The sequence below is a fragment of the Actinomadura spongiicola genome (assembly GCF_003432485.1).
Classification (GTDB): Bacteria; Actinomycetota; Actinomycetes; order Streptosporangiales; family Streptosporangiaceae; genus Spirillospora; species Spirillospora spongiicola.
On the sequence record NZ_QVNQ01000009.1, the window covers coordinates 54924 to 111337 of the forward strand.

The 56414-nt window shown below is 73.3% G+C and carries 53 protein-coding genes and 3 riboswitches (2 of these 56 cut by a window edge); of the genes, 24 read left to right on the top strand and 29 right to left on the bottom strand.

The window, feature by feature from the left end:
* A protein-coding gene (locus D0T12_RS26355; protein WP_117402607.1) for an AMP-binding protein crosses the window boundary here: on the top strand, positions 1 to 997 show its 3' portion. 197 nt of this gene lie to the left of the window's left edge; the window shows 997 of its 1194 coding nt (coding positions 198-1194); the start codon falls outside the window, past its left edge; it ends in the stop codon at positions 995 to 997.
* Between the two features lie 248 nt (positions 998 to 1245).
* The gene (locus D0T12_RS26360; RefSeq protein ID WP_117402609.1) at positions 1246 to 2661 is read left to right on the top strand and encodes an RNA polymerase sigma factor; all 1416 of its coding nucleotides are present in this window, start codon (positions 1246 to 1248) and stop codon (positions 2659 to 2661) included.
* Between the two features lie 82 nt (positions 2662 to 2743).
* Here D0T12_RS26360 and D0T12_RS26365 read toward each other — a convergent pair whose 3' ends face one another.
* Positions 2744 to 3910 carry an esterase-like activity of phytase family protein gene (locus tag D0T12_RS26365; RefSeq protein ID WP_233526298.1) on the bottom strand — a complete coding sequence of 389 codons (1167 nt, stop codon included), beginning with the start codon at positions 3908 to 3910 and terminating at the stop codon, positions 2744 to 2746.
* A 424-nt stretch (positions 3911 to 4334) separates the two neighbouring features.
* On the opposite strand from D0T12_RS26365, the gene D0T12_RS26370 reads away from it, so the two are divergent.
* Positions 4335 to 4841, top strand: a complete 507-nt coding sequence (locus D0T12_RS26370) for an NUDIX domain-containing protein (RefSeq protein WP_117402611.1) — start codon at positions 4335 to 4337, stop codon at positions 4839 to 4841.
* Positions 4842 to 4968: 127 nt separating this feature from the next.
* On the opposite strand, the gene D0T12_RS26375 is transcribed toward D0T12_RS26370, so the two are convergent.
* The 3 genes from D0T12_RS26375 to D0T12_RS37090 all read right to left on the bottom strand — a co-directional run bounded on the left by D0T12_RS26375 (position 4969) and on the right by D0T12_RS37090 (position 6698).
* Positions 4969 to 5217, bottom strand: a complete 249-nt coding sequence (locus D0T12_RS26375; RefSeq protein ID WP_117402613.1) for a hypothetical protein — start codon at positions 5215 to 5217, stop codon at positions 4969 to 4971.
* A 41-nt stretch (positions 5218 to 5258) separates the two neighbouring features.
* A complete protein-coding gene (locus tag D0T12_RS26380) occupies positions 5259 to 6023 on the bottom strand; it encodes a maleylpyruvate isomerase N-terminal domain-containing protein (RefSeq protein WP_117402615.1) in 765 nt (254 codons plus the stop codon).
* A gap of 258 nt (positions 6024 to 6281) precedes the next feature.
* Entirely contained in the window at positions 6282 to 6698 is a 417-nt protein-coding gene (locus tag D0T12_RS37090; RefSeq protein ID WP_117402616.1) for a plectin, read from the bottom strand.
* A 112-nt stretch (positions 6699 to 6810) separates the two neighbouring features.
* Here D0T12_RS37090 and D0T12_RS26390 point away from each other — a divergent pair, with 112 nt between their 5' ends.
* Positions 6811 to 7377: a TetR/AcrR family transcriptional regulator gene (locus D0T12_RS26390; protein ID WP_117402618.1), complete on the top strand. Its 567-nt coding sequence runs from the start codon at positions 6811 to 6813 to the stop codon at positions 7375 to 7377.
* Between the two features lie 19 nt (positions 7378 to 7396).
* Here D0T12_RS26390 and D0T12_RS26395 read toward each other — a convergent pair whose 3' ends face one another.
* From D0T12_RS26395 to D0T12_RS26405, 3 genes are all read right to left on the bottom strand, one after another.
* Positions 7397 to 8065, bottom strand: a complete 669-nt coding sequence (locus D0T12_RS26395; protein WP_117402991.1) for a LutC/YkgG family protein — start codon at positions 8063 to 8065, stop codon at positions 7397 to 7399.
* Complete coding sequence (locus D0T12_RS26400; RefSeq protein ID WP_117402993.1) at positions 8062 to 9510, bottom strand: lactate utilization protein B; 1449 nt, start codon at positions 9508 to 9510, stop codon at positions 8062 to 8064. The genes D0T12_RS26395 and D0T12_RS26400 overlap by 4 nt, the downstream gene beginning before the upstream one ends.
* A gap of 80 nt (positions 9511 to 9590) precedes the next feature.
* Positions 9591 to 10334 (bottom strand): (Fe-S)-binding protein, encoded by a 744-nt coding sequence (locus D0T12_RS26405; RefSeq protein ID WP_117402620.1) that lies wholly within the window; start codon positions 10332 to 10334, stop codon positions 9591 to 9593.
* Between the two features lie 276 nt (positions 10335 to 10610).
* Between D0T12_RS26405 and D0T12_RS26410 the strand changes: the two genes are divergently transcribed.
* Positions 10611 to 10814 carry a DUF5999 family protein gene (locus tag D0T12_RS26410; protein ID WP_117402622.1) on the top strand — a complete coding sequence of 68 codons (204 nt, stop codon included), beginning with the start codon at positions 10611 to 10613 and terminating at the stop codon, positions 10812 to 10814.
* Positions 10815 to 10935: 121 nt separating this feature from the next.
* On the opposite strand, the gene D0T12_RS26415 is transcribed toward D0T12_RS26410, so the two are convergent.
* Entirely contained in the window at positions 10936 to 11586 is a 651-nt protein-coding gene (locus D0T12_RS26415) for an alpha/beta hydrolase family protein (protein ID WP_233526299.1), read from the bottom strand.
* A 66-nt stretch (positions 11587 to 11652) separates the two neighbouring features.
* On the opposite strand from D0T12_RS26415, the gene D0T12_RS26420 reads away from it, so the two are divergent.
* Entirely contained in the window at positions 11653 to 12078 is a 426-nt protein-coding gene (locus D0T12_RS26420; protein WP_117402624.1) for a PPOX class F420-dependent oxidoreductase, read from the top strand.
* 44 nt (positions 12079 to 12122) lie between these two features.
* Here the strand turns inward: D0T12_RS26420 and D0T12_RS26425 are convergent, their stop codons facing one another.
* Positions 12123 to 13229 carry a tetratricopeptide repeat protein gene (locus D0T12_RS26425; protein WP_117402626.1) on the bottom strand — a complete coding sequence of 369 codons (1107 nt, stop codon included), beginning with the start codon at positions 13227 to 13229 and terminating at the stop codon, positions 12123 to 12125.
* Positions 13230 to 13383: 154 nt separating this feature from the next.
* A complete protein-coding gene (gcvP, locus tag D0T12_RS26430) occupies positions 13384 to 16254 on the bottom strand; it encodes an aminomethyl-transferring glycine dehydrogenase (protein ID WP_117402628.1) in 2871 nt (956 codons plus the stop codon).
* 61 nt (positions 16255 to 16315) lie between these two features.
* Positions 16316 to 16425, bottom strand: a riboswitch (glycine riboswitch).
* Positions 16426 to 16520: riboswitch (glycine riboswitch) on the bottom strand.
* Between the two features lie 264 nt (positions 16521 to 16784).
* Between gcvP and D0T12_RS26435 the strand changes: the two genes are divergently transcribed.
* Positions 16785 to 19247 (top strand): lysylphosphatidylglycerol synthase transmembrane domain-containing protein, encoded by a 2463-nt coding sequence (locus tag D0T12_RS26435; protein WP_117402629.1) that lies wholly within the window; start codon positions 16785 to 16787, stop codon positions 19245 to 19247.
* Positions 19248 to 19279: 32 nt separating this feature from the next.
* Here the strand turns inward: D0T12_RS26435 and D0T12_RS26440 are convergent, their stop codons facing one another.
* From D0T12_RS26440 to D0T12_RS26480, 9 genes are all read right to left on the bottom strand, one after another.
* Positions 19280 to 19876 carry a MerR family transcriptional regulator gene (locus D0T12_RS26440; protein WP_233526300.1) on the bottom strand — a complete coding sequence of 199 codons (597 nt, stop codon included), beginning with the start codon at positions 19874 to 19876 and terminating at the stop codon, positions 19280 to 19282.
* Positions 19877 to 20608: 732 nt separating this feature from the next.
* Complete coding sequence (locus D0T12_RS26445; RefSeq protein WP_067886188.1) at positions 20609 to 21079, bottom strand: bifunctional nuclease family protein; 471 nt, start codon at positions 21077 to 21079, stop codon at positions 20609 to 20611.
* Between the two features lie 142 nt (positions 21080 to 21221).
* Positions 21222 to 21941 carry a transcriptional regulator FtsR gene (ftsR, locus tag D0T12_RS26450; protein WP_117402630.1) on the bottom strand — a complete coding sequence of 240 codons (720 nt, stop codon included), beginning with the start codon at positions 21939 to 21941 and terminating at the stop codon, positions 21222 to 21224.
* A gap of 20 nt (positions 21942 to 21961) precedes the next feature.
* Entirely contained in the window at positions 21962 to 22492 is a 531-nt protein-coding gene (locus tag D0T12_RS26455) for an FHA domain-containing protein (protein ID WP_117402631.1), read from the bottom strand.
* 308 nt (positions 22493 to 22800) lie between these two features.
* The gene (locus D0T12_RS26460) at positions 22801 to 23496 is read right to left on the bottom strand and encodes a DUF881 domain-containing protein (RefSeq protein WP_117402632.1); all 696 of its coding nucleotides are present in this window, start codon (positions 23494 to 23496) and stop codon (positions 22801 to 22803) included.
* Positions 23493 to 23825: a small basic family protein gene (locus D0T12_RS26465; protein WP_117402633.1), complete on the bottom strand. Its 333-nt coding sequence runs from the start codon at positions 23823 to 23825 to the stop codon at positions 23493 to 23495. The genes D0T12_RS26460 and D0T12_RS26465 overlap by 4 nt, the downstream gene beginning before the upstream one ends.
* Before the next feature lie 7 nt (positions 23826 to 23832).
* Complete coding sequence (locus tag D0T12_RS26470; protein WP_117402634.1) at positions 23833 to 24729, bottom strand: DUF881 domain-containing protein; 897 nt, start codon at positions 24727 to 24729, stop codon at positions 23833 to 23835.
* 38 nt (positions 24730 to 24767) lie between these two features.
* Positions 24768 to 26234, bottom strand: a complete 1467-nt coding sequence (locus D0T12_RS26475) for a sensor histidine kinase (RefSeq protein ID WP_117402635.1) — start codon at positions 26232 to 26234, stop codon at positions 24768 to 24770.
* A complete protein-coding gene (locus D0T12_RS26480; RefSeq protein ID WP_117402999.1) occupies positions 26234 to 26926 on the bottom strand; it encodes a response regulator transcription factor in 693 nt (230 codons plus the stop codon). The genes D0T12_RS26475 and D0T12_RS26480 overlap by 1 nt, the downstream gene beginning before the upstream one ends.
* 143 nt (positions 26927 to 27069) lie before the next feature.
* Here D0T12_RS26480 and D0T12_RS26485 point away from each other — a divergent pair, with 143 nt between their 5' ends.
* On the top strand, positions 27070 to 29235 hold the full coding sequence (locus tag D0T12_RS26485; protein ID WP_117402636.1) for an MMPL family transporter: 2166 nt from the start codon (positions 27070 to 27072) through the stop codon (positions 29233 to 29235).
* Between the two features lie 47 nt (positions 29236 to 29282).
* On the opposite strand, the gene D0T12_RS26490 is transcribed toward D0T12_RS26485, so the two are convergent.
* Entirely contained in the window at positions 29283 to 29921 is a 639-nt protein-coding gene (locus tag D0T12_RS26490) for a LysE family translocator (protein WP_117402638.1), read from the bottom strand.
* A 94-nt stretch (positions 29922 to 30015) separates the two neighbouring features.
* Here D0T12_RS26490 and D0T12_RS26495 point away from each other — a divergent pair, with 94 nt between their 5' ends.
* The 3 genes from D0T12_RS26495 (at position 30016) to D0T12_RS26505 (ending at position 34624) form a co-directional block, all read left to right on the top strand.
* Positions 30016 to 31356 (top strand): aminotransferase-like domain-containing protein, encoded by a 1341-nt coding sequence (locus D0T12_RS26495; RefSeq protein WP_117402640.1) that lies wholly within the window; start codon positions 30016 to 30018, stop codon positions 31354 to 31356.
* A 116-nt stretch (positions 31357 to 31472) separates the two neighbouring features.
* The gene (locus D0T12_RS26500; RefSeq protein ID WP_117402642.1) at positions 31473 to 33083 is read left to right on the top strand and encodes an ABC transporter ATP-binding protein/permease; all 1611 of its coding nucleotides are present in this window, start codon (positions 31473 to 31475) and stop codon (positions 33081 to 33083) included.
* A gap of 110 nt (positions 33084 to 33193) precedes the next feature.
* Positions 33194 to 34624, top strand: coding sequence for an aminotransferase class V-fold PLP-dependent enzyme (locus D0T12_RS26505; RefSeq protein ID WP_199487716.1), 1431 nt, complete (start codon positions 33194 to 33196; stop codon positions 34622 to 34624).
* A gap of 6 nt (positions 34625 to 34630) precedes the next feature.
* Here the strand turns inward: D0T12_RS26505 and D0T12_RS26510 are convergent, their stop codons facing one another.
* Entirely contained in the window at positions 34631 to 37141 is a 2511-nt protein-coding gene (locus D0T12_RS26510; RefSeq protein WP_117402646.1) for a mannose-1-phosphate guanyltransferase, read from the bottom strand.
* Positions 37138 to 37824, bottom strand: a complete 687-nt coding sequence (locus tag D0T12_RS26515) for a CDP-alcohol phosphatidyltransferase family protein (protein WP_199487717.1) — start codon at positions 37822 to 37824, stop codon at positions 37138 to 37140. The genes D0T12_RS26510 and D0T12_RS26515 overlap by 4 nt, the downstream gene beginning before the upstream one ends.
* A gap of 232 nt (positions 37825 to 38056) precedes the next feature.
* On the opposite strand from D0T12_RS26515, the gene D0T12_RS36010 reads away from it, so the two are divergent.
* Complete coding sequence (locus D0T12_RS36010) at positions 38057 to 39766, top strand: serine/threonine-protein kinase (RefSeq protein ID WP_199487718.1); 1710 nt, start codon at positions 38057 to 38059, stop codon at positions 39764 to 39766.
* Positions 39767 to 39807: 41 nt separating this feature from the next.
* Here D0T12_RS36010 and D0T12_RS26525 read toward each other — a convergent pair whose 3' ends face one another.
* On the bottom strand, positions 39808 to 40989 hold the full coding sequence (locus D0T12_RS26525) for a sensor histidine kinase (protein ID WP_147339647.1): 1182 nt from the start codon (positions 40987 to 40989) through the stop codon (positions 39808 to 39810).
* 88 nt (positions 40990 to 41077) lie between these two features.
* Between D0T12_RS26525 and D0T12_RS26530 the strand changes: the two genes are divergently transcribed.
* The 4 genes from D0T12_RS26530 (at position 41078) to D0T12_RS26545 (ending at position 45294) form a co-directional block, all read left to right on the top strand.
* On the top strand, positions 41078 to 41443 hold the full coding sequence (locus D0T12_RS26530; RefSeq protein WP_117402650.1) for an Mth938-like domain-containing protein: 366 nt from the start codon (positions 41078 to 41080) through the stop codon (positions 41441 to 41443).
* A 97-nt stretch (positions 41444 to 41540) separates the two neighbouring features.
* Entirely contained in the window at positions 41541 to 42569 is a 1029-nt protein-coding gene (locus tag D0T12_RS26535) for a hypothetical protein (RefSeq protein ID WP_117402652.1), read from the top strand.
* An 88-nt stretch (positions 42570 to 42657) separates the two neighbouring features.
* Positions 42658 to 42771: riboswitch (TPP riboswitch) on the top strand.
* Positions 42767 to 44539 (top strand): phosphomethylpyrimidine synthase ThiC, encoded by a 1773-nt coding sequence (gene thiC, locus D0T12_RS26540; protein WP_117402654.1) that lies wholly within the window; start codon positions 42767 to 42769, stop codon positions 44537 to 44539. (Overlaps the previous riboswitch by 5 nt.)
* A gap of 167 nt (positions 44540 to 44706) precedes the next feature.
* The gene (locus tag D0T12_RS26545) at positions 44707 to 45294 is read left to right on the top strand and encodes a TetR/AcrR family transcriptional regulator (protein ID WP_199487720.1); all 588 of its coding nucleotides are present in this window, start codon (positions 44707 to 44709) and stop codon (positions 45292 to 45294) included.
* A 13-nt stretch (positions 45295 to 45307) separates the two neighbouring features.
* On the opposite strand, the gene D0T12_RS26550 is transcribed toward D0T12_RS26545, so the two are convergent.
* Positions 45308 to 46147 (bottom strand): metallophosphoesterase family protein, encoded by an 840-nt coding sequence (locus D0T12_RS26550; protein ID WP_117402656.1) that lies wholly within the window; start codon positions 46145 to 46147, stop codon positions 45308 to 45310.
* 29 nt (positions 46148 to 46176) lie between these two features.
* Positions 46177 to 46755 carry a winged helix-turn-helix domain-containing protein gene (locus D0T12_RS26555; protein WP_117402658.1) on the bottom strand — a complete coding sequence of 193 codons (579 nt, stop codon included), beginning with the start codon at positions 46753 to 46755 and terminating at the stop codon, positions 46177 to 46179.
* A 79-nt stretch (positions 46756 to 46834) separates the two neighbouring features.
* On the opposite strand from D0T12_RS26555, the gene D0T12_RS26560 reads away from it, so the two are divergent.
* Positions 46835 to 48289 (top strand): alpha/beta hydrolase family protein, encoded by a 1455-nt coding sequence (locus tag D0T12_RS26560; RefSeq protein WP_199487721.1) that lies wholly within the window; start codon positions 46835 to 46837, stop codon positions 48287 to 48289.
* 11 nt (positions 48290 to 48300) lie between these two features.
* Here the strand turns inward: D0T12_RS26560 and D0T12_RS26565 are convergent, their stop codons facing one another.
* A complete protein-coding gene (locus tag D0T12_RS26565) occupies positions 48301 to 48801 on the bottom strand; it encodes an anthrone oxygenase family protein (RefSeq protein WP_117402661.1) in 501 nt (166 codons plus the stop codon).
* A 29-nt stretch (positions 48802 to 48830) separates the two neighbouring features.
* Positions 48831 to 49682 (bottom strand): NAD(P)H-binding protein, encoded by an 852-nt coding sequence (locus D0T12_RS26570; protein WP_117402662.1) that lies wholly within the window; start codon positions 49680 to 49682, stop codon positions 48831 to 48833.
* A gap of 81 nt (positions 49683 to 49763) precedes the next feature.
* On the opposite strand from D0T12_RS26570, the gene D0T12_RS26575 reads away from it, so the two are divergent.
* On the top strand, positions 49764 to 50702 hold the full coding sequence (locus D0T12_RS26575; RefSeq protein WP_117402663.1) for an AraC family transcriptional regulator: 939 nt from the start codon (positions 49764 to 49766) through the stop codon (positions 50700 to 50702).
* 10 nt (positions 50703 to 50712) lie between these two features.
* Here D0T12_RS26575 and D0T12_RS26580 read toward each other — a convergent pair whose 3' ends face one another.
* Positions 50713 to 51891 carry a carbohydrate kinase family protein gene (locus D0T12_RS26580; protein WP_233526301.1) on the bottom strand — a complete coding sequence of 393 codons (1179 nt, stop codon included), beginning with the start codon at positions 51889 to 51891 and terminating at the stop codon, positions 50713 to 50715.
* A gap of 143 nt (positions 51892 to 52034) precedes the next feature.
* Here D0T12_RS26580 and D0T12_RS26585 point away from each other — a divergent pair, with 143 nt between their 5' ends.
* Genes D0T12_RS26585 through D0T12_RS26610 form a run of 6 tightly spaced genes read left to right on the top strand, consistent with a single transcriptional unit; the run spans position 52035 to position 56094 of the window.
* Positions 52035 to 52772 (top strand): GntR family transcriptional regulator, encoded by a 738-nt coding sequence (locus tag D0T12_RS26585; RefSeq protein WP_233526302.1) that lies wholly within the window; start codon positions 52035 to 52037, stop codon positions 52770 to 52772.
* Positions 52773 to 52820: 48 nt separating this feature from the next.
* Positions 52821 to 54272 carry a PTS ascorbate transporter subunit IIC gene (locus tag D0T12_RS26590; RefSeq protein ID WP_117402665.1) on the top strand — a complete coding sequence of 484 codons (1452 nt, stop codon included), beginning with the start codon at positions 52821 to 52823 and terminating at the stop codon, positions 54270 to 54272.
* Positions 54269 to 54604, top strand: a complete 336-nt coding sequence (locus tag D0T12_RS26595; protein WP_233526303.1) for a PTS sugar transporter subunit IIB — start codon at positions 54269 to 54271, stop codon at positions 54602 to 54604. Before D0T12_RS26590 ends, D0T12_RS26595 begins: the two co-directional genes overlap by 4 nt.
* Positions 54601 to 55056 carry a PTS sugar transporter subunit IIA gene (locus D0T12_RS26600; protein WP_117402666.1) on the top strand — a complete coding sequence of 152 codons (456 nt, stop codon included), beginning with the start codon at positions 54601 to 54603 and terminating at the stop codon, positions 55054 to 55056. Before D0T12_RS26595 ends, D0T12_RS26600 begins: the two co-directional genes overlap by 4 nt.
* A complete protein-coding gene (locus D0T12_RS26605) occupies positions 55049 to 55837 on the top strand; it encodes a sugar isomerase domain-containing protein (protein ID WP_117402667.1) in 789 nt (262 codons plus the stop codon). Before D0T12_RS26600 ends, D0T12_RS26605 begins: the two co-directional genes overlap by 8 nt.
* 32 nt (positions 55838 to 55869) lie before the next feature.
* The gene (locus tag D0T12_RS26610; RefSeq protein WP_117402668.1) at positions 55870 to 56094 is read left to right on the top strand and encodes an EF-hand domain-containing protein; all 225 of its coding nucleotides are present in this window, start codon (positions 55870 to 55872) and stop codon (positions 56092 to 56094) included.
* Between the two features lie 19 nt (positions 56095 to 56113).
* Here D0T12_RS26610 and pgi read toward each other — a convergent pair whose 3' ends face one another.
* A protein-coding gene (gene pgi / locus D0T12_RS26615; protein ID WP_117402670.1) for a glucose-6-phosphate isomerase crosses the window boundary here: on the bottom strand, positions 56114 to 56414 show its end. The gene runs 1334 nt beyond the window's last position; only the last 301 of its 1635 coding nucleotides appear in the window; its start codon lies beyond the right edge, outside the window — the gene reads right to left on this strand; it ends in the stop codon at positions 56114 to 56116.

Here is a 56414-nt window from a genome sequence, read left to right on the forward strand (position 1 = left end):
CGGCGGGCACGCCCCCGTCCACCCCGACACCGCCGTGCTGATCGCCACGTCCGGCTCCACCGGCGCCCCCAAGTTCGTCGAACTGTCCGCCGCCGCGCTGCGCCACTCCGCCACCGGCACCCTCACCCGCATCGGCGCCGCGCCCGGCGACCGGTGGCTGTGCTGCGTGCCGACCAGCCACATCTCCGGCGTCCAGGTCCTCGTCCGCGCCCTCGTCGCCGGCACCGACCCGATCATCCTGCCCCGGTTCGACCCGGCCGCCGTCACGACCGCCGCCGAGGCCACCGCCACGGCCGCCGCCATGGGAGGCCCGCACGTGTCGCTCGTCCCGACGCAGCTGCGCCGCCTCCTGGACGCGGGGGCCGACCTGTCGCGGCTCGGCGCGATCCTCCTCGGCGGCGCGGCCGCCGCACCCGCCCTGCTCGCCGAGGCCCGCGACCGCGGCGGCCGCGTCTTCACCACCTACGGCATGAGCGAGACGTGCGGCGGCTGCGTCTACGACGGGACGCCGCTGCCCGGCACGCGCGTCGCGCTCGGCGACGACGGCCGGATCCGTCTCGCCGGCCCGTCCCTGTTCACCGGATACCGGCTGCGCCCGGAGGAGACCGCCGAGGCCAGGGACGGCGACTGGTTCCTCACCCGGGACCTCGGCGTCCTGGAGGACGGACGGCTCCGCGTCCGCGGCCGGCTCGACGACGTGATCAACACCGGCGGGGAGAAGGTCGTCGCGGCCGAGGTCGCCGCCGCCCTGTCCCACCATCCGAAGGTCCGCGACGTCGTCGTGATCGGACGCCCCGACCCCGAATGGGGTGAACGGGTCACCGCCGTCGTCGTCCCCGGCGCGTCCGGCGTCCCGAAGCTGCCGGAACTGCGCGCCCTCGTCCGCGAGACGATGCCCGCGTACGCGGCGCCGCACGAACTCGAACTGGTGGACGCCATCCCCCTGCTCGCCTCCGGGAAGCCGGACCGTGAGCGGTTGCGTTCTTCCTTTTGTTGATCCTGAGGGATTTTCGCCACGCCCACGGCCTTTACGTAGTAAGGTTCTGGGTGGACGGGCCCGGTGTGAAACCGCCCACTCCGGGCACCACGACCTCCTGGATCGCTCCTCCACGGTCCGCGGCGGAACGCCGATCAGGGAACGGCGGGAACAAGGACCCCGCCGTGCGACGTTCCGTTAAGTGCGTGCGCCAAGAGCGAACACAATCCGCGCCGCACTTCCACCACCGAAGGGAGGGGGGTGTCCCCATGCCGCGAAGCGCCGTAGAGACCCCGCTCACGGAGTCGGCGAGCCCCGCACTCGACGACCTCCTGAAGCGTGGCCGCGCCCAAGGGCGCCTCTCGCTCGACGAGGTGAGGGGGGCCTTCGAGTCCGCCGGGATCAGCCCGGCACAGGGCCGTTCCATCCTGCGCGAGCTGTCCGAGGCCGGCATCAACCTGGCCGGTGAGTCCGACGTCGTCCGCAAGATGGCCGCGGCCGCCGACCACGACGGCGGCGACACCGCCCAGGCCACGCCCGGCACCGCCGAGCGGACCCCCCGCAGGACCACCCGCAGGACCACCGGTAAGACCACCCGCAAGCCCACCGGCGCGCGCAGCACGGCCGCCGGGCGCGGCGTGAAGAACGCCCGCAAGACCACCGGCGAGAGCGCCCCCCGCCCGGACGCCGCGGACGCCGACGACGAGTTCGAGGTGACCGAGGTCGAGGCCGCGGGCGCCGACACCGACGGCGGCGCCGACCTGGACGACCAGTCGACCGCCATGGGCGACTCGGTGCACACCTACCTCAAGGCCATCGGGCGCCGCCAGCTGCTCACCGCCGAACAGGAGGTCGACCTCGCCAAGCGCATCGAGGCGGGCCTGTACGCCGAGCACAAGCTGGAGAACGAGGACCTCTCCCCCGCCCTGCGCGCCGACCTGGAATGGGTCGCCGCCGACGGGCGCCGCGCCAAGGCCCACATGCTGGAGGCCAACCTGCGGCTCGTGGTGTCGGTCGCCAAGAAGTACTCCGACCGCGGCCTGTCGCTGCTGGACGTCGTCCAGGAGGGCAACCTCGGCCTCATCCGCGCCGTGGAGAAGTTCGACTACTCCAAGGGCTACAAGTTCTCCACGTACGCGATGTGGTGGATCCGGCAGGCGATCCAGCGCGGCTTCGCCGACTCGGCCCGCACGATCCGGCTGCCCGTGCACGTCCTGGAGATGCTGAGCAAGCTCAGCCGCGTCGAGCGCGACATGCACCAGCGGCTCGGCCGCGAGCCCACGCCGGAGGAGCTGGCCGTCGAGCTCGACAAGAGCCCCGAGCAGGTAAGAGAGCTGCTGCGCACCAGCCGGCAGCCGATCAGCCTGGACTCCACCATCGGCGAGGACGGCGAGACCCGCATCGGCGACCTCATCGAGGACACCGACAGCCCGGAGGCGTCCGAGCTGGTGGACCGGCAGCTCATGGCCGACCAGCTGCGCCGCACCCTCGACATCCTGTCCCCGCGCGAAGCCAAGATCATGGCGATGCGATTCGGGCTGTACGACGGGACGCCCCGCACCCTGGACGAGATCGGCAAGGCGCTCGGGCTGACCCGGGAGCGGATCCGGCAGCTGGAGAAGGAGTCGCTGTCGAAGCTGCGGCACCCCAGCAACGCCCGTCCGCTGCTCGACTTCGCCGTCTGACCGCACCTATCCGCGCGTGAGGCCCTCGGGACCGGACACGGTCCCGAGGGCCCTACGTCGTTCCGAGGCCTTCTTCACGCCGTCAGCCGGACGGGCAGCCCCGGACGGCGAACGCGAGGAACTGGGTGACCTCCTCCTGGCTGAAGTTGTCGTCGGACGCCACCACCAGCGTGCACTCCCCCGACCTCAGGCGCGGCCCCCAGCCCATCCCCTCCAGGTTCTGCGTCGAGCTCCCGTAACGGCCGAGATCGGCGACGAACCGCTTGGTCACCGGCCGGTACGGCCGGCCCGGGGCGAGGGCGTCGCGGCCCAGCACGTCGGTCGCGCCGCGCGTGTCGAACTCGTACAGCCGCACCTTGTACCCGACACCCTGGAGCCAGGTCCGCTCCAGCGACAGGAACCGGTGCGCGTCGATCGCGAGGATCTCCGACACGCCGCTGTCGGCGATGCCGTCCCGGGGGTTCGGGGCCGCGGGAAGCCGCTCGACGGGATAGGCGTACTGCGCGCGGACGTGACCGGCCCGGTCCCACAGGGTGAGGCGGGTCACGGCGCCGCGCTCCACGGTCGGCGGGTCCCCGTCCTCGTACCGTGGGGCCTCCAGCATCGCGGCGATGCCCTTCGGTGTGAGCGTCAGACCCTCGAACCCGCCGTTGCGGCGCGGCCCGCGGCGCGTGTCGGTCAACCTCACGTTGGCCGGGAGCGGCAGGCTCCCCCGGTACCGGCCGTCCGTTCCCGCCCACTGGAGCAACTGGTCCGACAGCGGGATGTCGGGCTTCGACTCGGTCGGGCGGTCGCCCTCGCTGCCCCACAGGGGCCGGCGGGTGCCCGGGTCGTAGCGGATCGTCTCCGGGTCGGCCGAATCCGGCTTGGCGTAGCCGGGGTAGGGGGTGCCGTCCGGCCGGGTCAGCGTGGCGACACCGGTGATCGTCACGCCGGTGAAGGCGCCGGTGGCCGGGGCGATGTCCACGCGGCCGGTGTAGAAGCGGGCCGGGTCGTAGCGCCACCGGTCGTCGGAGATGAGGTACCAGGTTCCGGTGCGGGGATCGCGGTCGATTCCCGACAGGCCCCCGACCGTGGTGCCCTGGAACTTCATCAGGTGCGGCAGGGTCCGCTCCCCCAGGAACCGCGTGATCCGCAGACCCGCCTCGGCGTCCGCCCGCTCCGCGACGGCCGGCGCGGCCGAGCCCACCGACGTCGCCATGAGGACCACCGCGGCGGCCGCCCGCCACGCCGCCCGCCGCACACTCACCTTGACCATCATCACCCTCCGGATCGAAACCGACTCGCTGTGTAGCAGAGTCAGTATTCAGCATCACGATGGGTGATCGGGTCACTTTTCCATGTAATCGAGGTTGGGATGGCCACCGGACGACCACGCCGCCCGCTCGGGCGCGTTCCAACACCGCGCCTTCGTGGTCACCCGAACGTTGAACGGCGTTCACCTCCGGAGTCTCCCCAGGTCGGAGGCGCGCGCCGGGGTGCGGCGCCGGGACGGGGCGGGCACCCTTGACGATCGCGTGTCAAGCGTTGTCGACCCCCGGAATGCCCCTTTCGTCGCCTTTTATTTGAATGTCGAACGGATTCGCGGCGTCCCGGCGATCTCGTGGACGGATGCGGCCCCGGCCGGAATCCGCACCGGATCATGAGGCCATGATCGCGCCTAACCTCGGTACATGCCCGACCTTGCTTACTACGCCTCACTGCCGCGCGCCCGCGGCGCCGCGGCGGCCCTGCTCCTGGACGACCTCGGGCGGGTCCTACTGGTCAAACCCACCTACAGCGAGGGCTGGACCCTGCCCGGCGGGGTCATCGAGGCCGACGAGTCCCCCCTGGCGGCGTGCGTGCGCGAATGCGAGGAGGAGATCGGCCTCGTCCCCCGCCTGCACGGCCTGGCCTGCGTCGACTGGGGTCCGCCACGCGCGGACGGCGTCGACGCCGTCAACGTGTTCGTCTTCGGCGGCACCATCACCGGGGAGGAGATCGCCGCGATCCGGCTGCCGCCCGACGAACTGTCGGACCACATCCTCGTCGCTCCCGAGAAGATTCCCGAACTGGCGCCCCCGCACGTGGCGCGCCGGATGGACCCGAGCCTGCGCGCCATGGCCGCGGGCCGCGCCGTCTACCTGGAGGACGGCCGTGAACGGCCGTTCGGCAACGGCCTCTCCGCGGCCCACGCCTGAACGGCACCCGCCACGAGCACGGCCCCCACACAGCACGATCGACGCGACACAGACTGCACAGACTTACGCGAGCACAGACTAGACCAAGCACAGACTTGCCCGAGCACGGTTCTCACGTGAGCACGGTTTACGCGAGTACGGCGTCCCTGGCCTGGCGTCCGCGCTCCGGGTCGACGGCGCGGGCGCAGTGGGCACAGCAGTACCAGTGTCCGTCCACGTCCACGCCGTGGCCCATGATTCGGCACCCGCAGTGCTCACAGACGGGCGCCATCCGGGTCACCGCGCACTCGAACGAGTCGAACGTGTGCACCTCGCCCTGCGCGTGCACCTCGAACGTCATGTCGTACTCATTGCCGCAGACTTCGCACGTCGCCATCGGTCCTGTCTCCGTTCCCCCGCCGCCCCGTACAACACTGACTACCCGGGCGTGCCCGGGTCTACCTTCCGGCGCACGGCCGGCGGTACGCGCCGCGCGGCGGAGTCGTCTGGGGCGTATGACCGCTCACACGGCGGCGAAACACCGCCCCGCCGACTCCGCGTCCGGCCACCGGGTCCCGTGTCGGGGCCCGGCCAGTGCGGCGACCGGCCCGAGGAGCGCAGCACCGACTCCCACGCGTCCCCCGACGCCAGCGGCAGATGCGGGACCCCCCAGTGCCACGCCGACACCAGCAGGTCCGGATCCCGCGGCCGGTACCGTGCCCCCACGGCGCGGGCCATGTCCCAGGCGTGCAGATGCCACTCCACGCACGCCGCGCCCGCGTGGTCCCCGACCGTGTACTTGGTGCCCCGGTAGATCAGATGCGTGCGGTCCCACATGTCCGGCATCAGGTCCGCGTACGCCCCGGCCGACACCCCGAACGCCATGATCCGGTCCGGGCCCGGCTCCGGCGGCAGCACCGCCAACTCCGCCGCGTTCTGCCGCGCCTGCTGCCTGATCAGCACCGCCGTCGCCGCGTCCCGCGCGAACAGCTTCGCCAGGCGACTGTCGGGAGCGTCCTGCAGGTACTCCAGATAGTTCTCCGCGACGCAGCGCAGATGCCCGGCGAGGTCGATCAACCGCCAGTCGGCGCAGGGAGTCGGCGCCTCCCAGTCGCCGACCCGCTCCGCCAGTTCCCGGATCGCCCGCACCCCGTCCTGGTAGCACTCCAGTACACGGCACCGGTCCGGCGGCGTGCGCTCCACGTGACTTCCCCCCGCGTCCAGAGCACAAGTTGCTGCGCAGCGTGCCCTCCCCGCCGTGACCCCGCCCCGCGCCGTCCAGGCCTGCGACCTGCGGCGCGAGCGCCCCGGCGTTCCCCGAGAGGGCAGACTCTCAAAGTTCGGCGGCCCGTGCCACCCGTGACGCTGTGTCGTCACACGTCGGACCACACCTCGGACACCTCCGGGCGACATCCCCGGTCGCCCGCCGGACGGCACGCCCCCGGCATGCCGTACCGCGGCTCAGGCGATCGCGGTCGGCCGCGTGCGGTAGCTGAGCCGGTGCGCCTCCCGCGCGGTGCGCAGCCGGTCGACCTCGTCGGTCCACGGCCGCACGTTCGGCCGCGCCTTGGCCTTGCGGTAGGCGATCTCCGCGGCCCGGCGCGTCTTGGCGTCCTGCGTCTCGACCGAGTACACCTGCGGGCCCATCGCGACCCGCTCGGCCGCCTCGGCGGCGGCGAGCACGTCCGTCATCGCCCGGTCGAACGCGACCGTCAGCGCCCGCAATTCCGACTCGGGCGTGTCGGCGCCCTGCGCGTCCCGCAGCGCACGCTCCGCCGCCCCGGCGGCTGCCAGCCGGTCCTCGTACTCGGCGGCCAGCCGCTGGTCGGCCTCGTACGGCTCCGCGACGTCCTTGCTCACCCGGCGGCCCAGCGGCATCGGTCACTCCTCGGCCCTCGACAGTGTTCGGTCCAGGAAAGCGTACGCGGGCCGTCGGCGTGTCGTGACGGCGGACACCCCGCCACCGCCCTTTACGTAGTAAGGTCGGGTCATGGTTCGCCAACCGAGCATCAACGCCCAGCATCGCGCGCCCCTGTCCACCGAGCGGATCATCGAGGCGGCCCTGCGGATCGTCGACGGCCAGGGCCTCGCCCGGCTCACCATGCGCAGGCTCGGCGACGCCCTGGAGGTCGAGGCGATGGCGATCTACCATCACCTCCCCCGCGGCAAGGAACAGCTCCTCGACGGGCTCGTCGCGCACGTCGCCTCCGCGCCCGCCGACACCGCGGCCCAGGGCGCCTGGCGGGACGTGCTGCGCGCCTGGGCCACCGACTACCGGACGCGGCTGCTGACCCACGCGGGCGTCCTCCCCCTGGTCGTCACCCGCCGTAACCCGGCCGCGCTCACCACCACCGTCGCCTCGCTGCGGGAGGTGCTCCGCCGCGGCGGCGTCCCCGAGGACACCGCCGCCGTCGCCGCCCACACCCTGCTCGGCTACGTCATCGGCCACGCCGCGCTGGAGGCGCGCGGCACCGTCGAGGACGGCGCCGACCGGGCGACCGACTGGAACGCGCGCTTCGCCGCGGGTCTCGACCTCGTCATCGGCGGCGTGCGCTGAGTCTCGGCCCGGCCCCGGCTCAGTCCTCCACGACGAGGACTTCCAGGTGGCGGGGGCCGTGCACGCCCTCGACCCGGACCATCTCGATCCCGTGGGTCGCCGACGGCCCGCTGATCCACGTCAGCGGACGCGCCGGGTCGAGCCGCTCGACCGCCTCCGGGACCGTCCCCACGATCTGGTCGGCGTGCACCACGCACAGGTGGTAGCCGGGGACGAGGGTGAGCGCCCGCCGCCCCTGCGCGCGGCCCCCGTCCAGGACGATCGTCCCGGTCTGCGCGACGGCGACCGCGCAGCCGGTGACGGCGGCGTCCACGGCCGCGAGCGTGCCGATGTCGACGGCCGGGGCGTCGGCCAGCGCGCGGACGCCGTCCAGCTCCGCGAGCCATCCGAACGGCAGGTCGGCCGGGACGACGATCTGCCGGGCCTCCCGCCCCCACAGCGCGGCGGCGACGGCCGTGCCCAGCTCGTCGGCGCTCACATGCCGCACCGCGGCGCGGTTGTCGGCGACCCGCTCGGTGAACAGCGCCAGGACGTCCGCTCTGGTCCCGGCCTCGGCGTCGGTGAGCCGGCGCGCGTAGCGGCGCGGTACCGGCGGGCGCGGGCCGCGCGCCCCGCCGAGCGCCTCCCGGACCCGCCGCAGCACCTCCGCCCGCGACCCCGCGCCGACCGGCCCGCCCGCGGAGGTCATGTCCGGCTCCGCGTCCACCAGGCGCGGAAGCTCTCCGCCGGCGGCGCGGGCAGGTCGCGCGCCTCCGTCCACTTCCCGAGCAGGCCCGGCAGGCGCCGGATCCGGCCGCCGCGCGACAGCAGCCGCGCCCACCGGGTGCCGCGCCGCAGCGCGGTCTCGTGGCGGCGCGGGTCGGCCATCGTCCACGCCAGCCCGCGCATCAGCGCCAGCTCCGGCGTCGGGACGGGACGGCGGCGCCGCGACTCGACCACCAGGCCGCGCAGGTGCACCAGCACCTCCGGAATGTCGATCTTCACCGGGCAGACGTCGGCGCAGGCGCCGCAGAGCGTCGACGCGTACGGCAGGGACGCCTCCGCCGCGCCGTCCACGCCGCGCAGCTGCGGGGTGAGGATCGCGCCGATCGGCCCCGGATGGACCGGGCCGTACGCCCGGCCGCCGGTCCGCTCGTAGACGGGACAGACGTTCATGCAGGCCGAGCAGCGGACGCAGCGCAGCGCGGCGCGCCCGACCTCGTCGGCGAGGGCCCTGGTGCGGCCGTTGTCGAGCAGGACGAGATGGAACGCGCGGGGGCCGTCCCCCGGCGTCACCCCCGACCAGGACGCGACATACGGGGTCATACGGTCACCGGATGACGAACGCGGCAAGAGTTGGAGGAAAACCTCCATGTCGGCCCATGTCGGGACGACCTTGTCGATTCCGGCGACGGTGATCAGCGTGTCGGGGAGGGTGGCGCACATTCGCGCGTTGCCCTCCGACTCCAGCACCACGAGCGTCCCGGTCTCGGCGACGAGGAAGTTCGCGCCGGTGACGCCGACGCGGGCGCGCAGGAACCGCTCGCGCAGGTGGGCGCGGGCGGCGGCGGCCAACGCGGCGGGGTCGTCGGACGCCGTCCCGTCCCCCGCCTCGCTCCCGGAGTCGGCGTCCGCCGGCGGCGCCGACATGATCATGTTTCGCAGGAACAGTTCCCTGATCTCCGCGCGGTCGCGGTGCAGCGCGGGCGACAGCAGGTGCGACGGCTCGTCGTCGCCGAGCCGCACGACCAGATCGGCCAGCGCGGTCTCGTGGACGGTCACGCCCGCGTCCGCCAGCGCGTCGGTGAGCCCGATCTCCCTGAGGGTCGCGGACGAGGCCTTGACGACCTCGTCCGCGCCGGCCGCCCGCACCAGCCCGGTCACGATGGCGCGGGCCTCGTCGGCGTCCGCGGCCCAGTGGACGGTGCCGCCCGCCTCGGTGACGGCGCGTTCCAACGTCTCCAGGTGCGCGTCGAGGTCGAGCAGCGTCGCGTCCCCGACGGCGCGGCCGGTCTCGCGCAACTCGTCCCAGTCGGAAAGCTCGGCGGCCGCGGCCGCCTCGCGTTCCCGCGCCGCCGCGACCGCGACGCGCAGACTGCGGCGCTGGCCGGTGTCGGCCAGCGCGGACCGGGCGGCGGCGGCGAACTTCGGCATCGGCAGCGGAACCGCCCCGCCCACCGCGGTGGGCGGGCTCGTCCGCGGGAAGGAGGGCGTCGTCCGCGGGGAGGAGGCCGTCACGCCGGCCCCGTCTCGGCGAGGATCTCCGCCAGGTGCAGGGTCCGGACGCCGCCGCGCAGCCGGGACAGCGCGCCGCCGATGTGCGCCAGACACGAGTTGTCGATCGCGCAGACCACGTCGGCCCCCGTGTCGCGGATGTGCCGGACCTTGTCGGCCACCATCGCGACCGACACGTCGGAGTTCTTCATCGCGAACGCGCCCCCGAAGCCGCAGCACTCCCCCGCCGCGGGCAGTTCCACCAGGTCGAGGCCCCGGACGGCGCGCAGCAGCCGCAACGGCCGGTCGGCGACGCCGAGCGTGCGCGCGGACTGGCACGACGGGTGGTAGGTGACCCGGTGCGGGAAGTACGCGCCGACATCGGTGACGCCTAAGACGTCCACGAGGAACTCCGTCAGTTCGTGGACGGCGAGCCCCTCGGCGGCGCGGGCGAGGCCCGGGTCCCTGGCGGTCCGCGCGATCCGCGGGTAGGCGGCGCGGACGGTCGCCGCGCACGACGCCGACGCCGCCACGACGACCTCGGCGCCGTCGCGCACCGCGCCCTCGAACACCGCCGTGTAGGCGCGGGCCAGGTCGGCGGCCTCGCGGTGGTAGCCGGTGGTCCAGTGGACCTGCCCGCAGCAGGTCTGCGCCGGCGGGTACACGACCTCGTGCCCGAGTCGTTCCAGCAGCACGGTCACCGCCTTGCCGGTACCGGGGAACAGCGCGTCATCGAAACAGGCGACGGACAGCGCGACCCGCACCGGCCTCACTCCCCCCACGCCTCGCCAAGGCCGTTCCCGCCGAACATCGTAGGGGTTTCACGCGCCGACGGCGTGTCGTTCTCCCTCCGTTATCCCGGAACGGAAACGCTGGGTCTGGCACCTCCGAGTGAGACGGGTCACAGCTCCCCGGTACTCCGGTACCAACGGACAACCGTCCCAACGGGCTATGGCCGGAATGTGCGAACCGTTCCACACTGAGAGGCGTCCAAAAAGGAAAGCACCACGACCGACCAGTAGTTGAACCGGAGGCACACAATGTGCCCGCACCAGCCACCTTGTCCCTCGCACGACGCACCCGACCGCGACGCCGCCCGGACGCTGGCCTCCCATCCCGAACAGGGATGGAGCCTGCTGTGCAACGGCGTCGTGCTGTTCGAGGACACCGGTGAGCTGCTGCCCGACGGGGGAATCATCGCACCGCACCGGCCGACGGATCCGCTGGCTCCGTCCGCCGCCTGAACGGCTCCCACGGGGGACTAGTTCAAACGGGTGATCATCCTCGGGGGCACGGCTCACCTGCCCTTGAACCTCCGGGCCCGTTCCCGGGCCCGGAACCGCGACCGGACCGCCGACACGACCTCTACGGGCCGCCCGTCCGCACGGGGCGGGCCGCCCGACCCCGCGACCCCGCCCACCGTCGCAACCACGGTTCCGCCGCGCTCCCGACCGCTGCGGGATCGCGTTTCAGGTCGTGCCGCTCCCCCGCCAGCACCGCGACCTCCGCCGCGTCCGCGGCATCCGGCACCCCGAACGGGTCACGGTCGCCGTTGACGACGAGCACCTCCACGCCCGCCGAACGCAGCTCGTCCACCCGTGTCCTGTCCGGGTTGCGCAGCGGGCGCAGCGGGAACGCCAGCGCCACGACACCGGCCGCGCCGGCCTCGGCCGCCGTCCGGCACGCCACCCTGGCGCCGTTGCTGCGACCGCCCTGCACGAGCGGGACGTCGTCCCCGAACCGCCGCCGCAGCGCTCCGATGACCTCCAGCCACGCCTCGTCCTGCTTCGCCGCCGAGCCCGGCGCGCGGCGCCCCGCGAGCCGGAACGGCTGCGTCACCCGCGCAACCGCGCCGCCCAGGGCGAGCGCGGCGTCCCGCACGGCGAGCAGGTCCGGCGCCTCCACTCCCCCGTTCGACCCGTGCGTCAGGACCAGCAGGAACGCCGGGGCGCCCGGCTCGTCCAGCAGCACCTCGGCGGGCCCGTGGGTCGTCACGACGTCCATCCGCCCGGTCATGCGCCCACAGTAGCCGTCCACCGCCTGACCAGCGTTGTCGCCCCGGCGGCATGGAGAATGGGCGGCATGGTGAAGATGACCGACAGTGAGTGGCGCGCGTTCGTTTCGGAGGGCACCCGCACCGGCAAGGCGGGCGTCACCCGCAAGGACGGCACACCGCACGTCACCCCGATCTGGTTCGTCCTGGACGGCGACGACGTGCTGTTCAACACGAGCCGCACCAGCGTCAAGGGCCGCGCCCTGGCCCGCGACCCGCGCCTGTCCCTCTGCGTGGACGACCAGACCCCGCCGTTCTCCTACGTGACGCTCCAGGCCGAGGCGACCCTCATCGAGGACTTGGACGAGATGCGCCGCTGGGCCACGGTCATCGGCGGCCGCTACATGGGCGCCGACCGCGCCGAGGAGTTCGGAGCCCGCAACGCCGTCCCCACCGAGTACCTCGTCCGCGCCCGAATCACCAAGGTCACCGCAGAACGCGCCATAGCCGCCTAACGCCGCCACCACCCAATGTTCAGGCCCCCTGTGGTTCAGGTTGTTCAGTGTTCGGGGGCGTCTGGGGTGTCCATGGCGAGGCGGAGGCGTTCGGCGAAGCTTTCTCGCAGCAGGGCGCCCCAGGCGTAGTCGTCCGGGACCCGGACCGCACGGCCGACCGCCTCGTGGGCGTCGCCCGGGCGGCGCTCCCCCGCGATGTCGGCGTCGCGGACGGCGAGGACCGCGTACATGTGGTCGAGGGCGCCGAACGCCTCCCCGGCCAGTGCGGGCAGCGTCCCGTCCGAGACGGCCTGTTCGACGACCGGTTCCCACCACAGGTCGGCAGGGTCGCCGTCGTCGTCACCGCCGAAGTCGCGGCGCAGGCGCGCCCGGACCTGGGGGGCGGTCGCCGGGTCGGCCAGGCCCCGCCGCCACACCTCCGCCGCCTCGGCGGCGCGTCCGCGTAGCGGGAGCGTCCGCGCCAGCAGTTCGGTGGCGAGCGGCCCCACCTCGGCGTCGGACGGCTCGTCGCCGAGCGCCGCGCTGAACGAGCCGATCGCCTGGTCGAGGTAGGAGATGCCGAGCGCGACGGCGAGCCGCGCGTGCGCGTAGGGGGCGGCGTCCCGGTCGATCAGTTTGAGCCCGGCGGCGAGGACGCGCTGCGCCCGCGCGGGCTCACCGCGCTCCAGCAGCCGCTGCGCGAGGTCGTGCGCGGCGGGCGGGCCGTACTCGGCGTCGCCCGTCGCGAGCACCGCCTCCCAGTGGTCGCGCGCCTCGTCGAACTCGCCCGCGTCGTCGGCGATCCGGGCGAGCGCCAGATGCGCGGGCGGCAGGTACGCGGGGTTGCCGAAGTCGACCACGATGCGCCACGCGGGCGCCGCCAGACCCCGTTCCCCGGCCCGCTCGTGCGTGAGGGCCAGGTGGTAGGCGGCGCGCGGCCCGTACTCGGGGTCGCCCGTCGCGATCGCGGTCCGGTCCGCGTCCCGCGCCCGTTCCACGTCCCCGGCGTCGTCGAGGACGACCGCCAGCCCGAGCGCCGCCCGCGCCCGCGCGGGCGTCTCACCGAGCGCCAGGACCCGCTCGAACAGCCGCGCCGCCCGCTCGGGGTCGCCGTTCTCGGCGAGGTCCCTCGCCTCCTCGCACAACCGCGCCGGGTCGTCGGAGGTGTCCATGTGCGTTTCTGCCCTTCATCGGGCCGTGGAGGCCCTGCATCGTCGGGGAACGCGGGCGAGCGCGCGAACGGCCGGCATCGGCCGCCGACGGGCGGCCGATGCCGGGCGTCATCGTATCGCTGCTCGGGCCGGCGGCCCGGGCACATGGAGAACCTCAGTCCTCGAAGGCCTCCGGCGGCGGGCAGGAGCAGACGAGGTTGCGGTCGCCGTAGGCCTGGTCGATGCGCCGGACGGGAGGCCAGTACTTGTTCTCCCGGACGGCGGGCACCGGGTAGGCGGCCTCCTCGCGCGTGTAGGGGTGCTTCCAGTCGTCGGAGATCAGGCAGGCGGCGGTGTGCGGGGCGCCCTTGAGGGGGTTGTCCTCGGCGTCGTAGGCGCCGTCCGCGACCCGCTGGATCTCCCGGCGGATCTCGATCATGGCTTCGCAGAAGCGGTCGAGCTCGGCGAGGTCCTCGGACTCGGTGGGCTCGATCATCAGGGTTCCGGCCACCGGGAACGCGAGGGTCGGGGCGTGGAAGCCGTAGTCGATGAGGCGTTTGGCGACGTCCTCGGCGGTGATCCCGGTCTCCTTGGTGATCTTACGGAGGTCGGCGATGCACTCGTGGGCGACCAGGCCGTTGCGGCCGGTGTAGAGGATCGGGTAGTGGGGGGCGAGTCGGGTGGCGAGGTAGTTGGCGGCGACGATGGCGCCCTCCGTCGCGGCGGTCAGCCCGTCCGGGCCCATCATCGCGATGTACGCCCACGAGATCGGCAGGATGCCCGCCGAGCCCCACGGGGCCGCGGCGATCGGGCCCACGCCGGTCCCGGGTCCCGCCTCCGCGCGGAGCGGATGGTTGGGCAGGAACGGGACCAGGTGCTCCCGGACGCCGATCGGCCCGACGCCGGGTCCGCCGCCCCCGTGCGGGATGCAGAACGTCTTGTGCAGGTTGAGGTGCGAGACGTCCGACCCGAACTCGCCCGGGCGGGCGAGGCCGACCAGGGCGTTGAGGTTGGCGCCGTCGACGTAGACCTGGCCGCCCGCGTCGTGCACGGCCGCGCACACGTCGGTGATCGTCTCCTCGAAGACGCCGTGCGTGGACGGGTACGTCACCATGATCGCGGCGAGCCGGTCGCCATGCTTGCCGATCTTGGCGTGCAGGTCGTCGACGTCGACGTTGCCGCCCTCGTCGCACGCGACGACCACGACGCGCATCCCGGCCATGACGGCGCTGGCCGCGTTGGTGCCGTGCGCGGACGACGGGATCAGGCACACGTCCCGGTGCTCCTCGCCGCGCGAGGCGTGGTAGCCGCGGATGGCGAGCAGGCCGGCCAGTTCGCCCTGCGACCCCGCGTTCGGTTGCACCGACACCTTCGCGTATCCGGTGATCTCGGCGAGCGCGGCCTCCAGTTCGCCGATCAACTCCAGGTATCCGGCTGCCTGCTCGACGGGCGCGAACGGGTGGATGTTCGCGAACTCCGGCCAGGTGATCGGCTCCATCTCCGCGGTGGCGTTCAGCTTCATCGTGCACGACCCGAGCGGGATCATCGAACGGTCGAGCGCGACGTCCTTGTCCTGGAGCCTGCGCAGGTAACGCAGCATCGCGGTCTCGGAGTGGTACGCGTGGAACACCGGGTGGGTCAGGTAGGGGCTCTCGCGGCGCAGCTCGTCCGGGACGGCCTCACTCGTGTCGGGGGCCGCCTGGACGCCGAAGGCCGTGAGGACGGCGGTGACGTGGTCGGGCAGTGTCGTCTCGTCGCAGGCGATCCCGACGTGGTCGGCGTCCACGGGTCGCAGGTTGACGCCGTGGTCGAGGGCCGCGGCCACCACCTGGGCGGCCCGTCCGGGGACGCGGGCGAGGACCGTGTCGAAGAACGCGTCGTGGACGACCTCCACCCCGCCCGCGCGGAGCCCCGCGGCGATCTCGGCGGCACGGCGGTGCGTCCGCTGCGCGATCGCGGCGAGCCCCTCGGGGCCGTGGTAGACCGCGTACATGCCGGCCATCACGGCGAGGAGGACCTGCGCGGTACAGATGTTGCTGGTGGCCTTCTCCCGGCGGATGTGCTGCTCGCGGGTCTGCAACGCCAGCCGGTGGGCGGTGGCGCCGTCGGCGTCGACGGACACGCCGACGAGCCGTCCGGGCAACTGCCGCCGGATGTCCTCGCGGACCGCCATGTACCCGGCGTGCGGGCCGCCGAAGCCGTACGGGACGCCGAACCGCTGCGCGGAGCCCACGGCGATGTCGAAGCCGGACTCGCCGGGCGGGCGCAGCAGCGTCAGCGCGAGCAGGTCGGCGGCGACGACCGCCAGCGCGCCGCGGTCGTGCGCCCGCGCGATGACGGGTTCCAGGTCGCGGACGGCCCCCGACGCCCCCGGATACTGCAACAGCACCCCGAAGACGTCGCCGTCGGGCAGCCCGCCGGACAGGTCCGCGACGACGACCTCGATGCCGAGCGGGACGGCCCGCGTCCTGACGACCTCGATCGTCTGCGGGAGCACGTCGGCGTCGACGAGGAACGTTCCGGGATCCTTGCTCTTCGACACGCGGTGCGCGAGGGCCATGGCCTCGGCGGCGGCGGTCGCCTCGTCCAGCATGGACGCGTTCGCGACCGGCAGCCCGGTCAGGTCGGCGACGACGGTCTGGAAGTTGAGCAGGGCCTCCAACCGGCCCTGGGAGATCTCCGGCTGGTAGGGCGTGTAGGCGGTGTACCAGCCGGGGTTCTCCAGAACGTTCCGCATGATCACACCGGGGGTGATCGTGCCGGAGTAGCCGAGCCCGATCATCGAGGTGTGGACGGTGTTGCGGGCGGCGAGCTCGCGGAGGCGGTCCAGCGCGGCGGACTCGCTCAGCGCGGGCGGCAGGTCCAGCGGCCGGGAGGTGCGGATCGCGGCGGGGACCGCGTCGTCGATCAGCGCCTCGACGCCGGAGTAGCCGATCGCGGCCAGCATCCGCGCCTGGTCGTCGGGGGACGGGCCGATGTGCCGGTCCGCGAACACGGCGCGGGGATGCTGGGGCGCGGCCACGGGGGCGAAGAACTGGGCGGTCATGGAGAGCCTCCTGGCTGCTGCGGTCGCTCAGGGTGCGCCGCCGGGCGCGAGCCGGCGGCCGGTCTCCCCCTCTGTCATCGGCACCTGAGAGCTTCCCCCGCGTCGCGGGATTTCCCCTTCGGTGAGCGCCGTCCCGCGGCGCGGGAAGCGACGTCTGCTTTCCAGAGGCGCCTCGCCCGAGCGGTCCTTTTGCCTGAGAGGTTCCGGGGAGGTTGCCCCTTCGGCGTCCCACGCTGGCGGCGTGGGATCTCTCCCGCACAGGGTCGACGGCATGTCCTGGACAAACCCTACCCAATGAACCGATCTCGTGATCGCCTCGCCCCGCCACCGGGCCGGGGCCGCCGCGCCGACCGGGGTACCAGCCACTACGATGTGCATTCCCACCTGGGACGGAACGAGCCTCGGGCGACGCGGGACGGAGATGGAACTGCGGGTTGGACACGCGACGCCTGCCGGGCGCCCGTCGCTCGACGGCGCGCCGACGGCCCCGGGACGCCGCTGATGACGGAGGGTCAGCGCGGCGGTACGGCGTGACGTCGGCCCGCGACGACACGCCCACCGGCGGCGAGCGCGGGCCCGGCGCGACCGTGGGCCGCGTAAGCGTTCCCGTGGACGAGCCCGCCCGGCCCGACCGGATCCGCCGTCCGTCCGACGCGATCCGGTTCGCGGCGTCGTTGGCGGGGCTGGCGGTGGTGATGCTGCTGGTGTCGATCGCGCAGCAGACGGCGCACGGGTTGCAGACCGACATCGCGGAGGGCACCGCGCACGCGCCGCGGCTGCTGCTGTCCCTGGCGACGCTGGTGTCCAGCTTCGGGGTGCTGGCCGTCCCGATCGCGTTCGCGATCGAGCGGTTGTTCCACAAGGACGGGACCCGCGTCGCGATCGCGCTGCTCGCCGCCATGATCGCCTTCGGGCTGACGGTGGGTCTGGACGACCAGGTCGTGCGGGCCGCGCCCGGCGGCGTCCTCGACTCGCTGATCTGGGGCGGCACGGACACCGCCCCCGTGCACACCGACATCGCGCCGGTGATCGCGTTCGCGACCGCGGTGGGGATGGCGGGCCGCGCCCGGTGGCAGGCCGCGACCTGGGCGATGATCGGGCTCGCGGCGCTGACGGGCCTCACCGCGTCGTACGCCTCGGTCGCCGCGCTCGCCGCCACCTACTTCCTCGGACGCGCCATCGGCCACGGCACCCTGTACGTGGTCGGCACCCCCAATCCCCGTCCCTCCGGCAGGGCGGTCGTGGCGGCGCTGGAACGCCTCGGGCTACGAGCGGAACGGGCCGCGCGCCTCGACGAGCCCGCCGACGACGCCGAGGAGGGCCGCCGGTACGGCGTCGTCCTCGCCGAGCGTCCCGAGACCGGGCGTGGCGACTGGGACGTCGTCCTGCACGTCCTCGACCGCGACCAGCAGACGGCGGGCCTGCTGTACCGGATGTGGCGGCTGCTGCGGCTGCGCGGCAGGACGACCGGGCGGGCGCTGCGGTCGCTGCGCCGGTCCCTGGAGCAGGAGACGTTGATGGCGTACGCCGTGGACGCGGCGGGCGCCCGCACCCCGCGCCTCGCCGGAACCTCCGAGGTCGGCACGGAGGCCGCGATGCTCGCGTACGAACACGTGCCGGGACGGCGGCTCGCCGACGTCCCCGACGGGGAGATCACCGACGACCTGCTGACGGACGTGTGGCAGCAGTTCCACGCACTCCAGGCGGCACGGCTCGCGCACCGGCGGCTCCAGGACGGCGCGGTCCTCGTCGGCGACGACGGCCACGCCTACATCACCGACCTGCGCGCCGGGGAGATCGCGGCGGGCGACCTGGCGCTGCGGCTCGACCTGGCGCAGCTGCTCACGACGCTGGCGCTGCGGGTGGGCCCGGAACGGTCCGTCCGCACCGCCGTGGCCGTCCTCGGCGAGGAGGCCCTCGCCGCGGCGGTGCCGCTGCTGCAGCGGGTGGCGCTGTCCCGGACGACCCGGGCGGCGCTACGGCACGACCGGGACCTGCTGTCCCGCATCCGGGAACAGATCGTCCGGCTGAAACCGGAGACGGAGGTCGCGCCCGCCCGGCTCGAACGCTTTCGGCCCCGCACCATCGTCAGCATCGTGGCGCTGTCGATCGCGGCGTACATCGTCATCCCCCAGGTGGCGAGCCTCGACATCGGGACGATGGCGTCCACGGCCAGCTGGCACTGGGTCCTCGCCGCGCTCGGCGCGGCGGCGCTCACCTACGTCGCGGCGGCGTTCATGCTGATGGGTTTCGTCCCGGAGCGACTGCCGCTCGGCCGGACGATCCTCGCCCAGCTCGCGGCGTCGTTCGTGAAACTCGTGGCGCCCGCCGCGGTCGGCGGCGTCGCCGTCAACACCCGCTACCTGCAACGCTCCGGGGTGCGGCCGGGCCCGGCGGTCGCGAGCGTGGGCGCGTCCCAGCTCGTCGGCCTCGTCACGCACATCCTGCTGCTCGTCCTGTTCGGGTTCCTCACCGGGTCGACGTCGCAGGCCACCCAGGACCTCGCGCCGTCCCGGACGATCGTCATCGTGGTCCTGTCGCTGGGACTGGTGGCCGGGCTCGCGATGACCGTCCCCCGCGTCCGGCGGGAGGTCACATCACGGCTGAAAAGCATGTTCTCCGGCGTCGTGCCCCGCCTCCTGGACGTCCTGCAGTCGCCGAAGAAGCTCACCACCGGACTCGGCGGAACGCTGCTGCTGACACTGGCGTTCGTGCTGTGCCTGGACGCCTCGATCCGCGCGTTCGGCGGCACACTGCCGCTGACGTCCGTCGTCGTGGTCTTCCTCACCGCGAACGCCCTCGGCTCCGCCGCGCCCACACCCGGCGGCCTCGGCGCCGTCGAAGGCGCCCTCACCCTCGCGCTGACCATCTCGGGGCTGTCCGCGGAGACGGCGACGTCCGCCGTCCTTCTCTACCGCCTGCTCACACTGTGGCTGCCGGTGCTCCCCGGTTGGGGCGCGTTCACGTACCTCCAGCGCAAGGAAGCGCTGTGAAACACAAGGGCGTCGATCGAAACGCCGAGAACTCAACCGGTACGGCGTGCGCGGCGCCGGTTCGCCAACTCGTCATGCGGATGGAGGTCGTCGCCCGAAGCGGCACGCTCACCGGGCAGTTCCGCGAGACTGCCCTCCACCTCCTGCCACACCCGCCCCAACGCAATCCCGAACACGCCCTGCCCGCCCTGCAACAGATCCACGACCTCGTCCGCCGACGTGCACTCGTACACGCTCACACCGTCGCTCATCAACGTGATCTGCGCCAGATCCTGGACGCCGCGGTCCCGCAGATGGGTCACCGCCGTCCGGATCTGCTGCAACGACACCCCGGTGTCGAGCAGCCGCTTCACGACCTTCAGAACGAGAATGTCGCGGAAACTGTACAGCCGCTGACTCCCGGACCCGTGCGCCGACCGGACACTCGGCTCCACCAGCTTGGTGCGGGCCCAGTAGTCCAGCTGCCGGTAGGTGATCCCCGCCGCCGCGCACGCCGTCGGGCCACGGTAGCCGACATCCTCCGGCGGCGCCGACACCCGCGTGTCGAAGAGCAGACCCTGCTCCCCGGCGCGCTGGGACGCCATATGCCTCTCGGGGGTCGCCTTGCCCTCGCCGCTGCTCACCGCCACGCGGACCTCCGGCTCCAAATCATCCCGTGCCGCTTCGTCAAGGGGGTTTGACGAAATACCACCACGGGTGTTCCACCAGCACGGTAGGTGCCGGTCAGGGTGTGGTCAACGTTCACTGTCGGCGCGTCGCATGCCCGGATGAACCGGCTTCACGTGGGCAAACTACGCGCCTCCCACGCCAAACCCACTCCTACCCCTGTTGATTGCAGCGCACTCCTCCTTCGGGCCCGGAGGGCCCTCCATCGTCGTGAACTGCGGTGCGATCGCTGCATCGCTTCGGCTCGCCTAGGGGCTCGCTGCGCGATCAGGTTCTCGCTTCGCTCGCGCCTCAGCCCCCGGCCGGGCCTTCGGACGCGATCGCAACGGTTGAAGTTGTCGCGTGGTTGCGGCGGTGGCTGAGGTCGCCGCCTATGAGATCTACGGTACGGCATGGGGGGTGGCTGGACATCGTGAACGATCATGATGGCTCTTCAACACCGTCATATCGGCGGCCTCGGCGGGGCGCACCCGCGATGGCCGGGGCAGGGGGCTTTGCTGTGAGGTGTCTCAGCAGGCTTAGGGCCTGTCTCGAAGTGGCCTCAGCCCCCGCCGAACGCGTTACCCGCCCGGTGTAGCGACGCCGAAGGCTAGCGGAGCCGGGCGGATCGCGAAGCGATGTCGGTTCGCCTCAGGGACGGTCACGTAGCGAGCCGCCAGGCGAGCGCAGTGGGCCGTGCCTGCAATGAATACAGCTCAGCCGGCTCGGCCGAAGTCTTCGGGGGAGATCGTGTCGAGGAACTCGCGGAACTTCTCGACCTCGTCCTCCTGCTCGTCGGGGATGGCGACGCCGGCCTCTTCCAGGACGTCCTCGCTGGCGAAGATGGTGGCGCCGGTGCGCAGGGCCAGGGCGATGGAGTCGGACGGGCGGGCGCTCACCTCGACGCCGTTGGAGAAGACGAGGTCGGCGAAGAAGATGCCCTCACGCAGCGCGGTGATGTTGACGGTGCGGAGCTGGACGCTGAGGGCGTCCAGGACGTCGCGGAACAGGTCGTGGGTGAGGGGGCGGGCGGGCAGCACCCCCTGCTGCGCGAAGGCGATCGCGGTCGCCTCGACGGCCCCGATCCAGATCGGCAGGTACCGGTCGCCCTCCGTCTCCTTCAACAGGACGATGGGCTGATTGGAGGGCATCTCGACCCTGACGCCGACGACCTCCATCTGCTTCACTGCGACTCCCTGCCGGTTCTCGCTGTCTCGATCACCACGTGCAGCGGATCGATTCGTGACCGAACCCTGTAGCCAACGTACACCCCGGCCCGGACAGCTCGTGAGGCCGCGGGTCCGACAAAATCCTCCGCGGCGTACATGATCAGCGGTCGAGACTTTCGCGGAGACCGGCGGACACGAGCGCGGCGTGCAGTTTGACCGAGAGGGCGGCGATCTCGCGGGCGGTCGCGGCGGCCTGCTCGTGGGCGCCGCGGCTGCGGCGGCGCAGTTGCGGCGCGACCATCTGCTCGATGAGACCGGCCTGGCGGTCGGCGGCGGCCTTGACGGCGCGCAGATGCCGGACCTCGAAGCCGAACTCGCCGAGCGCGGCGGCGGCGCGGGCGATGTTCAGGGCGTCGCCCTCGTAGTGGGTGCCGCTCCGGCGGACGAGGCCGTACTCCTCCAGGCGGGCGAGCAGGGCCTCGTCGATGCCCGCGCCGTCGAGGAGCTGGCGGCGGGTGAGACGGACGGCGCCCGCCGGATGAGCGGCCTCCGTGGTGGCGTCGGCGGCGACGAGGGTGCGGGGACGGCGCCGGTCGGCGCCGAGCGGCGGAACGTTCTCACCGCGGTCGCGGGCTTCGAGGTGCTGCCTGATGACGCGCAGCGGCAGGTAGTGGTCGCGCTGCGCGGTCAGGACGAACCGGAGCCGCTCCACGTCGGCGTCGCCGAACTTGCGGTAGCCGGACGGGCTGCGCTGCGGTTCGACCAGGCCCTCCGACTCCAGGAACCGGATCTTGGAGATGGTGATGTCGGGGAAGTCGGGCCTGAGCAGTCCGAGGACGTCCCCGATCGTCATCGGGGACCGGGCTGGCTGCGGGTTCATGGCCCTCCCATCGTCGCCCGTCAGGCGTGCGCCGGGTTGGTCAGGAACACCAGCCGGAACTTGCCGATCTGCACCTCGTCACCGCCTGACAGGCCGGCGTGGTCGATCCGCTGCCGGTTGACGTAGGTGCCGTTGAGGCTGCCGACGTCACGGACGGAGAACGCGCCGCCCTGGCGGACGAACTCGGCGTGTCGCCGGGACACCGTGACGTCGTCGAGGAAGATGTGGCTCTCGGGATGCCTGCCCGCGGACGTGCGGTCCTGGTCGAGCAGGAAGCGGCTGCCGGCGTTCGGACCCCGCTTGACCACGAGCAGCGCCGTTCCCGGGGGAAGCGCCTCCATGGCCATCTGGTCGGGGCCGAGCGACGGCTCCTCGGCGCCCGCGTCGGTGTCCAGCGCCTCGAACCCGCCGATGGAGATCGTGGACGTGGACTCGCCGGGCGACTCCCGGGGGGGCAGCGCACTCCGCGTCAGCGGAGTGCCGCAGTTGGAGCAGAAGCGGGCATCGTCCGGGTTGGCGTGACCGCACTGCGTGCAGTAGACGCTCGGCATCGATCGGCTCGGCCTCCTACCATCGGCGTGCCGCTCGCGGCCCGTCTCACAACGGGAGCCACCAGCGCCACGCGCATCCTTCAAACCAACCCACGCCGGGGACCCGCCCCCGGACCACGGTCCAACTGGCCGCCGTTCACGGGACGGTCGCCGCAACTTACGCGGGTATCACCCGAGGGGTCAACTGGAACGGTGAGCCGACTGGACCAAACTACCTTCGTCAATGATCGCAGGTCTACGCCGCCGCGCGGACGCCCTGATCGCGACGCCTGAGCCCGGCGTCCGGTTCATCACCTTCTCCGTACCCCCTATGACGACCGTATCGCGTCCACGGTGACTTTCGCGCGTGAGGCGATCGAGACGGTCGCGCCGGCGTCCTGAAGCGTCCTGACCACGCCGCCCGGAATGTTCAGCGCCGTCGTCATCGTGTGCGCGTCGCCGATGGCCAGGAACCGGTACGGGGGTGTGAGCGGTCGCCCGTCGACCCGGACCCCGTTCCGGTCGTCCAGAAAGTAGGTGTCGACCCCGACCCGGACGTCGTTGACCTGAATGACCTCGGCGCCGGCGTCGCGGAGTTCCTGGAGCGCGTCGAGCAGGCCGAAGGCCGCGACACCGCCGTCGGGATCGGTGATCACCATTTCGATGCCGGGGCCCTCGGCCGGGAGGACGCCCGCCAGGAGGCCGTAGGCGGTCGCTCGTCTGCGCGCCTCCTCCAGGGCGGTCCGTCCCTGGGCGTCCTGTTCCAGGCGGGCCTTGGTCTCCTCCAGTTCGCGGAGGTCGCCGCGCAGCCGCTCGGACCGCTGGCCCAGATCGGACAGGATGAGGACGAGTTCGTCCTGCCTCGCAGTGGCGAAGGTGGTGTCGCGCTCGTTGGAGCGGATCTGCGCGACGGCCGCGAAGCCGAGCACGAGGCACAGCAGCCCCCCGGTCAGCTGGCCGAGGCTGACCCGCGGACGCAGCAGCGGCAGGAGTCCGCGCAGGCCGGTGGGCCGTTCGCCGGTCACGCGCCGAACAGCTTCCGCCGGATGCCCGCGGCGTTGGAGAAGATCCGGATGCCGAGGACGACGACGACGCCGGTGGACAGCTGGGAGCCGACGCCGAGCTTGTCGCCGAGGAACACGATCAGCGCGGCGATGACGGTGTTGCTGACGAACGACACCACGAACACCTTCTCGTCGAAGATCCCTTCCAGGCGGGCCCGGATGCCGCCGAACATGGCGTCGAGGGCCGCGACGATCGCGATGGGCAGGTACGGCTCCAGCCAGAGCGGCACGTCCGGCCGGACCAGCAGGCCCAGCGCCACGCCGATCACCAGCCCGATCAGCGCGATCACCGTTGGGTCACCCTCCCTCGCGTGGGGTCGCGTACCGCAGCCGGACGCCGCCCGCCGCGGGCAGTTCCACCTCGGACGCGCGGCGCGTGTCGTACCTGATCCGGTAACGCTCGTTCAGGTTCCGCAGCCGCCGGTCGGCGGCCGAGCCGGAGAACGCGGCGCGCAGCCGGTCGGGGTCCCCGACCGCCGTCACCTCGTAGGGGCGGCCGAGCGGCCGGTAGTCGACCAGGACGGCCTCCCCGGCGGCGCGGATCGCCGTCGTCGGCGTGAGCCGCAACCCGTTGATCCCGATGGCGTCGGCGCCCGCCGCCCAGAGCCCGTTCACCAGGACCTGGAGGTCCTGATCATAGACCCGTCCGCCGCCTGCGGCGCGTCCCGCGGAGTCGTCGCGCGGCGCGTCGTCGAGGGTGATGACCAGGCCTTTCCCGGCGGCCGGGGCGGCCGCCGCGGCGGCGGCCACGGTGGCGAGCCACCGGCGCAGCTCCCGGCCCGCGTCGCTGCTGGCGAGGGCGGCGGCGCGGCGCCGCTCGGTCTCGGCGCGCAGCCGGTTCAGGCGGTGCTGGAGGGCGTCGGTCTCTGCGGTGCGGGCGCGGATCTCGCCGACGAGCCCGGCGCGCCGCTCGGCGGCCACGGGCCGGCCGCGCCGCACCTCGGCCCCCGCGACGGCGATCAGCGTTCCGGCGAGGACGAGGACGAGCAGGACGCCGCCGCCCCGCAGCCGTGTTCGTGGCCCTGTCCGTGTCCGTGTCCGTGGCCGTGCCGGGGCGGGGTCGGCGGACCGGCGGGCCGCGGCCTCGGCGTACCCGTGGTCGAGGAGGTCGCCGCTGAACAGGTCGGCGAGGAGGGACATGGACGCGTCGGGGCGCCGCCACCCGTGCCGGTCGTCGTCCCGCTGTGCGCTCACCGGCCCATCATGGCCCCATCAGGGCGGGAAGGGCGGGATCAGCGCGGCAGGGTGATCGTGAACACGGTGCCGCCGCCGGGCGCGTCGGCGACGGACGCGCGGCCGCCGTGGGCCTCGGCGACGGCGGCGACGATGGACAGTCCGAGTCCGGACCCGCCGCGGTCGCGGGAGCGGGACGGGTCGGCCCGGTAGAAGCGTTCGAACACCCGCGGGCGGTCGACCGCCGGAATCCCCGGGCCCTCGTCGGCGACCTCCAGGACCGCGTCTCCGTCACGGTCGGACACCCGGACGGTCGCGGCCGTGCCCGGTGGCGTGTGGCGGCGGACGTTCGCCAGCAGGTTGTCCAGGACCTGCCGGAGCCGTCCGGCGTCGCCGGTGACGACGACGGGGGCGTCGGCGTCCAGGATCAGCGGGCGGCCCGGTTCGACGACGGCGGCGTCGGCGACCGCGTCGGCGGCGAGCGCGGCCAGGTCGACCGGCTCGCGTTCCAGCGGACGGCCCTGGTCGAGACGGGCGAGCAGCAGCATCTCGTCGACGAGGCGGCCCATCCGCTCGGCCTCGGACTCGATGCGGCTCATGGCCTTGGCCAGGTCCTCCGGACGGTCCGCGGCGCCGCGGCGGAACAGCTCGGCGTACCCGCGGACGGTCGCGACGGGGGTGCGCAGCTCGTGGGAGGCGTCGGCGACGAAGCGGCGCAGCCGGTCCTCGGAGGCCTCCCGTTCCCGGAACGCCGCCTCGATCTGGCCGAGCATCCCGTTCAGCGCCTCCGCGAGCCGGCCCACCTCCGTGTTCGGGCCGGGCACGGCGAGGCGGCGGGACAGCTCGCCGTCCCCGATCCGCGCGGCGGTCGAGGCGATCTCCTCCAGCGGACGGGTGGCCCAGCGGACGGCCCGCCACACCAGCAGCCCGACCCCGGCGAGCACCACGACCGTGACGACGGTCTGGGTGCCGAGGGTGCGGCCGAAGAACTCGTCCTGCTCGGTGGTGCGCATGGCGGTGACGAGGTAGTGCCGCCCGCCGGGGACCCACGCGGTGCGGACGAGCCAGTCGGGGCCCTCATGCCCGAAGGGGCCCTCGTCCGCCTCCTCGCCGGGGCGGGGACGGGCGTCGGCGCGGACGAACCGTTCCCCGTCGGGGTTGTCGTCGTGCGCCCGGCCGGGGCGCAGATCGTCCGGCAGCGGCGGCGCGTCGCCGAACGAGACGGTGTCCACGGTCGCGCCGTCGGCCCGGCGGACCTGCATGAACATCGGCAGCCCGCCACCGTCGCCGGCGGCGCGCCACAGCCGGTCCAGTTCCGAGGTGGCGGCGGGGAGCCTGGACCAGGCGCCGCCGGGGCCGCCCTCGGCGAACAGCGCCGCGGCCTCGCGTCCCACCGCGGTCATCCGGCGGTGCTCGCTGTCGTTCTTCCAGTCGTTCAGCGCGGCGAAGCTGGACGCGCCCGCGATCAGCAGGCCGAGCGCGAGCAGGCCGAGCTGGGTCAGCAGGATGCGCCTGCGCAGCGACATCAGCCCTCCCGGGGCATGCGGAGGATGTACCCGACGCGCGGCACGGTGTGGATGAGCCGGGGGTCGCGGTCGTCGAGCTTGCGGCGCAGGTAACTGACGTAGGTCTGGACGACGCCGTCGCCGCCGCCGAAGTCGTACTGCCACACGTGGTCGAGGATCTGCCGTTTCGTCAGCACCCGGCCCGCGTTGAGGAGCAGGTAGCGCAGCAGTTTGAACTCGGTGGGGGTGAGGTCGACCAGGACGCCGCCGCGCCGCACCTCGTAGGTGTCCTCGTCGATCTCCAGGTCGGCGAACGACAGCCGGGCCCGCTCCCGCGTCCCCGGCCGGGTGCGGCGCAGCACGGCGCGGATCCGCGCGATCAGCTCCTCCAGGCTGAACGGCTTGGTGACGTAGTCGTCGCCGCCGACCGTCAGGCCCTTGATCTTGTCCTCGGTCGCGTCGCGGGCGGTGAGGAAGACCACGGGGGCCTCGCAGCCGTCGCGGCGCAGCCGGGCGCAGGCGTCCATGCCGGAGCCGTCCGGCAGCATCACGTCCAGGACGATCAGGTCCGGGCCGAACCGGGGGATGCTCGCGAGCGCCTCGGCGCCGGACCCGGCCACGGCCGTCTCGAAGCCCTCGTAGCGCAGCGCGGTCGCGACGAGGTCGGCGAGGTACGCCTCGTCGTCCACGACGAGGATCTTGGTGGGCGTCACGGTCCAAGTCTGTCCGGTGAGCCCTCCGGCGCGCACTGCGGAGGCCCTGTGAGTGATCTTAGAGTTCCCTGTGAACGCGGTTTCACAGGGAACTCCAAGACCGTTCACACGGCGCCGGAAGGGCGGACCGCTGCCATGGGCGCATGGACAGATTCTCTGGATTCGTGCTGCGGCACCGGCTCCTGATCGGGCTGGTGTGGCTCGCCGCCGCGTGCGCCGGGGCGTTCGCGGCACTGAACGTCCCCGACCGGCTCGTCGAGGACTTCGCGCCGCCCGGCTCGGCGGCGCGGGACGCCAACGCGGCGATCGTGGCGGAGTACCGGACGGGCGGCGCCGCGAAACCCCTCGTGCCCGTCGTGACGCTGCCCGCCGGGACTTCCGCGGACACGCCCGCCGTGCGCGAGGGCCTGCGCGCGGCGTTCGCGGCGGCCGGGGAGCGGCTCGACGCCCGCGTGGTGTCGTACCCGGACACCGGCGACGTCCGGTTCACCGGCGACGGCGGCCGGACCGTCTACGGCCTCGTCTACCCGCAGGTCGATCCCGGGGCGACCGAGTTCGACGAGGGGCCGGACCCGGTCGGGCCGATCACCGAGGCGATGCGTCCGCTGCTGCCCTCGGGCGCGGAGCTGCGCGTCACGAGCATGGACGGCCTGACGGAGGAGGCGGGCGGCGAGGGACCGAGCGTCCTCACCGAGACCCTCATCGGCGGGGTCGGGGCGCTCGTCGTCCTGGCGTTCGTGTTCGGGTCGGTGCTGGCGGTGGTGCCGCTCGTCATCGCGGTCGTGTCGATCCTCACCTCGTTTCTGCTGGTCTACGCCCTCACCGGCGTCACCGAGGTGAACTTCATGGTGCAGTTCGTGGTGGCGCTCATCGGCCTCGGCGTCGCCGTCGACTACTCGCTGCTGCTGGTGACGCGGTGGCGGGAGGAGCGGGCGCGGGGCCTGTCCACCGAGGACGCCACCCGGCGCGCCATGGCCACGGCCGGGCACGCGGTGGTGTTCAGCGCGGCCGCCGTCGCGATCGGGCTCGTCGCCATGCTGGTCGTCCCGGTCGCGTTCCTGCGCAGCGTGGCGTACGGCGGTGTGATCATCCCGGGGGTGAGCGCGCTGGTGACGCTGACGCTGCTGCCGGTGACGCTCGTCACGGTCGGGCCCGCCCTCGACCGGATCGCGCCCCGGTGGCGGAGCGACGGCGCCCGCGCGGGCCGGGCCTGGACGGGCTGGGCCCGCCGGGTCGTCCGTTTCCGGATCCCGGCCGCCGTGGCGGCGCTGGCCGTGCTCGGGGGCCTGGCGTTCGCCGCGCTGGGCCTGAACCTCGGGGAGCCGAGCAGCGGCGCCCTGGCGAAGTCGGGGCCCGCCTACGAGGGGCTCGCCGACCTGCGCCACGCCGGTGTGCCGTCCGGTGTCCTCACGCCGGTGGACGTGCTGCTGCCCGCGGGCGCGGGCGCGGACCCGGCGGCGATCGCGGCGGAGTTGCGCTCCCTGCCGGGTGTGCACGCGGTCGCCGCCCCCGAGGGAGACGCGTGGCGGCGGGACGGGACGGCGCTGGTGACCGTGCTGCCCGTCGCCGAGGGCGGGACGGACGCGGGCAAGGACCTCGTCAAGGCCGTCCGGGACACGGTGCCGGCGGGCGGGCAGGTCGGCGGTGAGACCGCGAACGACATCGACTTCGTCTCCAAGGTGTACGGGACGTTCCCGTTGATGCTCGCGCTGATCTGCGTGCTGACGTTCGTCCTGCTCGCCCGCGCCTTCCGGTCGCTGCTCCTGGCGGTGAAGGCGGTGCTGCTCAACCTGCTGTCGCTGGCCGCCGTCCTCGGCGCGATCGCCCTGGTGTGGCAGCAGGGGCACGGGAGCGACCTGGTGTGGGGCATCTCGGCGACCGGGTCGATCGCCTCGTTCGTCCCCGCCATGGTCTTCGCGTTCCTGTACGGGCTCTCGATGGACTACGAGGTGTTCATCCTGGCCCGGCTGAGGGAGGAGTACGACCGGACCGGGTCGACCGAGGCCGCCGTCGTCGAGGGCCTCGGCCGGACCGGGCGGCTGGTGACGAGCGCGGCGCTGATCCTTTTCCTCGCCTTCGCCTCGCTCGCCGCCGCACCGATCGTCGAGGTGAAGATCTTCGCGACCGGGCTGGGGATCGGCATCCTGCTGGACGCGACCGTGGTGCGGGCGCTGCTCGTCCCGGCCGTGGTATCGCTGTTCGGCCGGTGGAACTGGTGGCTGCCCGGGTGGGCCGCCCGCGTGCTGCGCGTGCCCCCGTCACCGTTGCCGTCGTCCGGTGAGCGGGAACGCGTCCCGATCCCGGCCTGACCCCGGCCGCCGGCCGCGCACTGGCCGCCCGCACGGGGACCGGGCGGTCAGTGGGCGGCGGGGCGGGTGACGCCGATCTGGACGGCGAGCCCGGCGAGCGCCGACCCCATGAGGTAGCGCTGGACCCGCCGCCAGCCGGGCCGCCGGGCGAGGAACACCGCGACGCCGCCCGCGCCGAGCACGATGAGGGCGTTGACGGTGACCGCGATCGTGATCTGGATGAGGCCGAGCTGCATGATCTGAAGGGGGACGTGCCCCCGGTCCGGGTCGACGAACTGCGGCAGCAGCGCCACGTACAGGATGGCGATCTTGGGGTTGAGCAAGTTCGTCACCAGGCCCATGGCGAACAGGCGGCGCGGCCGGTCGGCGGGCAGGTCCTTCGGGACGAACGCCGACGTGCCGCCCGGCCGCAGCGTCTGCCAGGCCAGCCACAACAGGTACGCCACTCCCGCCACCTTGATCGCCGTGTAGAGCGCGGGGACGAGCGTGAAGACGACGGTGATCCCGGCGATCGCGGCCGTGACGTAGACGAGGAACCCGGCGGCGACGCCGGCGAGCGAGATCAGCCCGGCGCGGCGGCCCTGCGTCACCGATCTCGACACCAGATAGATCATGTTGGGGCCGGGGCTCAGCACCAGCCCCAGGGCGAACAGGGCGATCGCCGCCATGGCGCCGGTCGAGATCATGGCACTTCCTCCGGTCGTCGGTGTGCTCCGATGCTAGACAGTCGAACAACCTCGGTGCAATACTGAAATTGTTCTCGATGCAATCGGAGGTGCGGTGGAGGACTACCGGCGCGTCGCGGACGAGGTGGCCGCCGACATCGCGGCGGGACGGCTGCGGCCCGGCGACCGGCTGCTCCCCCAGCGCGACTTCGCTCGCGGGCGCGGCATCGCGCCCTCCACGGCGGGCCGCGTGTACCGGGAGCTGGGACGGCGCGGCCTCGTCGTCGGGGAGGTGGGGCGCGGCACGTTCGTCCGCGCGGCGGACCGTCCGGGGGTGCCGGCACTGGCCGAGCCCGGGGACGCACGCGTCGATCTGGAACTCAGCAATCCCGTGGTGCCCGAGCAGGAGGCGCTGCTGGCCGCCGGGATGGAACGGCTGCTGCGCCCGGACGTCCTCGGGGCGTCGCTCGCCCCCGTCGGGGTCGCGGGCACGCCCGCGGCCCGGGAGGCGGCGGCGACGCTGCTCACCGTGCCCGGCTGGCGGCCCGAACCCGCGGGCGTCCTGTTCGCAGGGAACGGGCGGCAGGCCATCGCGGGCGCCGTCGCGGCGCTCGTCCCGCCGGGCGGCCGGCTCGCGGTCGAGGCGCTGACCTATCCGGTGGTCAGGGGCATCGCGGCACGGCTCGGCGTGACCCTCGTCCCCGTCGCCGCCGACGAGCACGGATTGTGCCCGGACGCGCTCGCCGACGCCCACCGTGCCGCCCCGCTCAGCGCGGTGTACGTGCAGCCCACGCTGCACAACCCGTGCGTCACGACGATGCCGCCGCGGCGCCGCGCCGAACTGGCCGACACCCTCGAACGGCTCGACCTCCACGCGATCGAGGACCGCGTCTGGGCGTTCCTCCCCGAGGACGGTCCCGCGCCACTGGCGTCGATGGCCGCGGACCGCGCGATCGTCGTCGACAGCCTCTCCAAGCGTCTCGCCCCGGGGCTGAGCGCCGGGTTCGTCGTCCCGCCCGCCGCGTTGGCCGGGCGCGTCGCCGCGGCCCTCCGGTCCGGCGCGTGGGCGCCCACGGGGTTCGCGCTGGCGGCGGCGTCCGGCTGGATCGCCGACGGCACCGTCGCGAAGGTGGTCCGGGCCAAACGGGCCGACGCCGCGGCCCGCCGCCGGATCGCCGCCGACCACCTCCCGGGCGCCGCGTCCCGGTCGGGCTCGCCGTCGTACTTCTGCTGGTGGGAGCTGCCGTCTCCGTGGCGCGCCGACACCTTCGTCGCCGCGGCGGCCCGGCGCGGTATCGCGGTGACACCCGCCGCCGCCTTCGCCGCCGGAACGGGCGCCGCTCCCCGAGCCGTCCGCGTCGGCCTGGCGTCCCCGCCCCCGGACGTCCTCGCCCGCGCCCTCGACACCCTCGCCGGGATCGCCGCCGGATCGCCCGAGGACGCGGCCGTCGACTGACCGATCCCGGCCCGGTGGAGCCTGGACCGGCGCGGGGTGGTCGTTCATCGTGGCCTGAAGGGGCCGGTGTCCGGCGCGGCGGGCGTGGGGCCGACGCCCGGGTGGGAGCGAGACGGATGATCGAGGTCCGGGGTGTGGGGCAGCGCGCGGGCGGGCGCCGGACGCTGCGGGATGTGTCGCTGACGATCGGCACCGGCGAGCTCGTCGCGATCATCGGGGGCAGCGGGGCGGGGAAGACCACGCTGCTCGACGCCATCGCGGGCGTGCGACCGCCCGCGGAAGGGGAGGTGAGCCAAGACGGGGACGCCGCGGCGCTGGGTTACGTGCCGCAGGATGACATCGTCCACCTGGAGATGCCTCTGCGGCGCACGCTACGGTACGCGGCGGCGCTACGGCTGCCGTCCGGGACACCGCCGGAGGGCCTGGACCGGGCCGTGGACGCGGCGCTCGCGGCGCTGGCGCTCACCGACCGCGCCGGGCAACGGGTCGGGTCGCTGAGCGGAGGGGAGCGCAAACGCGCCAGCATCGCCGTCGAGTTGCTGACCGGGCCCCGGGTGTTCTTCCTCGACGAGCCGACGTCGGGGCTGGATCCGGCGTCGGCGGCCGGCCTGATGCGGCTGCTGCGCGGCCTGGCCGACGCGGGGACGACCGTGGTCCTCACGACGCATCATCCACCGGACGTCGCGGTGTGCGACCGGGTGGCCGTCCTCGCCCACGGCGGGACGCTGGCCTTCCACGGAACCCCTGACGAGGCCCTCGACCACTTCCAGGCCGACGCGTTCGAGGACGTCTATCTCCGTCTCGCCGGTATCCGGCCGACCAGGGTGGCCCGCGTGCGCCCCGACGGTGACGCCCCGGACCCCACGCGCACGATGGGTGGGACGGCGGTTCGGGGCGGCGGCCGGGCGATCGGGGCGTGGCGGCAGTGGGCGCTGCTCACCCGGAGGAACGCCGACCTGCTCACGCGGAACAGGTTGACGCTGGCCGTGCTGGTCGGCTCACCGGTCATGGTGCTGGCGATGTTCGCGGTGCTGTTCCGTCCCGGGGCGTTCTCGCCGGAGTCGCCCAGTCCGAGCGCGACCGTGATGATCCTTTTCTGGATCGCGTTCGGCGGGTTCTTCTTCGGGCTCACGTACGGCCTGTCGCAGATCTGCACGGAGCTGCCGGTGCTGCGGCGCGAGCGGCTGACGGGGCTGCGGATCGGGCCGTACGTGCTGGCCAAGGTGGCGGTGCTGCTGCCGCTGCTGGCCGTGGTGGACGCCCTGATGCTCGGCGTCCTGCGCGGGCTGGACCGGCTGCCCGCGATGGGGTGGGGCGCGTACGGGGAGGTTTTCGTCACGCTGGTGTCGTGCTCGCTGGCGGCGCTGGCGCTGGGGCTGCTGGTGTCCGCGGCGGTCACGGATCCGGCGCAGGCCACGATGGCGTTGCCGATGCTGTGCTTCCCGCAGGTGCTGTTCGTGGGCGCGATCCTGCCCGTCCCGGTGATGGCGGCGCCGGGACGGTGGTTGAGCTACGCGATGTCCAACCGGTGGGCGTTCGAGGGCCTCGGCCACAGCCTGGGCGTGCAGCGGCTGTGGGGGTCGGGACGTTCGCCGCTGGGGCCGCCGCTGCTCGCCTCGTACGGCGACACGTTCGCGCGGGCGGTGGCCGTCGACTGGGCGGTGCTGGGCGGGTTCACGGTGCTGTTCCTCGCGGGAACGTGCCTGGTCCTCGCCCGGCGAACGTGACAAACATTCGATAGCGGTCCGAAAAAGGTCAGACAACACTCTTGTAGTCGATCTCCGCATTTTGGACCGTTTTTTCGGAGAGTGTGGCTTTCTGCATGCGGGGGTGCGTCATGAGCGCTCTGTCCGACTGCCATGGGGCCGCCCGGGGGAACGCCATGGCCGGCTACGAGGACACGCGACGCCTGGACGAGCTCCGCGCCACCGAGTACCGCCACCTCGACGAGCACGGACAGACCTACCTCGACTACACCGGATCGGGCGTGGCCGCCGCCGCCCAGCTCCGCGCGCACGTCGAGCGGCTGTCCGGCTGCTGCTACGGCAACCCGCACTCGGAGAATCCGGCGTCCAGCGCGTCCACGGTCCTGGTAGAGCGGGCGCGGAAGGCGATCCTGGACTTCTTCAACGCGTCCCCGGACGAGTACGCGGTGGTGTTCACCCAGAACGCCAGCGGGGCGTGCAGGCTGGTCGGCGAGGCGTACCCGTTCGGGCGCGGCGACCGGCTCGTCCTCACCGGCGACAACCACAACTCCGTCAACGGGATCCGCGAGTTCGCGCGGGCGCACGGCGCCGAGGTCGCGCACGTTCCCGTCCGCGGCCCGGACCTGCGGGTCCCCGGCGAGGAGGTCCGCGCCGCGCTCACGGGCCGCCGGGGGCTGCTGGTGTTCCCCGCGCAGAGCAACTTCACCGGCGTGCAGCACCCGCTGGGCTGGATCGACGACGCCCACGACCACGGCTACGACGTGCTGCTGGACGCGGCCGCGTTCGTCCCCGCCAACCGCCTCGACCTGAGCCGGACACGCCCCGACTTCGTCCCGGTGAGCTGGTACAAGGTGTTCGGATACCCGACCGGCGTCGGCTGCCTGGTCGCGCGGCGGGACGCCCTGGCCCGGCTGCGGCGGCCCTGGTTCGCGGGCGGGACGATCCAGGCGGTCAGCGCCCTCGGCGGCTGGCACGTCCTCGCGCCCGACGAGACGGCGTTCGAGGACGGCACCCTGAACTTCCTGTCGATCCCCGATGTCGAGTTCGGCATCGGCTGGGTCGAGGCCATCGGCATGGACCTCATCCACCGCCGGGTCGGCTGCCTGACGTCCCTGCTGCTGCGCGGTTTGACGGCCCTGCGCCACTCCGACGGCTCCGCCATGGTCCGGCTGTACGGGCCGGGCGACGCGGACCGGCGCGGCGGCACCGTCGCGTTCAACCTCCTCGACGCCCGCGGCGCGGTCGTGGACGAGCGGATCGTCGCCCGGGACACCGCCGCCGCGGGGATCTGCGTCCGCACCGGCTGCTTCTGCAACCCCGGCGCCGGGGAGGGCGCGTTCCGGATCCCGGAGCGGGCGCTGCGTCGCACCGCGCACGTGCGGACGCGGACGCTCGACGACTACCTCGACGCGCTCGGCCTGCCCAGCGGAGGCGCCGTCCGCGCGTCCCTCGGACTCGTCTCGAACGTCGCGGACGTGGAGCGCCTCATCGGGTTCCTCGGCGCCGCCTACCGGGACCGGGAGCCGGACGCCACGGGACTGCGGCCCCGCGAACGCTGCTGAACCGGGTCACCCCCGCGCCCCGGAGGCCGCGCGTTCGACCACGGCCGCCCACTCCTCCAGCAGCGCCTGCGCGGCGTCCACGCCAGGCCCCTCGGCCCACAGGTGCGTGACCGCCTCCGCCGGGTCGGGCAGGACGAGCACCCAGCGGCCGTCGCCCTCGACGACGCGGACCCCGTCGGTGGTGTCGAGGGGGCGGTCCCCCGCGGCCTCCACCACGTGCCGCATCACACCGCCCTTCGCCGCCCACGGCGTGGGGACGGAGCGGCGGAGCAGATGCGCCACCGGGATGCGGCGGTCGATCCGCGACAGCGTCAGCCGGGTCCGCGCGACGAGCCCCACGAGCCGGACGAACGCCGCGATCCCGTCGACGGTGCCGCTGAACTCGGGCATCAGGAACCCGCCGCGCCCGTCCCCCGCGAAGATCACGCCGGGTCGCGCGGCGGCCTTGGTGAGCACGTCCTGCGACGTGGCCGTCCACTCGACCTCGACGCCGTGGAACCGGCACACCCGCTCGGCGACCCGCGTCGTCGTCACCGGCAGCACGACGCGGCCGCCGCGCCGCTCGGCCGCGACGAGGTCCAGCATGACGAGCAGCGCCCGGTCGTCGCCGACCAGCTCCCCGTTCTCGTCCACGAGCGAGATCCGCTCCCCGACCGGGTCGAAGCGGACGCCGAACGCGGCCCGCGACGAGGAGACGAGCTCGCCGAGCCGTTCCAGGTCCCGCATCCGCTCGGCGAGCGTCTCGGTCGGGTCGGCCTCGTCCAGCCCGGCGTTGCGGGTGAGGACCTCCACGCCGACCTTGCCGAGCAGACTCGGCAGGACCAGCGACGCGACCCCGCCCGCGCAGTCCAGGACGATCTTCAGCCCGGCCTCGCGGACCCCGCGGATGTCGACGCGCCGCAGCAGGTCGCGGGTGTAGGTCTCCACGACGCGCGGCGGATAGGTCAGTTCGGCGATCTCGCCGGGGAACGCCCGGCGGTACTCCTGCCGGGCGAAGACGCGGGCCAGCCTGCGCCGCGCGGCCTGCGACAGGTCGGCGCCGTCCGGGTCGAGGAACACGATGTCGACGCCCTGCGGGTCGCCGAGGGTGGTGCGCAGGTAGACGCCGCCGACGGCGTCCTCGCGTCCGGTCTCGAACCGGGCGACGGTCAGCGGCGTCGCCTCCAGGTCACGGACGTTGATCGCGCTCGCGGTCAGTGCGCTGTTCACCGCGCGTTTCAGGGTGCGGGCGGCGCGGGAGACGTCGCGTCCGGTGACGACGGTCGTGCCCTTCTTCAGCGTCGTCGCGTAGGCGCTGGCCAGCCGGACCGCGAGCTCCGGTGTGATCTCGACGTTGACCAGCCCGGACACCCCGCGCGGCCCGAACAGGTCACGCTGACCCCGCGACTCCCAGATCACGCTGGTGTTGACGACCGCGCCCGCCTCGATCGTCTTGAAGGGGTAGACCTTCACGCCGCTGGAGACGTACGCCTCCGCCTCGATCACGCACTCGTCGCCGATGACCGCGCCCTCCTCGACGCGGGCGCCGGCCATGATGTCGGTGTTCTTGCCGACCACGCAGCCGCGCAGCGTCGTGGACGGCGCGACGAACACGTTGTCGTGGACGACGGCGCGGTGCAGGAACGCGCCCTCCTTCACGACCACGTTGCTGCCGAGGACGGTGAACTCGCGTAACTCCGCGCCCGCCTCGACCTTGGCGTAGTCGCCGATGTAGAGGGGGCCCTTCAGGACGGCCTCGGCGTCCACCTCGGCGCCCTCGGCGACCCACACGCCCGGTGACACCTCGAACCCGTCCAGGTCGACGCCGACCTGCCCGGACAGCAGGTCGCCCTGCGCCTTGAGGTAGCTGGCGTGGGTGCCGACGTCCTCCCAGTAGCAGTCCGCGACGTACCCGAACAGCGGGGCGCCCTCGTCCAGCAGGGCCGGGAACACGTCCCCGGACCAGTCGACCGGGCCGTTCGCGGCGACGTGGTCCAGGACCTCGGGCTCCATCACGTAGACGCCGGTGTTGACGGTGTCGGAGAACACCTGCCCCCAGGTGGGCTTCTCCAGGAACCGCCGCACGCGGCCGTCACCGTCGACGATGATGATCCCGAACTCCAGGGGGTCGGGCACGCGTTTCAGCCCGATCGTGACGAGCGCGCCGGTCCGCTCGTGGAACCGCACCATGTCGGTCAGGTCGATGTCGGTGAGCGCGTCCCCGGAGATCACCAGGAACCGGTCGTCGCGCAGCGCCTCCGCCGCGTTCTTCACGCTGCCCGCGGTGCCGAGCGGGACCTCCTCCGTCGCGTAGCTCAGCGACATGCCGAGCTCCTCGCCGTCGCCGAAGTAGTTGCGGATCAGCGCGGCCAGGAACTGGACGGTGACGACGGTCTCGCCGAACCCGTGCCGCTTCAGCAGCCGCAGCACATGCTCCATGATCGGCCGGTTGACGAGCGGAAGCAGGGGCTTCGGCTGGTTGGCGGTCATCGGGCGCAGCCGCGTCCCCTCGCCTCCCGCCATCACGACGGCCTTCATCGGGAGGTTTCCGCCCCCTCCTGGCCGCCCGTCGGATCGGTCGCGGGCGCCGAGCCGAGTCCCGGCGGGTCGGACCCCGGCGGGCCGGACGCCGGGGGCGAGCCGCGACCCGCCACCAGCAGCTGCCGGGTCTGCTCCCAGTACAGGACGGCCGCCCACCAGTACAGGCCCGCGCCCCAGATCGCGAACGACCAGCCGATCACCTTCGCCGTGGTCGCCGCCGCGCCGTCATGGTCGCCCAGCAGGAGCAACGGGAACGCGTACAGCAGGCACATCGTGCCCGCCTTGCCGATGAAGTGGACGGGCAGCGTGCCGCTGTATCCGAGCCGCCGGACGATCGGCGCGATCGGCACGATCGCGAGCTCGCGGGCGACGAGCAGCGCCACCAGCCACGGCGGGATGATGTCGCGGATCGTCAGCCCGATGAGCGTCGCCAGGATGTAGAGCCGGTCGGCGGCGGGGTCGAGCATCGCCCCGAGCTTGCTGGTCTGGTTCAGGATCCGCGCGAGCTTGCCGTCCAGCCAGTCGGACAGGCCCGCGAACACCAGCAGGCCGAGCGCCCACCAGTCCGCCTCGATCAGGACGAGCCACAGGAACAGCGGCACGCCCACCAGACGGGCCAGGCTCAGGCTGTTCGGCACCGTGAAGATCCGGTCCTGCGTGGCTTCCCGCTGTGTGCTCACCGACGCGCTCGCCTCCCCTGGTCCCTCGATCCTGACCTTATCGGTAAGAATTCTGAAAGCCCCCGAGGGTGTGGCCCCGTGACCCGGGCGAACGGCGTCGGGCACGCGTCCGGAACCGGCCCGCCCGAAACCGCCGCCAACAAAACCCGCCCCGGCGGCGTCTGCTTCATAGAAAATGATCTCTCCGGACGCTCCGGCCCGGTCCGGGGCACGGCCCCAGAAGGGTGTCGCGTTGGGTCCACTTCAGGATGGCGATCCGCGCAGGGTGGGCGCGTACACGCTGTCGGCGCGCCTGGGCGGCGGCGGGATGGGCCAGGTGTTCCTCGGCCGCTCCCCCGGCGGACGGCCCGTGGCGGTGAAGCTCGTGCGTCCGGAGTACGGCGACGACCCGCAGTTCCGGCGGCGGTTCGCGACGGAGATCGAGGCCGCCCGCCGGGTCGGTGGGTTCTTCACCGCGCAGCTGGTCGACGCGGACCCGCACGCGGAACGGCCGTGGCTGGTCACCGCGTACGTGCCGGGACCGTCGCTCCAGTCGGCGGTGGACGAGCAGGGGCCGCTGCCGGTCGGCGCGGTCCGCGTCCTCGGGGCCGGGCTCGCGGAGGGGCTGATGGCCGTGCACGCCTGCGGGCTGGTGCACCGCGACCTCAAGCCCGGCAACGTGATCCTGGCACCCGACGGCCCCCGGGTGATCGACTTCGGGATCGTCCGGGCGCTGGAGGCAACGTCCGGCACCGCCACCGGCGCGATCACCGGCACCGTCGCGTACATGTCGCCCGAGCAGGCCCGCACGGACAAGGAGATCGGGCCCGCCGCGGACGTGTTCGCGTTCGGCTCGGTGCTGGTGTTCGCGTCCACCGGCGCAGCACCCTTCGGCCGCGGTCAGGCGCACACGGTGCTGTACCGGATCGTCCGGGAGGATCCCGACCTGGACGCCGTCCCGGCCGGGCTGCGCGACCTGGTCGCCGCGTGCCTGGCCAAGGAACCGGCGGACCGTCCCGCGCTGCGGGAGGTGCTGGAGCGGTGCGCGGGCGGGGCGGGCGACGACTGGCCGCCACCCGGCGTACGCGCCATGGCCGCCGCCATGCCCGCCGCCATGCCCCCCGCCCTACCACCGGCCCTACCACCGGCCCAGCCGGGCACGGCCCCCGCCGCGCCCCCACCTGTACCCCCTGCCGTGCCGAGCGTCGGGTCGACCGCGGTCGACCCGACCACGCCGCCATCGGCGCGCCGGTCCGGCGGGGGTGGAAGATCGCCCGCCAGGTGGATCCTCGGCGGCGTCGCGGGCGTCGTCGCCGTGGCGGCGCTGGTCGCGGCCGCCGTCCTCGTGGCGCTGAATTGGGACGACCTGAGAGCCCCCTCGACGGACGGGGCGTCGCCTCCCGGGCGGGCGAAAGCCGTCTCGACCGTGACGGGGCGGATCCAGGACGCGGCCGCCGGGTTCTCCTACGCCCGATTCGGTTCCCCGTGGGTGACGGCCGGCGGAGCCTGGAAGAAGCCGGGAATGTTCACCAGCGGGCAGATCGCGCCACTACCGAAGCGCAACGGCGACTCCACCTTCAACGCGACCTCCCTGGCCGGGGTGCCGAGGGCCGCCGAGAGCAGCGGCTACACCGGCCCCCGGGACCTTGCCGCCGTCGCGGCGCGCGTGAGGACCCGCGTCATCGGCGAGCTGTTCACCGTCCAGCACACCGAGACCACGCTGCGGTCCGGCCTCGTGGACGTGAACGGCGGGGGCAAGGGCTGGCTGGAGAAGGTCCGCTTCGACTTCCCGCAGGCCAAGGCCAACGGCTGGCCGGTGACTGGCGACACGATGGCGCTGCTGGTGGTCGACCAGGACGGCGCCGACGGCGGACGGCCGGGCCTGCTGCTGCTGTCGGCCCCCGATACCTTCGCCCACCCGGGCGACCTCGACCTGGTGATCGGTTCGGTCCGCGTGCTCTGAGCCGCCACCGGCCTCGGCGCACCCCGACGCGTCCCCGCGCGTCACCGTGGGGCAGGGACGTCCGCGAGCGGGAAGGTGGCCGTGACGACGAACCCGCCGCCGTCGCCGGGTCCCGCGTCCAGGGTCCCGCCGACGCTGCGCGCCCGCTCGATCATCCCGAGGATCCCGAAACCGCCCGGCCCTCCGGCCGGTCCGACCCCGTCGTCGGCGACGCGCACGACGAACGCTCCCCCGCCGTCCCGCCCCAGGGTGACCTCGACGTGCTCGGCCGCCGCGTGCTTGACGACGTTGGTCAGCGCCTCCTGGACGATCCGGTACGCGGCGACGCCGACCTCCGGCGGCAGCGGACCGGCGTCCGTGGCGTCGAGGTCGGCGTCGAGATGGACCTCGAGGCCGCCGCTCCGCGCGGACCGCACGAGGTCGGCGATTCCGTCCAGGCCGGGCAGCGCCCCGGGCGAACCGGGCGTTCCGACGTCGGTGCCGCGCAGTACCTGAAGGGTGCCGCGCAGCTCCGTCCGGGCGTCGCGGCAGGTCGCCGCGATCGACGCGAGCGCCTCGGCCAGCTCTTCCCGGTCGAGCGGCCGGTCCCCGCGCACGAGATGCGCCGCCGCGCCGGCTTGGACGCCGATCAGCGTGATGCTGTGCGCGAGGAGGTCGTGCAGGTCACGGGCGATCCGCAGCCGCTCCTCGGCGACCCGGCGCCGCGCCTCCTCCTCCCGGGCCCGTTCCGCCCGCTCGGCCCGCTCGGTGATCGTCGCGAGCCGCGCCCGGTGCGACCGCCACACCTGGACGGAGATCACGACGGCGACCACGGCCTCGATGACCGCGATCTGCTCCCGGACCGAGCCGCCGCCCGCCCGCAACGTCACCCCGATCACGCAGACGAACAGCACGACGCCCACCACGGTGAGGACGACCCGGACCCGCCTGCCGAGGACCGCGTACGCGAACAGCGCGACCACCTCGACGGGTATCAGCGCGTGATGCTGGTACTGCGCCAGGTGGTACGGCAGCACCAGGGCCAGGAGGGCCATCAGGCCGGGCGTCGGCCAGCGCCTGAGCACCGCGAGCGGAACGTGCGCGGCGACCAGCAGCAGCGTCCCCGCCGCGTCCAGGTCGCGGACGCCCGGCCACATCACCGCCACCGCCACGGCGACGTACGCCAGCAGCACCGCGAACACGGCGTCCCTCGCCGCCGTCACACCGCCCACGGGAACCCTCACCACCCGACCATCTTCGCGGATGCCCCCGATCACCGCGCACCGCCCCTCGCCGTAGATGCACGCCGCGGGAAGCCATTACGCTCCGCCCATGACCAGGTCTCCTCGGATCACCCATATCGCATGGGGTCGCATGGAAGTCGAAGGGCTTGAGCCGGGCAAGGACTTCAAGCTGTATCCGGGCGGCGGACGCGAGTGGGACTGGGCGGAGCACGGGACCCGGCACGACCCGGGCGTCCAGCCGGGCGACGTCCAGGAGTTGATCGAGCACGGCTGTACGGTCGTCGTCCTCAGCCGGGGCATGGAGCTGCGCCTCGGGACGATGCCCGAGACCCTGCGGGTGCTGCGGGACGCCGGGATCGAGGTGCACGTGGCGGAGACGACCGAGGCCGTCGCCCTCTACAACAGGCTGGCCGAGACCGAACGCGCCGGCGGTCTCTTCCACTCGACGTGCTGAGCCACCGTTCCTGACATCTCACTCTTTCTTCGGACACCACGGTGGGACGGCCCGTCCCGTCCTATAGTTCTGCAAACTCGATCATGGAGAGCCGACCGTGTCCGTCCCCTCGCCGTCCCCTCCCGCGCCGTCCGGGGCCGCACCGGTACTGCGGGTCACGCTCGGCCGCGGGGCCTACCGATGGCCGTTCCGGGTCGCGCTGGCCGCCCTGGCGGTCGGCGCGCTCGCGGGGCCGTCCTCCCGCGCCGCCGGGTACGGCGGCGGCGCGCTCGTCGCCCTGGCCGCCGCGGTGTGGGCCTTCGCGATCCACCGCGACCGCCTCGTCGTGACCATGACGGGCACGGGCCTGGTCCTGCGCCGCGGCGCCGACGAGGCGACCGTCCCCGGCGGCGCCGTGGACGCGGTCGGGATCGTGTGGCGGGGCACCGACCCCGTCTGGACGGTCTGGTTCGACCCTGGCGCGGCACCGGGCGTCGACGCCGTCACGACCGTCGAGGGCGATGCCGCCGTGCTGCTCCGCGACCGGGACCTCCCCTCCGGCCGGCTTCCGGCCGTGCGCGCCGCCGTCACGGAGGAACTCGGCCTTCGCTGGCGCGTCCTCGACGGCACGGGCGAGGAGATCGATCCCCCCAAGGCGGACGCGCTGGGCAGGGCGGACCACGTCCTCGTGGACGGCGTCCTCACGAACGGCGGCCTCGCGAACGGCGCGGGCCGGTACCGCGACGAGCGCGACGGCGCCCTCCTCGCCGTCGCCTCCGGTCGCCGAACGGTCGTGCTGCGCGACCCGAACGCCGGGCGACTGCTCGTGTTCCGCAGGACGCCCCGGCCCACCCGCCGCAGGATCGTGCGCGTGTCCGACGCGGACGGCCGGTTCCTAGGGACGGTCCGGGGCCCGCGCGAGCCGTCCTTCCACACGCCGAGCGGGATGCTCCTCGGCACCACCCGGCAGCATGGCGACCGTCACGTCGTCACCGGCATCGACGGGCGCGAGTCCGCGTCGCTGCGGAGGACGGGCGGCCCTGATGAGGGCCGCGTGCGGTTGGAACGGTCACCGTCGGCCCCCGAGCCGCTGCGCACGCTCGCGCTGGCGCTGCCGCTGGTGGTGCGGTCGGCGCGCCGGTCCTGAGTCGCGGCCCCGGGCGGCGGCTCGTGGCGGCCCCCTATCCCATGGACGGCGGTTGCGGCAACCGGGGTGCGCCGGGTTAGCGTCAGGGACGACAGATCGCGGGGGCCCGGCGAACCGGGCTGAGATAGCGGCTGAGACGGCCGCTGACCGCATGAACCTGACCGGGTAATGCCGGCGTAGGGAGAGATCGAGTCGTCATGACCGAACCTGTGGTTCCATCCGCCCACAAGATCTACCTCCAGGGGTCGCGTCCCGACCTGCGCGTCCCGATGCGGGAGGTGCGGCTGACCAGCGGTGACGCCGTCGTCCTGTACGACACGTCCGGACCGTACACCGACCCCGACCGGCGGACCGACGTCCGCCGCGGGCTGCCCGCGTTGCGGGAGTCGTGGATCGCCGACCGCGGCGACACCGCCGCGTACGAGGGCCGCGCCGTCCGCCCCGAGGACGATGGCCGCCGTACAGATGGGCGCCGTACAGATGGGCGCCGTACAGATGGGCGCGGCACCGACGGGCGCGCGACGCCCGACGCCTTCCCGCCGCGGCGACCGCGCCGGGCGACCGGCGGCGCGGTCACGCAGCGCGCGTACGCGCGGCGCGGCGAGATCACGCCGGAGATGGAGTTCGTGGCGCTGCGCGAGGGCGTGGCCCCGGAGTTCGTCCGGGACGAGCTGGCGGCGGGCCGCGCGGTGCTGCCCGCCAACGTCAACCACCCGGAGATCGAACCGATGATCATCGGCCGGAACTTCCTGGTGAAGGTGAACGCCAACATCGGGAACTCGGCGGTCGCGTCGTCGATCGAGGACGAGGTCGAGAAGATGACGTGGGCCACCCGCTGGGGCGCCGACACGATCATGGACCTGTCGACGGGCCGGGACATCCACACCACCCGCGAATGGATCCTGCGGAACTCGCCGGTGCCGGTCGGAACGGTCCCGCTGTACCAGGCGGTGGAGAAGGTCGGCGGCGACCCCGCGGAGCTGACCTTCGACGTCTTCCGCGACACGGTCATCGAGCAGGCCGAGCAGGGCGTGGACTACATGACCGTCCACGCCGGGGTGCTGCTGCCGTACGTGCCGCTGACGGCGCGGCGCAAGACCGGCATCGTGTCCCGGGGCGGGTCGATCATGGCGGCGTGGTGTCTGGCGCACCACGAGGAGAACTTCCTCTACACGAACTTCCGGGAGCTGTGCGAGATCTTCGCCGCGTACGACATCACCTGGTCGCTCGGCGACGGCCTGCGTCCCGGCTGCATCGCCGACGCCAACGACGAGGCGCAGTTCGCGGAGCTGCGCACCCAGGGCGAGCTGACGCGGATCGCCGCCGAGTTCGACAACCAGGTGATGAACGAGGGCCCCGGGCACGTCCCGATGCACAAGATCAAGGAGAACGTCGACCTCCAGCGGGAGTGGTGCGACGACGCGCCGTTCTACACGCTCGGCCCGCTGACGACCGACATCGCGCCCGGCTACGACCACATCACCTCGGCGATCGGCGCCGCGATGATCGGCTGGTACGGCACCGCGATGCTCTGCTACGTCACCCCGAAGGAGCATCTCGGGCTCCCCGACCGCGACGACGTCAAGGCCGGGGTCATCGCCTACAAGATCGCCGCGCACGCCGCCGACCTGGCGAAGGGCCATCCGGGCGCGCAGGCGTGGGACGACGCGCTGTCGGACGCGCGGTTCGACTTCCGGTGGGAGGACCAGTTCAACCTGTCCCTCGACCCGGACACCGCCCGCGCGTTCCATGACGCCACGCTCCCGGCCGCCCCGGCGAAGACCGCGCACTTCTGCTCGATGTGCGGGCCGCACTTCTGCTCCATGAAGATCACCCGAGATGTCCGCCGGTACGCGGACGAGCGCGGCCTGGGCGAGGACGAGGCCCTGTCCGCCGGGATGCGGGAGAAGGCCGAGGAGTTCAAGTCCGCGGGCGGCCGCGTCTACCTGCCGCTCTCCCCCGGCGCCTGACCAGGCGTTCCGATCGGGCCTCCCGGCCGGGTCTCGGGACCGGGCGCGCGGGCCGGCGGCGGAGTGACCGCGAGGTGCGGGCTACTATCAAGGGACCGTTCCAAAAGCCGCGGATCCCACGGATCGCCGCGGGCCCGCTGCCCGGCCGGGAAGGACCGACAACTCAGGTGACCAGCGACGACACGCCATCGGCCCCGGCGCGGGCGGTGCGCTCCGATGTGCGCCGCAACCGCGCCCGGCTGCTCGCCGCGGCGCGGGAGATGTTCGAACGCGACGGGGCCGGCGCCTCCCTGGAGGGGGTCGCCCGGCTGGCGGGCGTCGGCATCGGAACGCTCTACCGGCACTTCCCGACGCGCCAGGACCTCCTGGAGGCGATGCTCGCCGACGCCTTCGAGGCGCTGGCCGCCGACGCTCGGGAACGGCGGGTCTCGCCCGTGCCCGGGGAGGCGCTGGCGGAGTGGCTGCGCGCGTTCATCGAACGGACCACGGCGTTTCGCGGGATGGCGGCCGCCGCCCTGATGTCGCTGCGGGAGGACCGGGCCGACCCGTTCCCGGCGTGCCGGGCGATGCGCGAGGCGGGCGAGGCGCTGTTCGTCCGCGCCCAGGAGGCCGGGGACGTGCCGGCGGACGTCGCGTTCGCCGACGCGCTGCGGCTCGTGGGCGCGATCGCGACGGTCACCGAACGGGAGCCGGAGGCCGCCGACCGGCTGCTGGCCCTCGCCGCCGCCGGGCTGATCCCCGGCAAGACGGGCTAGGACTTCACGCGGGTCAGGCGGTCTCGGGGACGGGCAGGATCCGGCGTGGGCCGCGCGGCGCGGCGGCGGGCCGTCTGCGCCATTCGCGCGGGTAGCCGACCGACACCTCGATGTGGGGAACGTCACCGGTCCAGATCGTCCGGGGGATGTGCAGGTGCCCGTACACGACGGACACGGCGTTGAACCGGCTGTGCCAGTCGGCGGTTCGGACCGTTCCGCACCACTGGGCGAACTCCGGGTACCACAGGACGCGGGTGGGCTCGCGGACGAGGGGCCAGTGGTTGACCAGCACCGTCCGCGTTCCCGGCTCCAGGGCCGCGAGCCGCTTCTCGGTGTAGGCGATCCGCGCGTCGCACCAGGCGTCGCGCGTGGGATGCGGGTCCGGGTGCAGGTAGACCTCGTCGGTGCACACGACGCCCGCCTCGTGCGCGACCTTCAGGGCCTCCTCCTTGGTGGACGTCCCGTCCGGCCGGAACGTGTAGTCGTACAGGAGGAACAGCGGCGCGATGGTCACGGGACCGTTCTCGCCGTCCCACACGGGGTACGGGTCCTCGGGCGTCAGCACGCCGAGGCCCCGGCACATCTCGACGAGCGCCCGGTAGCGGGCCTCGCCGCGCGCCTGCACCGGGTCGTTCTTCACGGTCCACAGCTCGTGGTTGCCCGGCGTCCAGATCACGGTGGCGTAGCGTTCGGCGAGCGTGCGGAGGGTCCATTCGACGTCGGCCAGTCGCTCGGCGACGTCCCCGGCCACGATCAACCAGTCGTCGCCGGACTCGGGCCGCAGGCCCTCGACGAACGCGCGGTTCTCGGGGAAGCCGACGTGCAGGTCGCTGATCGCGTGGACATCGCCCATCCAATGATCGTAAGCCCCGCGGCGGTGGCTCAGTCCCCCTCGTCGGGGTCGTCGGCGGGGAGCGTGAAGAGGCGGATGTGCACGGGCCGGGCTCCGGGGGGCGCGTCCTCGCGGCTGTGGGCGTGCTCGCGCAGGAGCCGGATGTAGGCCTCGTAGAACGACGCGAGGCCCTCCTCGGTCATGTGGGCGAAGCCGCGCGACAGCCGCGCCCAGGCGCGGTCGCGCTCGTACTCGGCGGGCAGCGCGCGGAACAGCTCCAGGTCCTCGGCGTGCGCGACGCGGATCAGCTCGTCGAGGACGGCCCGGTCCTCGGGGGCCACGGTCTCCGGGGCGGGCAGCCGCAGGTCGCGCGGGGTGTCGGCGGGCCGCCACCAGCGTTCCCTGCCGGTGGACCGCTCGGGGATCTCCTCGATGAACCCGTACTTCTCCAGCTGCCGCAGGTGGTAGCTGGTCGTCCCGGTGTTGGCGCCGACGACCTCACCGATCGTGGTGGACGTCGCCGGGCCGTGCGTGCGCAGCCGGTGCAGGATCCTGCGGCGCAACGGGTGGCTGAGTGCCTTGATCCTGCCCGGGTCGTCGAGGATCACCGGCTCGGTCTCGTCCTTCATGGGGAGCAGTCTAATACTACAGAGGTATCTTTGCAGAGATTTCTTTGCAGAGAATCCTCTGTGGTCTACGGTGCTCGGCATGAAGAAAGCGATGACACTTGCGCTGGCACTGGTCGCCGGCGTCCTTCTGGGCACGTCCTGGCTCACGCCGGCCGCCGCCTCCGACCGGATCGCGGCCTCGCCCCGGATCCCGGCGCCGTCCGGTCTGACCTCCACCGATGTGAGCTTCCAGGGATTCGGCGGGCTCACCCTGCACGGCACGGTCCTGTCGCCGGCGCGGAGCCGCGGGCGCGTGCCGGGGGTGGTGCTCGTCACCGGGTCCGGCGCCGGGGTGCCGCGCGAGCACCTGCTCACCGAGGCCACGCAGTTCGCGCGGCGGGGCCTCGCCGTCCTGATCTACGACAAGCGCTCCGAGGGCTACACGGACCTGCGCCGCTCCTTCTCCGAACTCGCCGACGACGCGCTCGGGGCCGTGGGCGCGCTACGCGCCCGGCCCGGCGTCGACCCGGCGAAGGTGGGGTTGTGGGGGCTCAGCGAGGGCGGTTGGGTGGCGCCGCTGGCCGCGTCGCGGTCCGCGGACGTCGCGTTCGTGATCGTGGTGGGCGGCAACGCCATGTCCCCGATCCGGCAGCAGGTCTGGAACGAGACCTCCGGGCTCCGCCGGGCGGGCGTGTCCGGGTCGCTGCTCGACCACGCGAAGCGCAACTTCGCGCGGCTGGGAGCGGACGCGGGCCTGTTCGCCGAGGCGTTCTTCGACGCCGAGGGCGTGCTGGAGCGCGTCCGGCAGCCGCTGCTCGGCATCTGGGGCGAACACGACCTGCAGACTCCGCCCGCGGACAATCCGCCGAGGTTCGCGCGGGCGCTGCGCCGGGGCGGCAACACCCACTACACGTTCCGCTTCTTCCCGAACGCCGACCACGGCGCGCACGTGACCCCCGACGGAGGTCTGACCCGTGGTGAGGCGCTGGCTCCGGGATACGCCGACCTGGTCGGCTCCTGGGTCCGCGACGTGACGAGCGGACGGCTGCCCGACGCCGACGCGGCGGCACCCCCCGCCCAGGACCATCGGAGCACGGAGATCTCGCCGTCGCCGTGGTGGGCGTCGGGCTGGTCGCAGCTCGCGGCGTTCGCGTTGTTCGTCGTCGCGTTCACCGCGTATCCGCTGACCGCCCTGGTGCGGCGGGTTCGGGGACGGACCGTGCGCCCGGTGACCCGCTGGGCCCGCCTGCTCGCCGGAGCGGGTCTCATGGCCGTGCTCGGCGGTTTCGTCTACATCTTCTACCTGATGGCCGCCGGACGGTGGCCGGACCCTGGGCCCGTCCTGGCGGGCAGGCCGCTGCCCTGGTTGGTCGTGCAAGGGCTCGCCGTTGCGGCCGTCGCCGCCACGGTCGCGACCGTGGCGGCGTGGTGGAGGACCCGGCGAGGGACGGGCGAGGCCGTCCCGGCGGGCGAACGCGTCCGGACCGGGCTGCTGCTCACCGGCGGCGTGGTGTTCGTTCCGTGGGCGGTCTACTGGGGCCTGCTCGTCCCGTGACCCCGCGCCGGTCAGTCCCTTCCCCACAGGTACACGCCGACGCTCATGGCGAGGAGGCTCGCCCAGCTGAAGACGGCGCGGACGGTGTTCCAGGCGGTCCAACGGCCGGAGTAGTCCGACCAGACCCTCGCCGCCTCGGACGCGTCCCCGGGGATCGTCACGGCGTCCAGGTCGTTGTTCATCGGGATGTTCACCGCGAAGCTCGGGACCAGCGCGCCCACGAAGTACACGGCCGCGGCGACGAAGAACAGGATCGCCGCCGACCTGTGGTCCAGCGTCAGCAGCAGGACCCCGGCGACGACGGCCAGCAGCGGGACGAGCAGGAACATCGCCACGAACACCGGGTTCTGGATCTTCTGGTTGATGCCCTGCATCGCGTCGATCGCCGACGCGGGCCGGGCCGCGTTCAGGCCGGGCATCACGCCGGTGGAGAAGCCGAAGAACGTCCCGGCCATACCGGCCGCCATGATCAGGGAGAGCGTCACCGAGACGCCCGCGAGAGCGGATCTCATGGTCGTGGTTCCTTCCGTGGAAAGGTGTGTCAGATGGTCCAGATGCCGCTGGCCGCGGTCCGCCGGGCGTAGTCGGCGAAGTCCTTCGGGGCACGGCCGAGCGCGCGGCGGACGCCGTCGGTCGGGCGGGCGTTGCGGCCGTCGAGGACGGTCCCGAACAGGTAGGCGAGGAAGGCGACGAGGTCTTCGGAGAGGCCGAGTTCCCTGAGCTCGGCCGCGTAGTCGTCCAGCGGGACGGGGACGAACGCGATGTCGCGCCCGGCGGCGCGGCCGATCTCGGCGACGGCCTCGGCGAAGGTGAGCGCGCGAGGGCCGGTCACCTCGTAGACCTCGCCCTCGTGGCCGTCGCGGGTGAGCGCCGCGACGGCCACGTCGGCGATGTCGTCGGCGTCCACGAACGGCTCCGGCACGTCGCCCGCCGGGAGGACGACCTGCCCCGCGCGAACGGGGTCGAGGAGGTAGTCCTCGCTGAAGTTCTGCGCGAACCAGCTCGCCCGCACGACCGTCCACGCGAGGCCGGACGTCTGGACGATCCGCTCGCACGCCCGCGCCTCGTCCTCGCCCCGTCCCGACAGCAGGACCACGTGCCGGACCCCGGCGTCCACGGCCGCGGCCGTGAACGAGCGGACGGCCTCCGGCGCGCCCGGTGCGGCCAGGTCGGGGTAGTACGACAGGTAGACCTTGTCGACGTCCCGCAGCACGGGCGCCCAGGTGGCCTCGTCCTCCCAGTCGAAGCGCGGGGACGCCGACCGCGAGCCCATGCGGACCGCGACGTCCAGGGCCTCCAGCCGCTCGACCACGCGGCGGCCGGTCTTGCCGGTCCCGCCGAGGACGAGGGTGAGGCCGGTTTCGTTCGGGTTCTGCGTCTCGTTCGTCGTCATGCCCTCAAGTCAACAGAGGAGCCGCTCCAGCGACCATCGTTGAGAAGCTCGCCCGCATACGTGAGCGTCTACGCTGGTCGGATGGACGCGCTCACCGATCTGCTGGACGGGCCACGGGCGCGGGGAGCGTTCATGCTCCGCTCGACGTTCACCCCTCCGTGGGCCATCCGGATCCAGGACGAGGCGCCGCTGACGCTGCTGTCCATGGTCCGCGACGACGCGTGGCTGATGCCCGACGGCGGCGAGCCGGAGCGCGTCTCCCCCGGCGACCTGGTGATCTTCCGGGGGCCCGATCCGTACACGGTCGCCGACGACCCGGCGACCGCGCCGCAGATCGTCATCCACCCGGGGCAGCGCTGCACCACCCCGGACGGGACGAGCCTGTCGGAGGCGATGGACCTCGGGGTGCGCGCCTGGGGCGACGACCCGGACGGCACCACGGTCATGCTGATCGGCGCCTACCAGATGCGCGGCGCCGTCACACGGCGGCTGCTGTCCGCGCTGCCGCCGATCGCGATCGTGCGCGGCGACACCTTCAGGTCGCCGCTCGTCGACGTGCTCGGCGAGGAGATCGGCAGGGACGAGCCCGGGCAGGACGTCGTCCTCGACCGGCTGCTCGACCTGCTGCTCATCGCGACGTTGCGCGCCTGGTTCTCCCGCCCGGACGCGCGGGCGCCCGGCTGGTACCGCGCCCACGGCGACGCCGTCGTCGGGCCCGCGCTGCGGCTGCTGCACGACGACCTGGCGCACCCGTGGACGGTCGCGGACCTGGCGTCCGCGGTGGGCGTGTCCCGCGCGGCGCTGGCCCAGCGGTTCACGAAGCTGATCGGCGAGCCGCCCATGGCGTACCTGACCGGCATCCGCCTCGCGCAGGCCGCGGACCTGCTGCGGGAGAGCGACGCGACGCTGGAGACGGTGGCGCGCCGCGTCGGCTACGGCAACGGGTTCGCGCTCAGCACCGCGTTCAAGCGCGAGCACGGCGTCAGCCCGCAGGAGTACCGCGCCGGCCCGACCGGCTGAACGGCCGCGCCTACCGCTCCGGGCGGAGGGTGGGCTCCGCGCGGACGACGACGTGGTCGTCGGCCGCGTCCGGGATGAACGGGATCACGAACGCGTAGTCGGCGAGCACCGACTCGGGTACTTCACCGGACTCGCCGAACGCGGCGATCTCGCCCCAGCACGGGGAGCCGAGGGAGCCGCTGCGGTGCCGCACCGACAGCCCGGCGCACAGGTTGGCGAACCTCAGCCGCTCGCCGAGCGGGAGACCGGCGAGGGTGGCGAACACGAACCCGGCGGCGAACACGTCGCCCGCGCCGGTCGGGTCGAGGGCCTCGACGGGAAGCGCGCCGACCTCGGCCCGCTCCCCCGTCGTGGAGTCGACGGCGATGGCGCCGTCACCGCCGCACTTCACGACCACCACCGGCACCCGTTCGGCGAGGGCCTCGGCGGCGCCCGCCGGCGAGTTCGTGCGCGTGTACGCCATCGCCTCGGCGGCGTTGGGGAGGAACACGTCCACGTGCTCCAACCGGTCGAGGACCTGGGCGGGCCAGGCGCCGGTCTGGTCCCAGCCGAGGTCACCGAAGACGAGCGCTCCGCGCTCGCGCATGGCGGGCGCCCACGACGGCACCGGACGGTCGACGTCGACGAAGCAGGCCCGCGCGGACGGCGGCGTCACCGGCGGGCCGTCCTCCGAGGTCGGGACGGGCCGCTCGTAGGTCACCATGCTGCGGTCGGAGTCGTAGGCCAGCGACACCGTCACCGGCGTGGACCAGCCGGGCACCCGCCGGGACGGTCCGAGGTCGACGCCCTCCTGCTCGGCGAGGGTGCGCCACAGGTAGGCGCCGAAGAGGTCGTCGCCGAACTCGGCGGCCAGCCCCACCCGCAGGCCGAGCCTGCTCATCGCGACGGCGATGTTGGCGACGCCGCCGGGCGCCGACCCGAGCCCGTCGGTGACGATCTCGGTGCCGGGCGGCGGCAGCCCCGGCAGCCCCGTGAAGATCATGTCCATGAAGACCCGGCCGGACAGGAACACGTCCAGGTCCGGCGGCGGGCCGGGCCCGGCCCCGCGCAGCCGCCGTCCCGCCCGCTCCCGCTCGGCGCAGGGATCGGCGAGGGACGGCTCGGGCGGCATTCCCGGCACGGCGGGCCGCCGGGTCATCCGCCGGGTCGCCTGCCGAGTGGTCCCCTGCTGCGTCGCCTGCTGCGTCACGGCGCCCCCCTGAGCACGGTTTGGCACGTTCCCACGGAACCTAGTCGACACCTCCGACATTCAGCTCGACATCCACAAGTGGTATTGACCAGTCAACATAATAGGACATACGGTGTGTCGCGATAGGAACCACAACAAAGGGGGTGAGCGGCGTGACATCCGCCGGTGAGTCCCGCTCCGGGCACACGAAACGGCAGGCGGTGCGCCGCGAACTCCTCACGATGCTGGACGGTCTGGACGTGGGGGACGCCCTGCCGTCAGAGCGCAGGCTGGCCGAGGAACTCGGCGTGTCGCGGCCCACGCTGCGGCAGGCCATCGACGGTCTCGTCGCCGAGGGACTGCTCGACCGGCGGCACGGGAGCGGCACCTACGTGGCCGAACCCCGCATCGCCGTCTCGCTGACCATGACCTCGTTCACCGAGGACATGATCAGGCGCGGGATGAAGCCGGGCGGCCGGGTCCTGTCGTTCCGCACGCAAGCCGCGGGGGCGCGGATCGGCAGGCGGCTGGCGCTGTCGCCCATCGAAGAGGTATTTACCATTCGACGGCTGCGGTTGGCGGACGGCGCCACCATGGCCATCGAGACGCTCTTCCTTCCCCGGGCGCTGCTGCCCGACCTGCGCAGGCAGGACCTGGAGGAGGGGTCGTTCTACGACCTGCTGCGCGGCAACGGCGTCGAGATCGCCTCGGGGACCGAGACGATCGAGCCGACCGTCACCACCGCCGAGGAGGCCGCCGACCTCGGCGTCCCCGTGCACATGCCGGCGTTCCTGTTCGAACGGATCACGAGGGATCCCGACGGGCGGCCCCTCGAATACGTCCGGTCGCTCTACCGCGGCGACCGGTACCGCCTGGAGCTCGACCTGCGACCACCGCGCTGACGGGGCCGACAGGCGCACCACCCACCCCGGAAGTGAGGCCACTTCACCATGGACGTCATCAAGGACATCCTCACCTTCCTGGCCGACAACGTGTTCGGTCAGGTGCCCATCCTGATCGGGCTCATCACCCTGATCGGCCTGATGTTGCAGCGCAAGCGGTTCGAGGACGTGTTCGCCGGCGCGCTGCGCGCCACGATCGGCGTGGTCATCCTGTTCATCGGCGTGGAGGTGTTCACCGGCGGGCTGACGAGCTTCCAGACCGTCCTCGCCAGCGCGATGGGCACGACGCCGCCGAAGGCGGACCGGACGCTCGCCGACTTCCTCGGCGACCAGGGCGGGACGATCGCGCTGGTCATCACCGTGGCGTTCCTCCTCCACGTGCTGGTCGTCCGGTTGTTCCCCGCGGCCCGGTACCTGTACCTGACCGGGCACCTGATGTTCTGGGTCAGCACGGTCACCGTCGCGTCGCTGGTGACGATCGCGCCGGGCGCCGACCAGCTCACGCTCGTGCTGTGCGGGGCCGGGTTCGTCGCCGCGTACTGGACCGTCCAGCCGCTGTGGATGCGACCGCTGATGCGGCGCGTCATGCCGGACGACCGGTTCGGGTTCGCGCACACCAGCTCACTCGCCTGCCTGCTCACCGGGTACGCGGCGCGCCCGCTGGGCAGCCGGGAGAAGCACGACACCGAGAAGCTGAGACTGCCGCGCCAGCTGTCGTTCTTCAAGGACGTCAACGTCAGCACCGCGCTGATCATCTCAGCGATCATGCTGGTGGGCGTCGCGCTCGCCGACGACGCCGTGGTCGGCAAGGCCGCGACGGAGATGGACCCCAAGCTGTCGCCCTGGGTGTGGGCGCTGCTGGTCGGCCTGCGGTTCGCGGGCGGCATCGCGATCCTGCTGTTCGGCGTGCGGATGTTCCTCGGCGAGATCGTCCCGGCGTTCAAGGGGTTCAGCGACCGGGTCATTCCGGGCACCCGGCCCGCGCTGGACGCGCCGACCGTGTTCCCCGTCGCGCCGACCGCCGTCATGGTCGGGTTCGTCGCGTCCACCGGCGTCTTCCTGATCTGCCTCGGCGTGTTCGCCGGGGCGGGCTGGTTCACCCTCGCCCCGCCCATGATCATGCTGTTCTTCGTGGGCGGCGCCGCCGGGCTGTTCGGCAACGTCGTGGCGGGCTGGCGCGGCGCCGTCCTCGGCGGCGTGATCACCGGCCTGATCCTCGCGGTCGGGCAGGCCGTCACCTGGGACCTGTTCGACCGGACCGCGCCCGAGCTGGCCACGCTCGCCGACCCGGACTGGTACGCGATCGGGTGGCTGCTGAAGGCGGTCGACCCGGTGGTCGGCGAGGCCACGGTTTGGATCGTTCCAGTCGTCGCGCTCGCCGCCATGGTCGCGACGCTGCTGCTGCTCGGCCGCGCCGAGAGGCACCGCGCCGCGCACGCGGCGGCGCCCGACGACCGGCCGGACGACCGGCCCGACGACAAGGCCACCGCGAAGGCGTGACCGACATCACCGAGGAGAGAGGTACCGACATGGCACTCGACCGGCAACTGGAGGTGCTCGCGGTCTGCGGGGTCGGCATGGGCACCAGCCTGATGCTCAAGATGACCGCCGAGGACGCGCTCCGCTCGCTCGGCGTGGAGGCGCGCGTGGAGAACACGGACCTGTCCACGGCGCGCGGGATGTCGCCCGACGTGGTGATCGGCCAGGGCATGCACACCGGCGAGATCGCCGACCTCGCGCCCGTGGTGATCACGATCAGCGACTTCCTCGACAAGGACGGCCTGGAGGCGCAACTCCGGGAGCGCCTGACCGCCCAGGGCTGGCTGTCATGACCTCGCGAACCGATCGGCCTTTGATCACGGCGACCGACCGGGTGACCGCCGCGGACTGGCGAGAGGCGGCGCGGAAGGCCGCCGAGGCGCTGGTCGAGGTGGGCGCGGCGGACACGGGATACCCGGACGCCTGTGTCCGGGTGGTCGAGAAGAACGGCCCGTACATCGTGCTGACCAAGGGGCTCGCGCTCGTCCACGCCCGTCCCGAGGAGGGCGGGCTGGCCGTGGGCGTCGGCGTGACCCGCCTGGCCGAGCCCGTCGCGTTCGGCCACCCCGACAACGACCCGGTGGACCTGCTGCTCGCGTTCTGCACACCCGACCCCGACGCGCACGTCGGCACGCTGGCGGGTCTGGCGCGCTCCCTGAGCGGTGGCCTGGCCGATCGGCTCCGCGCCGCGTCCGACGAGGACGATCTGGCCGGCGTGCTGAAGGAGGCCGTGCCCGATGACTGAGGCCAGGCCCGAGGCTCGGTCCGAGACCCGACAGGGGCTCCCCGACCGGGTGCGTGCCCTGCTGGACGACCTGGACGCCGCCGCCGGCGAGGCGATCGGCGAGGCCGCCGCGCTGCTGCTGGCCTCGGTCGAGGCCGGTGGGATCGTCCACGTCGCCGGTGCGGGGCATTCGCTGGCGATGGTGTGCGAGACGTTCTACCGGGCGGGCGGGCTCGCCGCCGTCCGTCCGATCTGGGACCCCGCCGTGTTCCCGCTCGGCGACGCCGTGGCCAGCACCAGCGCCGAGCGGCGGGCCGGGCTGGGGCGCGCCGTGGTCGAGGCGGCCGCGCCCGTCCCTCCCGACGTCGCGGTCGTGTTCTCCACCAGCGGCCGCAACCCGTACCCGGTCGAGATCGCCGCGGAGTGCGCGGCGCGCGGCGTCGCCGTCGTCGCGGTGACCTCGGCGCGGGCGTCGCGGGCCGCTCCGGCGCGGACCGCGACGACCCTGGCCGACCACGCCGCGATCGTGGTGGACACGCGCGTCCCGCGCGGCGACGTCGTGCATCCGGCGGCGACACCGCGCACCGCCGCGGTCTCCACGATCCTCGCCGCGTACGCGTGGTCGCGCGTCCTGGCCGACGTGGACGACCTCGCGGCGGAGCGCGGCGTCGAACCGGCCCGCTGGACGAGCGCGAACGTCCCCGGCGGCGACGAGGTCAACGCCGCGCTGCTGGAGCGCTACCGGCACCGCGTGCCCGAGCTGACCGGGGACGGGCCGTCGCCCTCCCGCCCTGTGACATGATGCGGTCACGTCGGAGCGGAACGAGGAGCGAGATGACGACCAGACCGACCGGGGACGATCTGCACACCGTGTTCTCACGCGCGGACCTGGGCGGCGACCAGCGGCTCGACCTGATGGAGTTCACGCTCGTCCTGGAGGACCTCGGGCTCTCCTGGACGCGCGCCGAGACGCAGGACAGGTTCGAGAAGGCCGACAGCAACCTCGACGGGTTCATCTCCTACGAGGAGTTCCGCGCCGTCATGGACGCCCAGAACTAGACCCGGCTACTGGACACGGCTACCGGACACGGCGGCCGCGCAGTTCGCGGTACCTGCGGACGAGCGCCGCCGTGGACGGGTCGGGCGCCGTGGCCGGCGGCTCGGGCGAGGTGAGCGCGGGCGCGAGGTCCATGGCCATGACCTTGCCGAGTTCGACGCCCCACTGGTCGAAGGAGTCGATCCCCCAGATCGTCCCCTCCACGAACACGATGTGCTCGTAGAGCGCGACCAGCGACCCGAGGGTCTTCGGGGTGAGCTTCGGCACCAGTATCGTGCTGGTCGGCCGGTTGCCCGGCATGACCTTGTGCGGGACGAGGGCG

What these genes read in the sequence shown, in the direction of transcription:
- D0T12_RS26360 (WP_117402609.1), top strand. Translation starts at nt 1,246, where the DNA reads ATGCCGCGAAGCGCCGTAGAGACCCCGCTCACGGAGTCGGCGAGCCCC.
- D0T12_RS26370 (WP_117402611.1), top strand. Translation starts at nt 4,335, where the DNA reads ATGCCCGACCTTGCTTACTACGCCTCACTGCCGCGCGCCCGCGGCGCC.
- D0T12_RS26375 (WP_117402613.1), bottom strand. Translation starts at nt 5,217, where the DNA reads ATGGCGACGTGCGAAGTCTGCGGCAATGAGTACGACATGACGTTCGAG.
- D0T12_RS37090 (WP_117402616.1), bottom strand. Translation starts at nt 6,698, where the DNA reads ATGCCGCTGGGCCGCCGGGTGAGCAAGGACGTCGCGGAGCCGTACGAG.
- D0T12_RS26390 (WP_117402618.1), top strand. Translation starts at nt 6,811, where the DNA reads ATGGTTCGCCAACCGAGCATCAACGCCCAGCATCGCGCGCCCCTGTCC.
- D0T12_RS26395 (WP_117402991.1), bottom strand. Translation starts at nt 8,065, where the DNA reads ATGACCTCCGCGGGCGGGCCGGTCGGCGCGGGGTCGCGGGCGGAGGTG.
- D0T12_RS26400 (WP_117402993.1), bottom strand. Translation starts at nt 9,510, where the DNA reads ATGCCGAAGTTCGCCGCCGCCGCCCGGTCCGCGCTGGCCGACACCGGC.
- D0T12_RS26410 (WP_117402622.1), top strand. Translation starts at nt 10,611, where the DNA reads ATGTGCCCGCACCAGCCACCTTGTCCCTCGCACGACGCACCCGACCGC.
- D0T12_RS26415 (WP_233526299.1), bottom strand. Translation starts at nt 11,586, where the DNA reads ATGACCGGGCGGATGGACGTCGTGACGACCCACGGGCCCGCCGAGGTG.
- D0T12_RS26420 (WP_117402624.1), top strand. Translation starts at nt 11,653, where the DNA reads ATGGTGAAGATGACCGACAGTGAGTGGCGCGCGTTCGTTTCGGAGGGC.
- D0T12_RS26425 (WP_117402626.1), bottom strand. Translation starts at nt 13,229, where the DNA reads ATGGACACCTCCGACGACCCGGCGCGGTTGTGCGAGGAGGCGAGGGAC.
- gcvP (WP_117402628.1), bottom strand. Translation starts at nt 16,254, where the DNA reads ATGACCGCCCAGTTCTTCGCCCCCGTGGCCGCGCCCCAGCATCCCCGC.
- ftsR (WP_117402630.1), bottom strand. Translation starts at nt 21,941, where the DNA reads ATGAACCCGCAGCCAGCCCGGTCCCCGATGACGATCGGGGACGTCCTC.
- D0T12_RS26455 (WP_117402631.1), bottom strand. Translation starts at nt 22,492, where the DNA reads ATGCCGAGCGTCTACTGCACGCAGTGCGGTCACGCCAACCCGGACGAT.
- D0T12_RS26475 (WP_117402635.1), bottom strand. Translation starts at nt 26,234, where the DNA reads ATGTCGCTGCGCAGGCGCATCCTGCTGACCCAGCTCGGCCTGCTCGCG.
- D0T12_RS26485 (WP_117402636.1), top strand. Translation starts at nt 27,070, where the DNA reads ATGGACAGATTCTCTGGATTCGTGCTGCGGCACCGGCTCCTGATCGGG.
- D0T12_RS26490 (WP_117402638.1), bottom strand. Translation starts at nt 29,921, where the DNA reads ATGATCTCGACCGGCGCCATGGCGGCGATCGCCCTGTTCGCCCTGGGG.
- D0T12_RS26500 (WP_117402642.1), top strand. Translation starts at nt 31,473, where the DNA reads ATGATCGAGGTCCGGGGTGTGGGGCAGCGCGCGGGCGGGCGCCGGACG.
- D0T12_RS26505 (WP_199487716.1), top strand. Translation starts at nt 33,194, where the DNA reads ATGAGCGCTCTGTCCGACTGCCATGGGGCCGCCCGGGGGAACGCCATG.
- D0T12_RS26510 (WP_117402646.1), bottom strand. Translation starts at nt 37,141, where the DNA reads ATGAAGGCCGTCGTGATGGCGGGAGGCGAGGGGACGCGGCTGCGCCCG.
- D0T12_RS26530 (WP_117402650.1), top strand. Translation starts at nt 41,078, where the DNA reads ATGACCAGGTCTCCTCGGATCACCCATATCGCATGGGGTCGCATGGAA.
- thiC (WP_117402654.1), top strand. Translation starts at nt 42,767, where the DNA reads ATGACCGAACCTGTGGTTCCATCCGCCCACAAGATCTACCTCCAGGGG.
- D0T12_RS26550 (WP_117402656.1), bottom strand. Translation starts at nt 46,147, where the DNA reads ATGGGCGATGTCCACGCGATCAGCGACCTGCACGTCGGCTTCCCCGAG.
- D0T12_RS26555 (WP_117402658.1), bottom strand. Translation starts at nt 46,755, where the DNA reads ATGAAGGACGAGACCGAGCCGGTGATCCTCGACGACCCGGGCAGGATC.
- D0T12_RS26560 (WP_199487721.1), top strand. Translation starts at nt 46,835, where the DNA reads ATGAAGAAAGCGATGACACTTGCGCTGGCACTGGTCGCCGGCGTCCTT.
- D0T12_RS26565 (WP_117402661.1), bottom strand. Translation starts at nt 48,801, where the DNA reads ATGAGATCCGCTCTCGCGGGCGTCTCGGTGACGCTCTCCCTGATCATG.
- D0T12_RS26570 (WP_117402662.1), bottom strand. Translation starts at nt 49,682, where the DNA reads ATGACGACGAACGAGACGCAGAACCCGAACGAAACCGGCCTCACCCTC.
- D0T12_RS26575 (WP_117402663.1), top strand. Translation starts at nt 49,764, where the DNA reads ATGGACGCGCTCACCGATCTGCTGGACGGGCCACGGGCGCGGGGAGCG.
- D0T12_RS26590 (WP_117402665.1), top strand. Translation starts at nt 52,821, where the DNA reads ATGGACGTCATCAAGGACATCCTCACCTTCCTGGCCGACAACGTGTTC.
- D0T12_RS26600 (WP_117402666.1), top strand. Translation starts at nt 54,601, where the DNA reads ATGACCTCGCGAACCGATCGGCCTTTGATCACGGCGACCGACCGGGTG.
- D0T12_RS26605 (WP_117402667.1), top strand. Translation starts at nt 55,049, where the DNA reads ATGACTGAGGCCAGGCCCGAGGCTCGGTCCGAGACCCGACAGGGGCTC.
- D0T12_RS26610 (WP_117402668.1), top strand. Translation starts at nt 55,870, where the DNA reads ATGACGACCAGACCGACCGGGGACGATCTGCACACCGTGTTCTCACGC.